This window comes from Telluria mixta (assembly GCF_029223865.1).
In the GTDB taxonomy this organism is placed as follows: Bacteria; Pseudomonadota; Gammaproteobacteria; order Burkholderiales; family Burkholderiaceae_D; genus Telluria; species Telluria mixta.
The window spans coordinates 6,402,586-6,458,425 of record NZ_CP119520.1 but is presented as its reverse complement, the minus strand read 5'-3'; the positions used below and the strand labels follow the sequence as shown (position 1 = coordinate 6,458,425).

General features: G+C 68.2%; 52 protein-coding genes and 1 pseudogene (2 of these 53 running past the window's edge). 30 read left to right on the top strand and 23 right to left on the bottom strand.

What is annotated here, in order from left to right; all coding sequences use genetic code 11:
• The 5 genes in view from ureC to P0M04_RS28430 are tightly spaced (at most 15 nt apart) and all read left to right on the top strand, a layout consistent with a single transcriptional unit that may run on beyond the window.
• On the top strand, positions 1-786 hold the 3' portion of the coding sequence (gene ureC / locus P0M04_RS28450) for an urease subunit alpha (RefSeq protein WP_259450988.1). 915 nt of this gene lie to the left of the window's left edge; 786 of the gene's 1,701 nt are visible here — the last part of the coding sequence; its start codon lies beyond the left edge, outside the window; it ends in the stop codon at positions 784-786.
• Positions 787-801: 15 nt separating this feature from the next.
• The gene (gene ureE / locus P0M04_RS28445) at positions 802-1,323 is read left to right on the top strand and encodes an urease accessory protein UreE (RefSeq protein WP_259450989.1); all 522 of its coding nucleotides are present in this window, start codon (positions 802-804) and stop codon (positions 1,321-1,323) included.
• Positions 1,320-1,985 (top strand): urease accessory protein UreF, encoded by a 666-nt coding sequence (locus P0M04_RS28440; RefSeq protein ID WP_259450990.1) that lies wholly within the window; start codon positions 1,320-1,322, stop codon positions 1,983-1,985. The genes ureE and P0M04_RS28440 overlap by 4 nt, the downstream gene beginning before the upstream one ends.
• Positions 1,986-1,998: 13 nt before the next feature.
• Positions 1,999-2,610, top strand: a complete 612-nt coding sequence (gene ureG / locus P0M04_RS28435; RefSeq protein ID WP_259450991.1) for an urease accessory protein UreG — start codon at positions 1,999-2,001, stop codon at positions 2,608-2,610.
• A gap of 11 nt (positions 2,611-2,621) precedes the next feature.
• Positions 2,622-3,236, top strand: coding sequence for a HupE/UreJ family protein (locus P0M04_RS28430; protein WP_307727254.1), 615 nt, complete (start codon positions 2,622-2,624; stop codon positions 3,234-3,236).
• Position 3,237: 1 nt separating this feature from the next.
• On the opposite strand, the gene P0M04_RS28425 is transcribed toward P0M04_RS28430, so the two are convergent.
• Positions 3,238-3,870 carry a 1-acyl-sn-glycerol-3-phosphate acyltransferase gene (locus tag P0M04_RS28425; RefSeq protein WP_259450992.1) on the bottom strand — a complete coding sequence of 211 codons (633 nt, stop codon included), beginning with the start codon at positions 3,868-3,870 and terminating at the stop codon, positions 3,238-3,240.
• 160 nt (positions 3,871-4,030) lie between these two features.
• On the opposite strand from P0M04_RS28425, the gene arsC reads away from it, so the two are divergent.
• From arsC to P0M04_RS28405, 4 genes are all read left to right on the top strand, one after another.
• On the top strand, positions 4,031-4,378 hold the full coding sequence (arsC, locus tag P0M04_RS28420) for an arsenate reductase (glutaredoxin) (protein WP_259450993.1): 348 nt from the start codon (positions 4,031-4,033) through the stop codon (positions 4,376-4,378).
• 103 nt (positions 4,379-4,481) lie between these two features.
• Entirely contained in the window at positions 4,482-5,960 is a 1,479-nt protein-coding gene (locus P0M04_RS28415; protein WP_259450994.1) for a glycoside hydrolase family 30 protein, read from the top strand.
• Positions 5,961-6,133: 173 nt separating this feature from the next.
• Entirely contained in the window at positions 6,134-8,242 is a 2,109-nt protein-coding gene (fusA, locus tag P0M04_RS28410) for an elongation factor G (protein WP_259450995.1), read from the top strand.
• Positions 8,239-9,069: an aldo/keto reductase gene (locus P0M04_RS28405; RefSeq protein WP_259450996.1), complete on the top strand. Its 831-nt coding sequence runs from the start codon at positions 8,239-8,241 to the stop codon at positions 9,067-9,069. Before fusA ends, P0M04_RS28405 begins: the two co-directional genes overlap by 4 nt.
• Positions 9,070-9,076: 7 nt before the next feature.
• Here the strand turns inward: P0M04_RS28405 and P0M04_RS28400 are convergent, their stop codons facing one another.
• The 3 genes from P0M04_RS28400 to P0M04_RS28390 are packed head-to-tail and all read right to left on the bottom strand — an operon-like array spanning position 9,077 to position 12,530.
• Positions 9,077-10,813 (bottom strand): putative bifunctional diguanylate cyclase/phosphodiesterase, encoded by a 1,737-nt coding sequence (locus P0M04_RS28400; protein ID WP_259450997.1) that lies wholly within the window; start codon positions 10,811-10,813, stop codon positions 9,077-9,079.
• The gene (locus tag P0M04_RS28395) at positions 10,810-12,144 is read right to left on the bottom strand and encodes a sensor domain-containing diguanylate cyclase (RefSeq protein ID WP_259450998.1); all 1,335 of its coding nucleotides are present in this window, start codon (positions 12,142-12,144) and stop codon (positions 10,810-10,812) included. Before P0M04_RS28395 ends, P0M04_RS28400 begins: the two co-directional genes overlap by 4 nt.
• A complete protein-coding gene (locus P0M04_RS28390) occupies positions 12,141-12,530 on the bottom strand; it encodes a phosphonate transporter (protein ID WP_259450999.1) in 390 nt (129 codons plus the stop codon). The genes P0M04_RS28395 and P0M04_RS28390 overlap by 4 nt, the downstream gene beginning before the upstream one ends.
• Positions 12,531-12,734: 204 nt before the next feature.
• On the opposite strand from P0M04_RS28390, the gene P0M04_RS28385 reads away from it, so the two are divergent.
• Both P0M04_RS28385 and P0M04_RS28380 read left to right on the top strand, forming a co-directional pair.
• Positions 12,735-13,994, top strand: coding sequence for an AMP-binding enzyme (locus tag P0M04_RS28385; protein WP_259451000.1), 1,260 nt, complete (start codon positions 12,735-12,737; stop codon positions 13,992-13,994).
• A gap of 144 nt (positions 13,995-14,138) precedes the next feature.
• Entirely contained in the window at positions 14,139-14,507 is a 369-nt protein-coding gene (locus P0M04_RS28380; RefSeq protein ID WP_259451001.1) for a hypothetical protein, read from the top strand.
• A 29-nt stretch (positions 14,508-14,536) separates the two neighbouring features.
• Here P0M04_RS28380 and P0M04_RS28375 read toward each other — a convergent pair whose 3' ends face one another.
• Together P0M04_RS28375 and P0M04_RS28370 are read right to left on the bottom strand one after the other, a co-directional pair.
• A complete protein-coding gene (locus P0M04_RS28375; RefSeq protein ID WP_259451002.1) occupies positions 14,537-14,986 on the bottom strand; it encodes an acyl-CoA thioesterase in 450 nt (149 codons plus the stop codon).
• Positions 14,987-15,100: 114 nt separating this feature from the next.
• A complete protein-coding gene (locus P0M04_RS28370) occupies positions 15,101-15,967 on the bottom strand; it encodes an endonuclease/exonuclease/phosphatase family protein (protein WP_259451003.1) in 867 nt (288 codons plus the stop codon).
• Positions 15,968-16,097: 130 nt separating this feature from the next.
• Between P0M04_RS28370 and P0M04_RS28365 the strand changes: the two genes are divergently transcribed.
• The gene (locus tag P0M04_RS28365) at positions 16,098-16,472 is read left to right on the top strand and encodes a hypothetical protein (RefSeq protein ID WP_259451004.1); all 375 of its coding nucleotides are present in this window, start codon (positions 16,098-16,100) and stop codon (positions 16,470-16,472) included.
• Between the two features lie 16 nt (positions 16,473-16,488).
• Here the strand turns inward: P0M04_RS28365 and P0M04_RS28360 are convergent, their stop codons facing one another.
• The 3 genes from P0M04_RS28360 to P0M04_RS28350 all read right to left on the bottom strand — a co-directional run bounded on the left by P0M04_RS28360 (position 16,489) and on the right by P0M04_RS28350 (position 21,257).
• Positions 16,489-17,331 (bottom strand): hypothetical protein, encoded by an 843-nt coding sequence (locus P0M04_RS28360; RefSeq protein WP_259451005.1) that lies wholly within the window; start codon positions 17,329-17,331, stop codon positions 16,489-16,491.
• A 2-nt stretch (positions 17,332-17,333) separates the two neighbouring features.
• Positions 17,334-19,997: an aminopeptidase N gene (gene pepN, locus P0M04_RS28355; RefSeq protein WP_259451006.1), complete on the bottom strand. Its 2,664-nt coding sequence runs from the start codon at positions 19,995-19,997 to the stop codon at positions 17,334-17,336.
• Between the two features lie 195 nt (positions 19,998-20,192).
• Complete coding sequence (locus tag P0M04_RS28350) at positions 20,193-21,257, bottom strand: alkene reductase (RefSeq protein WP_259451007.1); 1,065 nt, start codon at positions 21,255-21,257, stop codon at positions 20,193-20,195.
• 163 nt (positions 21,258-21,420) lie between these two features.
• Between P0M04_RS28350 and sugE the strand changes: the two genes are divergently transcribed.
• The gene (gene sugE / locus P0M04_RS28345; protein ID WP_056131479.1) at positions 21,421-21,741 is read left to right on the top strand and encodes a quaternary ammonium compound efflux SMR transporter SugE; all 321 of its coding nucleotides are present in this window, start codon (positions 21,421-21,423) and stop codon (positions 21,739-21,741) included.
• A gap of 15 nt (positions 21,742-21,756) precedes the next feature.
• Here the strand turns inward: sugE and P0M04_RS28340 are convergent, their stop codons facing one another.
• A complete protein-coding gene (locus P0M04_RS28340) occupies positions 21,757-22,515 on the bottom strand; it encodes a substrate-binding periplasmic protein (protein ID WP_259451008.1) in 759 nt (252 codons plus the stop codon).
• A 225-nt stretch (positions 22,516-22,740) separates the two neighbouring features.
• Here P0M04_RS28340 and P0M04_RS28335 point away from each other — a divergent pair, with 225 nt between their 5' ends.
• The 4 genes and pseudogenes from P0M04_RS28335 to P0M04_RS28320 all read left to right on the top strand — a co-directional run.
• Complete coding sequence (locus P0M04_RS28335; RefSeq protein WP_259451009.1) at positions 22,741-23,799, top strand: glycosyltransferase family 2 protein; 1,059 nt, start codon at positions 22,741-22,743, stop codon at positions 23,797-23,799.
• Positions 23,796-25,412 (top strand): glycosyltransferase family 39 protein, encoded by a 1,617-nt coding sequence (locus P0M04_RS28330; protein WP_259451010.1) that lies wholly within the window; start codon positions 23,796-23,798, stop codon positions 25,410-25,412. Before P0M04_RS28335 ends, P0M04_RS28330 begins: the two co-directional genes overlap by 4 nt.
• Positions 25,413-25,416: 4 nt before the next feature.
• Positions 25,417-26,280 carry a phosphatase PAP2 family protein gene (locus P0M04_RS28325; protein WP_259451011.1) on the top strand — a complete coding sequence of 288 codons (864 nt, stop codon included), beginning with the start codon at positions 25,417-25,419 and terminating at the stop codon, positions 26,278-26,280.
• Positions 26,273-26,452 (top strand): annotated as a pseudogene (locus P0M04_RS28320) (lipid-A-disaccharide synthase N-terminal domain-containing protein); the annotation flags it as partial. The gene P0M04_RS28325 and the pseudogene P0M04_RS28320, both read left to right, overlap by 8 nt.
• Before the next feature lie 72 nt (positions 26,453-26,524).
• On the opposite strand, the gene P0M04_RS28315 reads toward P0M04_RS28320, so the two are convergent.
• Complete coding sequence (locus P0M04_RS28315) at positions 26,525-27,136, bottom strand: LysE family translocator (protein ID WP_259451012.1); 612 nt, start codon at positions 27,134-27,136, stop codon at positions 26,525-26,527.
• 74 nt (positions 27,137-27,210) lie between these two features.
• The gene (locus tag P0M04_RS28310) at positions 27,211-28,185 is read right to left on the bottom strand and encodes a M14 family metallopeptidase (protein WP_259451013.1); all 975 of its coding nucleotides are present in this window, start codon (positions 28,183-28,185) and stop codon (positions 27,211-27,213) included.
• A 99-nt stretch (positions 28,186-28,284) separates the two neighbouring features.
• On the opposite strand from P0M04_RS28310, the gene P0M04_RS28305 reads away from it, so the two are divergent.
• Complete coding sequence (locus tag P0M04_RS28305) at positions 28,285-29,433, top strand: acyltransferase family protein (protein WP_259451014.1); 1,149 nt, start codon at positions 28,285-28,287, stop codon at positions 29,431-29,433.
• Here P0M04_RS28305 and P0M04_RS28300 read toward each other — a convergent pair.
• The 3 genes from P0M04_RS28300 to P0M04_RS28290 all read right to left on the bottom strand — a co-directional run bounded on the left by P0M04_RS28300 (position 29,402) and on the right by P0M04_RS28290 (position 31,516).
• Positions 29,402-29,887, bottom strand: coding sequence for a hypothetical protein (locus P0M04_RS28300; RefSeq protein ID WP_259451015.1), 486 nt, complete (start codon positions 29,885-29,887; stop codon positions 29,402-29,404). The genes P0M04_RS28305 and P0M04_RS28300 overlap by 32 nt on opposite strands.
• A gap of 109 nt (positions 29,888-29,996) precedes the next feature.
• Positions 29,997-30,890 carry a pirin family protein gene (locus P0M04_RS28295; protein ID WP_259451016.1) on the bottom strand — a complete coding sequence of 298 codons (894 nt, stop codon included), beginning with the start codon at positions 30,888-30,890 and terminating at the stop codon, positions 29,997-29,999.
• A gap of 32 nt (positions 30,891-30,922) precedes the next feature.
• On the bottom strand, positions 30,923-31,516 hold the full coding sequence (locus P0M04_RS28290) for an FMN-dependent NADH-azoreductase (protein ID WP_259451017.1): 594 nt from the start codon (positions 31,514-31,516) through the stop codon (positions 30,923-30,925).
• A 116-nt stretch (positions 31,517-31,632) separates the two neighbouring features.
• On the opposite strand from P0M04_RS28290, the gene P0M04_RS28285 reads away from it, so the two are divergent.
• Complete coding sequence (locus tag P0M04_RS28285) at positions 31,633-32,544, top strand: LysR family transcriptional regulator (RefSeq protein ID WP_259451018.1); 912 nt, start codon at positions 31,633-31,635, stop codon at positions 32,542-32,544.
• Between the two features lie 91 nt (positions 32,545-32,635).
• Here P0M04_RS28285 and P0M04_RS28280 read toward each other — a convergent pair whose 3' ends face one another.
• Positions 32,636-32,758 carry a hypothetical protein gene (locus tag P0M04_RS28280; protein ID WP_259451019.1) on the bottom strand — a complete coding sequence of 41 codons (123 nt, stop codon included), beginning with the start codon at positions 32,756-32,758 and terminating at the stop codon, positions 32,636-32,638.
• A gap of 54 nt (positions 32,759-32,812) precedes the next feature.
• Positions 32,813-33,664, bottom strand: a complete 852-nt coding sequence (gene asd / locus P0M04_RS28275; protein WP_259451020.1) for an archaetidylserine decarboxylase — start codon at positions 33,662-33,664, stop codon at positions 32,813-32,815.
• 174 nt (positions 33,665-33,838) lie between these two features.
• On the opposite strand from asd, the gene P0M04_RS28270 reads away from it, so the two are divergent.
• The 4 genes from P0M04_RS28270 to P0M04_RS28255 all read left to right on the top strand — a co-directional run bounded on the left by P0M04_RS28270 (position 33,839) and on the right by P0M04_RS28255 (position 42,221).
• Positions 33,839-36,013, top strand: a complete 2,175-nt coding sequence (locus tag P0M04_RS28270) for a TonB-dependent receptor plug domain-containing protein (RefSeq protein ID WP_259451021.1) — start codon at positions 33,839-33,841, stop codon at positions 36,011-36,013.
• Positions 36,014-36,295: 282 nt separating this feature from the next.
• A complete protein-coding gene (locus P0M04_RS28265; protein ID WP_259451022.1) occupies positions 36,296-39,118 on the top strand; it encodes a TonB-dependent receptor in 2,823 nt (940 codons plus the stop codon).
• Between the two features lie 7 nt (positions 39,119-39,125).
• Positions 39,126-40,706 (top strand): tryptophan halogenase family protein, encoded by a 1,581-nt coding sequence (locus tag P0M04_RS28260; RefSeq protein WP_259451023.1) that lies wholly within the window; start codon positions 39,126-39,128, stop codon positions 40,704-40,706.
• Positions 40,707-42,221, top strand: a complete 1,515-nt coding sequence (locus P0M04_RS28255; RefSeq protein ID WP_259451024.1) for a glycoside hydrolase — start codon at positions 40,707-40,709, stop codon at positions 42,219-42,221.
• 2 nt (positions 42,222-42,223) lie between these two features.
• Here the strand turns inward: P0M04_RS28255 and P0M04_RS28250 are convergent, their stop codons facing one another.
• From P0M04_RS28250 to P0M04_RS28225, 6 genes are all read right to left on the bottom strand, one after another.
• The gene (locus tag P0M04_RS28250) at positions 42,224-43,060 is read right to left on the bottom strand and encodes an EamA family transporter (protein ID WP_259451025.1); all 837 of its coding nucleotides are present in this window, start codon (positions 43,058-43,060) and stop codon (positions 42,224-42,226) included.
• Positions 43,057-44,292: an MFS transporter gene (locus P0M04_RS28245; RefSeq protein ID WP_259451026.1), complete on the bottom strand. Its 1,236-nt coding sequence runs from the start codon at positions 44,290-44,292 to the stop codon at positions 43,057-43,059. Before P0M04_RS28245 ends, P0M04_RS28250 begins: the two co-directional genes overlap by 4 nt.
• A gap of 73 nt (positions 44,293-44,365) precedes the next feature.
• Complete coding sequence (locus P0M04_RS28240; protein WP_259451027.1) at positions 44,366-45,046, bottom strand: HD domain-containing protein; 681 nt, start codon at positions 45,044-45,046, stop codon at positions 44,366-44,368.
• A complete protein-coding gene (locus P0M04_RS28235; protein WP_259451028.1) occupies positions 45,027-45,695 on the bottom strand; it encodes a ribonuclease HI family protein in 669 nt (222 codons plus the stop codon). The genes P0M04_RS28240 and P0M04_RS28235 overlap by 20 nt, the downstream gene beginning before the upstream one ends.
• Positions 45,696-45,751: 56 nt before the next feature.
• The gene (locus P0M04_RS28230) at positions 45,752-46,330 is read right to left on the bottom strand and encodes a chromosomal replication initiator protein DnaA (RefSeq protein WP_259451029.1); all 579 of its coding nucleotides are present in this window, start codon (positions 46,328-46,330) and stop codon (positions 45,752-45,754) included.
• A gap of 133 nt (positions 46,331-46,463) precedes the next feature.
• Positions 46,464-46,745, bottom strand: coding sequence for a hypothetical protein (locus tag P0M04_RS28225; protein WP_259451030.1), 282 nt, complete (start codon positions 46,743-46,745; stop codon positions 46,464-46,466).
• A gap of 121 nt (positions 46,746-46,866) precedes the next feature.
• Between P0M04_RS28225 and P0M04_RS28220 the strand changes: the two genes are divergently transcribed.
• The 7 genes from P0M04_RS28220 to P0M04_RS28190 all read left to right on the top strand — a co-directional run.
• Entirely contained in the window at positions 46,867-49,893 is a 3,027-nt protein-coding gene (locus P0M04_RS28220) for a penicillin-binding transpeptidase domain-containing protein (protein WP_259451031.1), read from the top strand.
• Positions 49,894-49,990: 97 nt separating this feature from the next.
• The gene (locus P0M04_RS28215) at positions 49,991-51,211 is read left to right on the top strand and encodes a hypothetical protein (protein WP_259451032.1); all 1,221 of its coding nucleotides are present in this window, start codon (positions 49,991-49,993) and stop codon (positions 51,209-51,211) included.
• Positions 51,204-51,767 carry a hypothetical protein gene (locus tag P0M04_RS28210; RefSeq protein WP_259451033.1) on the top strand — a complete coding sequence of 188 codons (564 nt, stop codon included), beginning with the start codon at positions 51,204-51,206 and terminating at the stop codon, positions 51,765-51,767. The genes P0M04_RS28215 and P0M04_RS28210 overlap by 8 nt, the downstream gene beginning before the upstream one ends.
• Positions 51,764-52,795 carry a hypothetical protein gene (locus P0M04_RS28205; protein ID WP_259451034.1) on the top strand — a complete coding sequence of 344 codons (1,032 nt, stop codon included), beginning with the start codon at positions 51,764-51,766 and terminating at the stop codon, positions 52,793-52,795. The genes P0M04_RS28210 and P0M04_RS28205 overlap by 4 nt, the downstream gene beginning before the upstream one ends.
• Positions 52,792-53,787, top strand: coding sequence for a hypothetical protein (locus P0M04_RS28200; protein WP_259451035.1), 996 nt, complete (start codon positions 52,792-52,794; stop codon positions 53,785-53,787). The genes P0M04_RS28205 and P0M04_RS28200 overlap by 4 nt, the downstream gene beginning before the upstream one ends.
• Positions 53,788-53,822: 35 nt before the next feature.
• The gene (locus tag P0M04_RS28195; protein WP_259451036.1) at positions 53,823-55,790 is read left to right on the top strand and encodes a coiled-coil domain-containing protein; all 1,968 of its coding nucleotides are present in this window, start codon (positions 53,823-53,825) and stop codon (positions 55,788-55,790) included.
• On the top strand, positions 55,787-55,840 hold the start of the coding sequence (locus P0M04_RS28190) for a serine/threonine-protein kinase (protein WP_307734312.1). Its footprint extends 1,548 nt past the window's final position; only the first 54 of its 1,602 coding nucleotides appear in the window; it begins with the start codon at positions 55,787-55,789; its stop codon lies off the right edge, out of view. Before P0M04_RS28195 ends, P0M04_RS28190 begins: the two co-directional genes overlap by 4 nt.

Below are 55,840 nucleotides of genomic sequence, written 5' to 3'. Positions count from 1 at the left end.
GTGAACACGCTGGACGAGCACCTCGACATGCTGATGGTCTGCCACCACCTCGACCCGGCCATCGCGGAAGACGTGGCGTTCGCCGAATCGCGCATCCGCCGCGAGACCATCGCCGCCGAAGACATCCTGCACGACCTGGGCGCCATCTCGATGATGTCGTCCGACTCGCAAGCGATGGGCCGCGTGGGCGAGACCATCACGCGCACGTGGCAGACGGCGCACAAGATGAAGGTGCAGCGCGGCCCGCTCGAGGGCGATTCGTCCCGCAGCGACAACGCGCGCGTAAAGCGCTACGTGGCCAAGTACACGATCAATCCGGCGATCGCACACGGCATCTCACACGCCGTCGGGTCGCTGGAACCGGGCAAGATCGCCGACATCGTACTGTGGCGGCCCGCGTTCTTCGGCGTGAAGCCGTCGATGATCCTGAAGGGCGGGATGATCGCGGCGAGCCTGATGGGCGACCCGAACGCATCGATCCCGACGCCGCAACCCGTGCACTACCGGCCGATGTTCGGGGCGTTCGGCGGGGGACTGCGCAAATCGTTCACGTTCGTGTCGCAAGCCGCGTTCGATGCGGGCATCGCGCGCCAGCTGGGGCTCGCCAAGACCGTGATACCGGTCCGCAATACGCGGGGCCTGCGCAAGCGCGACATGGTGCACAACGGCGCCACGCCGCACATGGAAGTGGATCCGGAAACGTACGAGGTGCGTGCGGACGGACGCCTGCTCGTGTGCGAGCCGGCGCAGGTGCTGCCGCTCGCCCAACGCTATTTTTTATTCTGACTCATCGGGGCCAACATGTTGTCACTGCATACGAAGATCCCGCACGCCGACGCCGTCCACGACGAGCTCGTGCTGCCGTACGACCAGCGCGAACGGTGCCGCCAGCGCGCGCGCCTCGCCTCCGGCGAAGAAGTCGCGCTGTTCCTCGTGCGCGGCACGGTGCTGCGCGACGGCGAGCTGCTGACGGGTGAAGGAGGGAGAGTCGTCCGGGTCGTTGCGGCGGAAGAGCCGACGTACCGCGTGCTCTGCGCGGACGCGACGATGCTCGCCCGCTGCGCCTTCCACCTCGGGAACCGCCACACGCAGACGCAGGTCGGCACGGGCTGGCTGCGCATCCGCGTCGATCCCGTGCTGAAGGACATGGTGCTCGGACTGGGCGCCCGGGTGGAGGAGGAGCTGGCGAAGTTCGAGCCGGAAGCGGGCGCGTACGCGGGCGGCCACGGTCACGGCCATCACGACCACGGCGGCGGCCTGCTGGCGCCCGTGCCCCTGCGGCAAAAGATCCACCGGCCGGCGGACATCGTGGCGGACGCATGAACGCCGCGAGCCTGCTGCACCTGCTGCAGTTCGCGAGCCCCGCGCTGCCGATCGGCGGCTACAGCTATTCGCAGGGCCTGGAGACGGCCATCGAGGAAGGCCGCGTGCACGATGCCGTCAGCGCGCATGCGTGGCTCGTGCGCTATCTGGACGAGGTGCTTGCGCGCTGGGATGCGCCGCTGCTGTGGCGTTTGCTGAATGCGTTCGCCGCGCGCGACCCCGCCGCCATCGCGGAATGGAGTGCGTGCTTCCTCGCGTCGCGCGACACGGCGGAACTGCGCGCGGAGACCGTCCAGATGGGCTATTCGCTCACGCGGCTGATCGCGGAACTGGGCGTGGCCGACACCAGCCTGCTGGGCGACGAGGTGTCGCTGCCGGCCGCGTATGCGTGCGCCGTCGACGCACTCGACATCCCGCACGGGGAAGCACTGCTCGCGATGCTGTTCGCGTGGGCCGAGAACCAGGTGCTCGTGTGCGTGAAGTCGGTGCCGCTGGGGCAGGTGGCGGGGCAGCGCCTGCTGCTGTCGCTGCGCCCGGATATCGAACGCGCGGCTGTCACGGCCTGCGCGCTGTCCGATGCGGACCTGTCGAACTGGTCCCCCGGCCTGTCCATGCTGTCGATGCGGCACGAGGTGCAGCATGGGCGGTTGTATCGTTCCTGAAAGAGGTAAAGCAATGACATCGAATCCCCTGCGCGTCGGCATCGGCGGCCCGGTCGGTTCCGGCAAGACGGCCCTGTGCGAGATGCTGTGCCTGCGCATGCGTGAGCACTACGACATGGCCGTGATCACCAACGACATCTACACGCGCGAAGACATGGAGATCCTGCTGCGCGCGAATGCGCTCCCGCCCGAGCGCCTGATGGGCGTGGAGACGGGCGGCTGCCCGCACACGGCGATCCGCGAGGACGCATCGATCAACCTGGAAGCCATCGCGCGCCTGCAGGCCGACTTTCCGGCGCTGGAGCTGGTGCTGGTGGAATCCGGCGGCGACAACCTCGCGGCCACGTTCAGCCCCGAACTGTCGGACCTGACCCTGTACGTCATCGACGTGGCGGGCGGCGAAAAGATCCCGCGCAAGGGCGGGCCCGGCATCACGCGGTCCGACCTCCTCATCATCAACAAGACGGACCTCGCGCCGCACGTGGGCGCCGACCTGGACGTCATGGCCCGCGACGCCCAGCGCCAGCGCGGGGCGCGGCCGTTCGTGTTTACGAATCTGCGTACGGGCGAGGGCGTGGATGCCGTCGTCTCGTTCATCCGCGAGCAGGGTTTACTTGATCAATGAAAGGGAATGCCATGAAATGGAACGACAACACGAATATCCGGGTGCGCCATGAAGATACGTCCCCGCGTCCGCGCATGCGCCTGGGCGGTGCGGTCGCCGTGCTCGCCAGCCTCGCCGTGGCGCTGCCCGCGGCCGCGCATCCGGGCCATCCCGACGGCGGCTTCGCGGCCGGCCTGCTGCATCCGCTGACGGGACTCGACCATCTGCTTGCGCTGCTGGCCGTCGGCCTGTGGAGCCGCCAGCAGCGTCACGGCGCCGTGCTGCCGCCCGCGTTCCTCGTGATGATGGCGCTGGGCGCGGCGTGCGCCGCTGCAGGGCTCGCGCTGCCCGCGCTGGAGACGTCGATCGCGGCGACCGTGCTGCTGCTGGGAACCGTGGTCGCGTGCGCGCCCGGCCTGCAGCGCCGTCTGCCGCCGCAGGTGGCGATCGTCGTCGTGGGCGGATGCGCCTTCCTGCATGGGGTGGCGCACGGGCAGGAACTGGCGGGGATGGCGAGCGGCGCCGGCTTCCTGGTGGCGAGCGCCCTGGTGATGCTGCTCGGCGCGCTGCCGGGGGAGCGCGTGCGCCGCATGGCCGGCGCCGCGATCGGCGCGGCAGGACTGTGCCTGCTTGCCGGCGTCGTTTGAATCAGGCCTGCTTGCGGGGTTCGTCCGAGCCCGATCCCGGTTCGGCCAGGCGGACGGGCGCCGCCTTCTCCGGATACAGCGCGCGCACGCCGTCGTACACCTGCGCGATGGCGGCCATGTCGGCCGCTTCGTCCCCCGTCAACGTCAGCGAGCGCGTGACGTCGATGACCTTCCTGCCGTAGTCGAACGAGATGAGCAGCACGGGCACTCTCGCGGCCAGCGCGATGCGGTAGAAGCCGCTCTTCCAGTGCGGGCGGTAGCTGCGCGTGCCTTCCGGCGTGATGGCGAGCCAGAACGAGTCCGCCGCATGCATCGTCTGCGCGAGGCGCAGGATGGCGCCCTGCGGAGCGCTGCGATCGACGGCGACGCCGCCCCAGTAGCGCATGAGGGCGCCCATCGGGCCGCGGAACAGCGAATCCTTGGCGAGCCAGCGGAACTGCACGCCGACGGCCCACTTGGCGACCAGGCCGATGGGGAAGTCCCAGTTCGACGTGTGCGGGTACACGACGGCGATGCCGTGCGGGCCGGGCAGCGGCTTGAAACGGATGTTCCAGCCGATCGCGTTCAGCATGCGCAGCGCGGTGCGCTGGCCCCAGGTCGGCAGCGCGTCGGGGCGCATCAGGTAGTCGTCCATGTTCTCTCCATGCGGCAGGCCATTGGCATGCAACTTCAATTGCGCGTCGGCAAGCAAACCGGGCATTTTATAGCGCTACCACCAGGGGAACAAGCAAAAAAACTGGAAGCGTTGCGGCCACGTCGGTATCATCCTTGCCTCTCAAACAAGGATTTTCAAGATGGACATCACGATTTTTCACAATACCCGCTGCGGCACGTCGCGCACGACCCTGGAGACGATCCGCGCGACCGGCGTCGAACCCCACGTGGTCGACTATCTCGCGCAGCCGCCGACGCGGGATGCGCTGAAGGACCTGATCGCCCGCGCGGGTTTGAACGTGCGCGATGCCGTGCGCAGCAAGGAAGCGCTGTTCAAGGAACTCGGCCTGGACGATCCGGCCACGACCGACGATGCGCTGCTCGACGCCATGGTTGCGCATCCGATTCTCATCAACCGTCCGTTCGTCGTGACGCCGAAGGGTGTGCGGCTGTGCCGGCCGTCGGAGCTGGTGCAGGAGATTCTCTGACACCGCCTTTTTGACATCGTGAAACGACGGGTGGTATAGTCGTCCGACTTCGATTGGTAACGTTTCCAATCGCGCGGCCGACAATACCACAACGGGAGACACGATGACGACGAGACGAGATGCGATGCGGCTGCTGGGCGCCGCGACACTGGTGGGTGGGCAGATGACGATGACCGGCCGGGCCGTGGCAGCGCCTGCGGCCGCCCCGGCGGCCGGCGCCGCCGCCTGGCAGGTCGTCACGTCCGCGCCCGGCGCCGACCGTTTCGCCGCGCGTCCGCTCGGCACATTCCAGCCGGCGGGCCAACCGCCCGAGACGGACATCGCCGTCTTCGTCGACACGTCGAAGCGCTACCAGGAAGTGTTCGGCTTCGGCGGCGCCGTCACGGATGCCGTCGCCGAGGTCCACGCAACCCTGACGCCGGCGCAGCAGGAGGCGTTCCTGGCTGCGTACTTCGACCCGCGCGCGGGCCTGGGCTACAACATCCTGCGCACGACGATCCACAGTTCCGACTTCGGCAGCGGCAGCTACACGTACGTGCGCGACGGCGACCGCTCGCTGGCCTCGTTCAGCATCGCGCCGGACATGAAGCTGCGCGTGCCCCTGCTGCGCGCGGCGCTGGCGGCGGCGCGCACGCACGGCACCGACATGCGCGTGTTCGCCAGCCCGTGGAGCGCGCCGGCCTGGATGAAGTCGAACAACAGCATGCTCGCGGGCGGCAGCCTGCTGCCGGCATACCGCGACACGTGGGCGCGCTACGTCGTGAAATTCGTGCAGGCGTACGAGCAGGCCGGCATCCCCCTGTGGGGCCTGTCGGTGCAGAACGAGCCGATGGCGAAGCAGAAGTGGGAGTCGATGATCTTCAGCGCCGAGGAGGAAACGCGCTTCCTCGGCGACCACCTGGGCCCCGCGCTGAAGGCGGCGGGACTCGGCGGCAAGAAGGTCATCGTGTGGGACCACAACCGCGACCTGCTGCCGCAGCGCGCCGCGACGATCCTGGCGGATGCGAAGGCGCGGCCGTACATCTGGGGCGTCGGCTACCACTGGTACGAGACGTGGGCGGGCGGCGAGCCGATGCACCGCAACGTCGCGGCCGTGCACGCGGCCTGGCCGGACGTGAACCTGCTGATGACGGAAGGCTGCATCGAGAAGTTCGATCCGGCGCGGCTGCAGGACTGGGCCAACGGCGAACGCTACGGCCGCGAGATGATCGCGGACCTGAACGCCGGATCCAGCGGCTGGGTCGACTGGAACATGCTGCTCGACAGCCGCGGCGGGCCGAACCACAAGAACAACTTCTGCTTCGCGCCGCTGCACGCGAGCGACGACGGGCAGCTCGTCTTCACGCCGATCTACACGGCCATCGGTCACTTCAGCCGCTACATCCGTCCGAAGGCGCGCCGCGTGGGCGCGACGACGAGCCGCAGCACGCTCGATGCGACGGCGTTCCGCAACGCGGACGGGCGCCTGGCTGTCGTCGTCATGAACCGCAGCGACCAGCCGCAGCGGTACCGGCTGTTCGTCGACCGGCAGGAGGTGGCGGTCGAGATTCCCGCGCGGGCGCTGCAGACCATCGTCGGGTGATTCATCCTCATCGCATGACGCCACCTGCGTGGGTATCGCCGCCAGCACGAAAACCGCACTTCAGTTACATTGTGCGGCTATACCCTCTGTCTTAAGACCGGTTCACGCAGCCCGGCCTTGAAAGTGGGGGTATATGCACTTACATTGGCGTTCCGTATCCACAGGAGATTGTGATGAGCCGTAAGACCCCCATCGAGCGTTACCGCAACATCGGCATCAGCGCCCACATCGATGCCGGCAAGACCACCACCACGGAGCGCATCCTGTTCTACACCGGCGTGAATCACAAGATCGGCGAGGTGCATAACGGCGCGGCGACGATGGACTGGATGGAACAGGAACAGGAACGCGGCATCACGATCACCTCGGCCGCGACGACGGCCTTCTGGAAGGGCATGGGCGGCAACTTCGCCGAGCACCGGATCAACATCATCGACACGCCGGGCCACGTCGACTTTACCATCGAGGTCGAGCGCTCGATGCGCGTGCTCGACGGCGCCGTCATGGTCTACGATTCCGTCGGCGGCGTGCAGCCGCAGTCCGAGACCGTGTGGCGCCAGGCGAACAAGTACAAGGTGCCGCGCATCGCGTTCGTCAACAAGATGGACCGCGTGGGCGCCGACTTCTTCCGCGTCCAGCAGCAGATCCGCGACCGCCTGAAGGGCAACGCCGTGCCGATCCAGATCCCGCTCGGCGCGGAAGAGCATTTCGAGGGCGTGATCGACCTCGTCAAGATGCGCGCCATCCGCTGGGACGACGCGAGCCAGGGCGTGCGCTTCTCGTACGAAGACATCCCCGCCGACCTGGTACCGGTCGCGGAGAAATGGCGCGAGACGATGGTCGAGGCAGCCGCCGAGGCGACGCCCGAGCTGACGGAGAAATACCTGAACGGCGAGGCGCTGACGGAAGACGAGATCAAGGCCGCGCTGCGCGCACGCACGATCGCGGGCGAGATCGTCCCGATGCTGGCCGGCTCCGCCTTCAAGAACAAGGGCGTGCAGGCGATGCTGGACGCCGTCATCGAGTACCTGCCGTCGCCGGTGGACGTGCCCGCGATCGCCGGCCACGACGAGGACGACAAACCGCTGGAGCGTCATCCGTCCGATGACGAGCCGTTCTCCGCGCTCGCCTTCAAGATCATGACCGACCCGTTCGTCGGCCAGCTGACGTTCTTCCGCGTGTACTCGGGCGTCGTGAATTCGGGCGACACCGTGTACAACCCGACCAAGGGCCAGAAGGAACGCCTGGGCCGCATCCTGCAGATGCACGCCAACGAACGCAAGGAAATCAAGGAGGTGTTCGCGGGCGACATCGCGGCGGCCGTCGGCCTGAAGGGTGTCACGACGGGCGATACGCTGTCGGACCCGGACAAGGTGATCGTGCTGGAAAAGATGACCTTCCCGGAACCCGTGATCTCGCAGGCCGTCGAACCGAAGACGAAGGCCGACCAGGAAAAGATGGGTATCGCATTGTCGCGCCTCGCGCAGGAAGATCCGTCGTTCCGCGTGCGCACGGACGAGGAATCGGGCCAGACGATCATGTCCGGCATGGGCGAGCTGCACCTGGAAATCCTCGTCGACCGCATGAAGCGCGAGTTCGGCGTCGAGGCGACCGTCGGCAAGCCGCAGGTGGCGTACCGCGAGACGATCCAGAAAGCCGTCGAGAACGTCGAGGGCAAGTTCGTCAAGCAGTCCGGCGGCAAGGGCCAGTACGGCCACGTCGTGCTCAAGCTGGAACCGCTGGAGCCGGGCAAGGGCTACGAATTCGTCGACGCCATCAAGGGCGGCGTCGTGCCGCGCGAGTTCATCCCGGCCGTCGACAAGGGCATCCAGGAGACGCTGCCGAACGGCGTGCTGGCAGGCTACCCGGTGGTGGACGTGCGCGCGACGCTGACGTTCGGTTCCTACCACGACGTCGACTCGAACGAGAACGCGTTCCGCGTCGCCGCGTCGATGGCGTTCAAGGACGCCATGCGCAAGGCGGCGCCGGAACTGCTCGAGCCGATGATGCAGGTCGAGGTCGAGACGCCCGAGGAGTTCACGGGCAACGTGATGGGCGATTTGTCCACGCGGCGCGGCGTCGTGCAGGGCATGGACGAGATCCCGGGCGGCGGCGGGAAGCTGATCAACGCCGTCGTGCCGCTGGCGGAGATGTTCGGCTACTCGACGACGTTGCGCTCGCTGACGCAGGGGCGGGCCACGTACACCATGGAGTTCAAGCACTATGCGGCGGTGCCGAAGCACATCCTGGACCAGATCGCGACGGCGAGGGCGGCGAAATGACGCCGCTCCCGATCCTCGGCCAGGGCACCTGGAACATGGGTGAAGACCCGTCCGCCCGCGCGGCCGAGGTGGCCGCTCTGCGGCTCGGCCTGGACCTCGGCATGACCCTGATCGACACGGCCGAGATGTACGGCGAGGGCGGCGCCGAGGAAGTGGTCGGCGAGGCGATCGCCGGCCGCCGCGACGACGTTGTCCTCGTCAGCAAGGTCTATCCGCACAACGCCTCGCGCGCGGGCGTGCGCGCCGCGTGCGAGCGCAGCCTGCGCCGTTTGCGCACCGACCGGCTCGACCTCTACCTGCTGCACTGGCGCGGCGGCGTGCCGCTGGCGGAGACGCTGGAGGGGTTCGAACGCCTGCGCGACGAGGGCAAGATCCTCGCGTACGGCGTCTCGAACTTCGACACGGACGACATGGTGGAAGCGGCCGCGCTGCCAGGCGGCGCCGCCATCGCGGCGAACCAGGTGCTGTACAACCTCGTCAAGCGCGGCATCGAATGGGACTTGCTGCCGTGGTGCCGCGAGCGCGGCATTCCCGTGATGGCGTATTCGCCGCTGGAATCGAGACCGGGCGAGCAGCGCGCGCTGCTCGCCCGGCCGGAACTCGGCGAGGTGGCGCGCCGTCATGGCGTCACGCCGGCCCAGGTGGCGCTGGCATGGCTGCTGCGCCAGGACGGCGTCGTGACGATTCCCAAGGCCGTGCAGCCGGCCCACGTGCGCGCCAACCGCGCCGCGCTGGACCTCGCGCCGCAACTCACGCCGGACGACCTGGCGTTGCTGGACGCGGGCTTCCCACCGCCGGCCCGGCGCGTACCGCTGGCGATGCGCTGAAGGCGGCTCAGCGTCCCGACAGCCACTCGATCAGGTCGGGCGAGGCGAGGGGACGGCTGAACAGGTAGCCCTGTCCCTTCGCGCAGGCCTGGGCGCGCACGGCGGCGGCCTGGGCCTCCGTCTCGATGCCTTCGGCCACCGTGCTCATGCCGAGGCTCTGCGCCACCTTCACCGTCGCCTCGATCAGCACGCGGTGGTGATGGCTCGTGTCGGCCTGGCACACGAAGGAGCGGTCGATCTTGACCGTGTCCACGGGCAGCTGGTGCAGGCTGGAGAGCGACGAATACCCAGTACCGAAATCGTCCAGCGCCAGGGTGACGCCGACGGCCTTCAGTTCGTGCAGGCGCTGCTGCACCTGCTGGTCCTGCGCAGCCAGGCTTTCCGTCACTTCCAGCTGCAGCTGGTCCGGACGCATGCCGTTCTGCGCCAGCACGTCGCGCACGACGGCGGGCCAGCCCGGTTCCGCGAGCTGCGCGCGCGACAGGTTCACGGCCAGCAAACGCGGTGCGCGCTCGCCCAGTGCGCGCTGCCACGCGGCGAAGTCGCTGCAGGCGCGGCGCAGCACGAAGTCGCCCAGCGCGCCGATGAGCCCCGATTCCTCCGCCACCTGGATGAATTCGATCGGCGGCACGACGCCGCGCACGGGATGGCGCCAGCGCACGAGCGCTTCGACGCCGGCGGCATGGTCGGTGGCGCCGTCCGCGCGCAGGCCGACGACGGGCTGGTAGACGACGAACAGCTGGTCGTCGACGAGCGCCTGGCGCAGGTCCGATTCGATGTCGGCGCGGCGCGCGGCCCGTTCGCGCATCGCGGTTTCGAACGCGACGCAGCGGGCGCCGCCCGCGCGCTTGGCCTCGACCATCGCGATGCTGGCGTCGCGCAGCATCGCGCCGGCGTCCGCGCCCGCATCGCCGCTCCACACGAGGCCCATGCTCAGGCGGATGACGACATCCTGGCCGTCCAGTGCATGCGGGCGCGCCAGCGCATCGAGCAGGCGCGTGGCCACGCGCTCGGCGTCGGCGCGGCTGCGCAGGCCGTCCAGCACGACGGCGAATTCGTCGGCGCCGACGCGCGCCGCCATCTGGCCCGCGCCCGCGTGCGTGTCGATGCGGTCGCTCGGCGGACGCAACGTGGCGCGAATGCGTTCGCCGATCTGCACGAGCAGGCGGTCGCCCGTCGCCTGGCCCAGCGCGTCGTTGACCTGGCGGAAGCGGTCGCAATTCATGAATACGAGCGCAAAACCGCCGCCGTCCGCGAGCGGCGGCCGGCCCAGCATCTGCTGCAGCTGTTCCAGCACGGCTTCCCGGTTGGGCATGCGCGTGAGCGCGTCCGTGCGCGCCTGGCTGCGCAGCCGGCGCGCCAGGCGGTCCTGTTCGCGCTGTACTTCCGCGGTGGCGTCGGTCACGGTGGCCATCAGGCGCGTGCCGTCCAGTTTCAGGACGCTCAGCGACAGGACCTGCGGCGCGCCCGGCGCGGCCGCATCGCCCAGCTGCACGCGCAGGCCTTCGCACACGACGCCGGACGGCGCCTCGAACGCCGCCGTCAAGTCGCGCAGCTGCGGCGCCACGTCCTGCAGCACCGTGAACAGGTTGTCGAGGCTGCCGTCGCGCGCGAGCGGCATCAGGAGGCTGGACGACATCGGGTTCAGCATGTCGACCGTGCCGTCCAGGCTTGCCTGGACGAGGCCGATGGGCGCACGGTAGAGGAACTGGACGAGGGCCTCGTAGGCGTTCGTGTCGCTCATCGCTGCACCTCGCCATCGAGCGCCGGACGCCACCGTTCGACGCGGTCGCGGCCCGCGGCTTTGGCTGCATACAGGGCCTGGTCGGCGCGTTTCATCAGGCCATTCAATCCGAGCGCCTCGCCGTCGCACACGGCGACGCCGGCGCTGATCGTGCAGGCGATCTGCGCGCCGTCGTACGTGACGGGACGGCTGGCGACGAGCCCGCGCAGGCGTTCGGCCACGGCGACGGCGGCATCGAGGTCGGATGACGGCAGCAGCACGGCGAATTCCTCACCGCCCACGCGCGCGACCACATCCACCTGCCGGAACGTCGCGGACAGCAACTGCCCCAGGTGGCGCAGCACGGCGTCGCCGCCGGCGTGGCCGTGGCGGTCGTTGATGCGCTTGAAGTGATCGGCGTCGACGAGGACGAGGGCCGTGGGACGCGGCGCGCGCCGGTTGCGGTTCAGTTCCAGCTCGGCCGCCTCGAAGAATGCGCGGCGGTTGGCGACGCCCGTCAGGTGATCGCAGAACAGCGATTTGCGGCGCGCATCGATCGCCTCGCGCTTGTCGCTGACGTCGCGCAGCACGAGGCAGTACGCGGTTTCGCCCGGCTCGGCCTGCGCCGGGTCGCGGTCGGGCAGCGGGGAGATCATCGCGCTGGCCCAGAACTCGCTGCCGTCCGCACGCACGCGCGGGCCCTCGTCCAGGCTCCAGCCGTTCTGGTCGGCCTCGCGCAGGCGGTCGTCCGCGTGGTGGGGCGTCGTCGCGCCCTCCGGATAGAACACGGCATACGGCTGGCCGACGACGTCTTCGCCGTGCCCGGTGACGCGGCCGATCGTCTCGTTCCACGCGCTGACGCGGCCCGTGCCGTCCAGGCCGACGAGGGCGTAATCCGTGATGCTCGTGAGGAGGGCGCCGAGCCACGCTTCGTTCTGGCGCAGCTGGCGGTCGCGCCGCACCTGTTCCGTGACGTCCGACAGCACGGCCATCAGGCGCGCCTCGTCCAGCTTTAGGAGGGTCAATGACAGCACCTGCGGTCCGCGTTTCGGGCGCGCGTCGCCGCCGCCGAGCTGGATGTGCAGGCCGTCGCACACCATGCCGTTGGGCCGCGCGAACATCGCGCACAGGTGGCGCAGCTCGGGTGCGACGCCGGCGAGCGCGTCGAACAGGTTGACCAGGTTGCCGTCGCGCTGCAGCGGCATCAGCAACTGGGCCGAGACCGGATTGATCATGAGGATCTCGCCGTCGGCCGCCGTCTGTACGAGGCCGACGGGGGCCAGGTACAGGAACTGCATCAGCGCCTCGTGCTCGGCGGCGAGGCGGGCGTACGTTTCGGTGTCTGCCGTCATGCTTTGCGCTGGACGAGCACGTAGCGTACGGGGGTATGCGGTGCGGCCAGCAGACGCAGGGCGACTTTCACCGGGCGCATGCGCAGGGTCAGCACGTAGTCGATCGTGTCGTCGAGCGTCGTGCCGTCGTCCTGGGCATCCTCGAAGCGCTGCGCCACCATGAAATTGTTCAGGCAGGGCGCGACGTTCGTGAACAGCGGCTGGCCCAGCACGCGCGGCGGCGTCAGGCCGGCCGCGTCCGATTCCGTGCGGTTGTACTGGCACACGTTGGTGTCGTCGTCGAAGCCGATGACCCCGAAATCCAGGCGGTCGAGATCGTCCGTTGCCAGCTGCGCGAGGCGCGTATGCAAGTCCGGGGCGGCGAAGGACAGGTCGGGGGCGGTCATGGGAACTCCAGCGGAAGATCGTGTTGCAGGAAAGAAAGGCATGGTGACATGACGCCATGTCTCTGTCAAACCTATCGTGTGTATATGTCACATTGGCGCGTCCGTACGCGTTTGACAGCAGCGATCCGTCCCGTCATAGTCTGCGCGCCATATCGACGACGAGACATCATGCCGGGACGATCACATTCTGCCTCAAGTGGCCCCATGCGCGGCGCCAGCCCGGACGGGTGGTGGACGCACGGCGATGCCTTGCGCCGCGTCGTCACCGACCTGCTTGCCGCCGAACTGGCGCAGATGCGGCCCGGCCGGCCGTCAGCGCCGGCGTCCTGGTCGCCCGACACGCAGTTCGTGCGCGACCTGGGCGTCGATTCGCTGGAGCTGATGGGGCTCGGCACGGCGCTGGCCGAGGCATTGCACTTGCAGCGCGGCGGTATCGACGAGCAATTGCTGGCGCGGCCATGCATCGGCGACTGGATCACGAGCGCGCGGGCTGGGCTGGACGCATGCGCCACGGCCGGCGTGGCTGCGGATGAACTCGCGCTGACGTTCCGCACGTCGGGCAGCAGCGGCAGTCCGAAGCGTTGCACGCATGCGCTCGCCACGCTGGAGCAGGAGATCGCCGCGCTGGCGCAGCTCGTGCCGGGCCGGCGGCGAGTCCTGAGTGCCGTTCCGAGCCACCATATCTACGGGTTCCTGTTCACCGTGCTGTTGCCAAGGCGGTTCGCGGGTTGGCATGACGGCGGCGCGGTCGAGGTGATCGATATGCGCCGGGCCGGTCCGGCCGCGCTGGCCGGCCTGGCGCGTCCCGGCGACCTCATCGTGGCGCACCCTGGCTGGTGGGAAGCCGCGGCGCGCGTCACGCCCGCATTCGACGCGGACATCGTCGGCGTGACATCGACCGCACCTTGCCCGGACGCGCTCGCCGCGACGCTGGCCGCCGCCGGCCTGCGCCTGCTGCAGGTCTACGGGAGCTCGGAAACGGCCGGTGTCGGCTGGCGCGACCGGGCAGACCAACCCTTCACGTTGCTGCCGTACTGGACCCGCGCGGATGACGCCGCCTGCCTGGCACGCACGCTGCCGGACGGGACGGCACGACCTTATCCGTTGCAGGATCGGCTGGACTGGTCCGACGCGACGCATTTCGTGCCCGCGGGACGCCTCGACGACGCCGTGCAGGTCGGCGGGATGAACGTGTTCCCGGCCTGGGTGGCGGACGTGCTGGCGCTGCATCCGCAGGTGCGCGAGGTGGCGGTGCGGCTGATGCGTCCCGACGAGGGCCGGCGCCTGAAAGCCTTCGTCGTGCCGCGGTCCGGTGCCGACGTCGACAGCCTGCGCGCGGATCTGCCCGGCTGGATAGCGGAACGGCTGACGGCGCCCGAGCGGCCCGTCGCGTGGACGTTCGGCCCACGCCTGCCGCGCCAGGCCAGCGGCAAGCCGGCGGACTGGATCATCGACGCCGAATGACGCCGCCGTGCGCCGGTGGTGCCTGACCGGGCGCTTGATCGCGTCGGCCTCGCGGCAGCGTGCACGGAATCTTGCGCTGCCGTTCCACTCGAACCCACTCGAACGTCCGCGCCAGCCGGCCGGTGGACCAACGGACCCGGGACCATGAACATTGTGATCGAAGCCAAGGACATCGTCCTCGTCCTCGTCGGCGTGGCAGGCAGCGTGGTGGCGAGCTATATCTACCGGTATCTGGAAAGTGCCAGTTCCGCGTCGCAGGCGCTGGAACGGGATCTCGATTCCACCGACCCGATCGTGCGCGACCGGGCGACACGGCATTGCCTGCTGACGGCCGCGAAATTCTTCGTGTTCGCGAATATCTTCACCGTCGTCTCGGGCGGCGCGTGGATTTTCGGGAACGCCTTGTACGACCTCACGTTGCTGGTGCTGGGAGCGGCGTCGGTGATCGCCATCCTGCTGCTGTGGGGCGCGTTGCGCTGGCTCGTGCGCGCCCAGAAGGGCAATGGCGGTTGAGACGCGCGCGGGCGCTGCCCCGGGCGGCGTCAGGATGCGGGCTGCGCGTCCGTCACCACCACCGTCATGTAGGCGTCCAGGAATTCCTGCGGCATGCGGCGCGGCCGGCCGCTCGACAGTTCGATGCACACGAGGTCCCACCGGCCGCGCAGCACCGTCGCGCCGTCGCGTTCGCGCACGAGCTGGAAGCGGCGTTCCATCGCCAGCTTGCCGTCGCCCGCGACGAGCCACGTGCCCAGCACGAGCGCCTCGCCGGCAAAGGTCGGCAGCAGGTAATCGTATTCGCCGCGCCGGATCGCCATGGCGCGGTCGAGGCGCCGGTAGTCGTCCAGCGACAGGCCCAGCGCTTCCGAATGGGCCCACCCGGCCTGTTCGCACCAGCGGACATAGACGGCATTGTTGGTGTGGTTCAGCCCGTCGATGTCGGCCGCTTCCGGGACACGGGGCAGGGTGAACGGGTGCGGGAAATCCCAATCCAAGACAAGTCCTTCCTGTTGCTGCGGGTGGATGCGTGCCGCGCGGGCGCGCGCCGCCTATTCTACGTCGGCGCACGGGTCCGGTGGTCTTTACGGCGGCCACGCTCATGCCAGCACTCATGCCAGCTCCAGCAGCAGCGGCTGGTGGTCGGATCCGGCCGCGGCCGTATCGACGCGGATCGTCCGCCCCCGTGGCGCCAGCGCGGGACTGACGCAGGCGTAATCGAACGTGACCGGCTGTGCCGCCGTGGGGTCGCGCAGCCCCACGGTCGGCGCATGGGGCTCGCCGGGATGCACCAGTTCCCAGGCGTCGCGCCACAGGGGCGTACCGTCGGGGCCGGGCGCCAGCAGGCGCGCGTGGCAGTCCGAACCGGGCAGCATGTTGAAATCGCCGGCGAGGATGGCGGCGGCGGGATGCGGCAGCGGTGCGAACGGCACGCCGCCCGGACCGTCGGGCGCCGGCGCCGGTGCGCCGGACATGCCCGCGTGTGCGAGCGCTTCCGCCTGGAGTTCGCGCAGGCGCTCGACCTGGGCCATGCGCTGGCGCACCGAAAAATACTCGAGGTGGACGTTCAGCACGCGCAGCATGCCGTCCGGCGTGGCGACGACGGTATCGAGCGCGGCGCGGGGCATCGCCGGTACCCCGGGATCGGGCGGCCAGGGCAGGGCGTGGCGGCGCACGTGGACGATGTGGCCGCGCGCGAAGGTCATGCACCCGAGGCGGCGCGGGGACCCATCCGCGTTGCGCGTGTCGAGGGCGAACGCGGACGCGGCGTGCAGGTGGTCGAGGCGCCGCGCGAGGCCGGCGAACTGGTCGCCGATCGGTCTGCCGTCGCGCGCAGGCAGGCCGCAGCCGACTTCCTGCAGAAGCAGGATGTCGAAGCGGGCGCCGAACGCCAGCACCCGGTCGACGACGCGGTCGAGGTCGGATCCACCGTCCGGCGTACGGGCGCATTGTATGTTCCAGGTGATCAGTGTGAGCATGGCTTTCCTTTCGAGATCGTCAGGCTAGCGCGGCACCGGTGTCGCGGACTGATGCAGCTCAGGCGTGCGCAGCGAACTGCCGCACTGGCGTACGGTCTATGCAAACGATGGAGGCGCGACGATGTACACGATGATTCTTTTGTTGTACCTGCAGCAGGGCCTGGACGTGACGCTCGACCAGGCCAATCTGCGGGGGCAGTACCTGAAGCAGGGCGAATGCGAAACGGCAGCACGCAGGTTGCGTGGGCCGGTGCCCATTCCCCGCAATTACTCGGCGGCCTGGCAGGACGTCATGTGCATCAAGGTGAACAACAACGTCCGGGTCAACGAGATGAAGCCGATCGACCTGTCCAAGGCGCTGCAGGCCTATGCGCCCCTGCATTGCCAGGCCGAGGGGGCGTGGGAAAGGATGGCCGAGCTGTGCCGCGCACCGGAACAGCCGGGCAACGACGAGGAAGGAGGCGGCGGGGCCGGCGACAGGCCTGCCAGGTCGGCGAAACGCTAGCGCGGTGCAGTGCCGTTCAGGGATCCTGGTTCCACACGACGCCCTTTGGGCAGTCGGTGGCACCGGCAGCGCCTGCGCTCGCCGCGGTGATCGAGCCGGTGCCCGGCATCCCGGCCAGGGGCATGCCGACGCCACCGGCCCGGCGGCAGCGGAACCGGTTGCCCTGGCGGAAGCGGTAGATGACGACGCCGTCCGGGGACGTGTACGTGTCGGACTGCAAGGTCAGCGAGCGGTCGATGTGGGCGGATTCGACGCCGCGCTGGAAGCGGGCCATCGGCGTATCCGCTTCGGTCGGCACGCCCGGCTTGCCCTTGCGGAGCTCACGGTCGACGCGTCCGGCCTGCTGCTTCGCGAGGCCTGCCATGAAGCCGCCTTGCACGGACGATGCGCCAGCCGGCGTGCGCGCGAGTGCGCGTGCGTCCGTGGCCGGGTCGACCGCCTGCGCGGTGTCGATAGGGTTGGGCACGGACGGCGCCGCTTCCGCTGCCGACGGTGCCGACGGGGAAGTCATGGGCGCTGGGTCGACACGCGGATCGGGCCCGGTTGCGCGCCGTGCCTCGTCGTCGTCAGGTCGATGCACGGGTTCGGGCTGGACCGGCGGGACGGAAATGGAGGGTGCTGCCCGCAGGGACGGCTCGGGCAGCAAGCGCATGTCCGCGTCCTGCGGCGGCCGTGCGGCCGGGCTGCGGTCGGTTTGCACGAGGAACGTCACGACCCGGGGCGGGCGGACGGGAAGGAGGCGCCGTTCCTGCGTCCACAGGAACAGCGCAAGCAGGTGGACGGCGCACGTGACCGCCAGCACGACGCGTCTGCGCGCGTCGAACGTGGCGTGCGATATCGCGTGTGCGCCGTTCGCCACGTTCAGTGCGCCGTCATGGCCTGCCGGATGGTGACGCAGCGCTGGTCGTCCTCGGCCGCGTCGAGCAGGGCGCGGCGGGTGCCGGCCGACAGCGCCTTGTCGGCGCCGGCGGCCGCCTGCAGGCGCTGGACGCTGGCCGGCGTGCAGCCGGCCGGGATCAGTGACTGACCATAGGCGCGCATGTAGACGGGACCTGCGCTCTTGTCGAGCTGCGGCAGGCGTGCAAGACGCGCGTCGGCCGTCTGGTCGCCCAGGCCGTGCTGCTCGGCCGGGTACAGGTGCTCCATCACCGTACGCACCTTCGAGAACGGCAGCTTCGTCTGCAGGTCGTGGACGGTGCCCAGCCATTCGGTCTTGACGGCCGGGTCGGGGCGGCTGACGATGGCCGACAGGGCGGCGGCCTGGCCCGCGTCCGACTTGTCGCGCGCCTGCTCGGCCTCGACGAGGGCGGCGGCGCCCGGGTAGTCATAGCGGTTCAGGCGGCCGATGATGGTCCAGCGCAGGTCCTGGTTGATCGCGAGGCCATCGACCTGTTCCTTGCCGTCGAGGATGGCGGCGAGGCGGCGCAGCGCGTCCGGCGAGCTGGCGACGTCGATGTAGTTGCCGAACCAGCGGCGCTGGAAGTTGTCGTCGCCCTTGTTCGCGAGCGTGCTGGTCCAGGCCATGTCTTCCAGCTGGCGCGTGACGGCCTGGGCGTAGGAGGACCGGGATGCGGCCTGCGGATCCATCAGGTCGAGGTAGCGCTTGGCGCCCCCGACCTTGCCGAGCACGTCGCCGAGCAAGGTGTAGTCTTTTTCTTGCGGCGCATTGTTGAGTGCCGTGGACAGGAAGTCGTTGAGCGGAAGCTTGCCGTCGCGGACGCCGTCCCACAGGCTTTGCCACAGCATGGCGCGCAGCAGCGGGTCATCCACGGCAGCCAGGTGGCTGCGCGCGCTGTCGAACGAGCGCGGATCGAGCTGGACCTTCACGAAGCCCCAGTCCTCGTAGTTCGGGTAGACGAGGTCGGGGCAGGCTGCGCCGTTCATGGCCGGGACCGGCGTCTTCGCGCCCTTGTACGTGACGGCGACGTTGCGCTCGAGCTTGTAGTCCTTGCCGTCCAGGCGGAACGCGGCCACCTGGACGCGCTGCTCGCGCAGGGTCGGCAGGGCCTTGCTCTGGGCGGTCTGGTTCAGCGTGAAGCCGGTGATCTTGCCGGCCTTGCAGGCGTAGTTGGCGGCGATCGTGTTGACGCCCGGCTGGTACAGCCATTCCTTCGTCCAGCCAGTCAGGTCGCGGCCGGCGGCCTGGCCGAGGCTCCCGATGAAGTCGTCCAGCTTCGCGTTGCGGTACTGGTATTTGACGAGGTAGTTGTGCACGCCCTTGCGGAACACGTCGGCGCCCAGCAGGTGGCGCAGCTGCATCAGCGTGGAGGCGCCTTTCGAATACGTGATGTTGTCGATGTTGTCGAACGCGTTCTGCGTCGACGGCACCGGGACTTCGATCGGGTGCGTGGTGCTGCGCTGGTCCTGCGCGTAGGCGCGCTGCTTGCCTTCCGAGTAGAAGGCACGCCACGCGTCCTTGAATTCCGTCGCCTCGGCCGTCGCCAACGTGCCCATGAACGACGCGAAGCTTTCGTTCAGCCACAGGCCGTTCCACCACTGCATCGTGACGAGGTCGCCGAACCACTGGTGCGCCATCTCGTGCATGATGACATAGGCGAGGCGCGCGCGCTGCTCGGCCGTCATGTCGGCCTTGTACATGAAGCCGCGCTCGGCGAACGTGATCGCGGCCGCGTTTTCCATCGCGCCGTACAGGAAGTCCGGCACGAGGACCTGGTCGTATTTCTCGAACTGGTAGGGGATGCCGAAGTAATCGTCGAAGAACGCCAGGCCGGCCTTCGTGTACTTGAACCACTCGGCCGGCTTGACCTGCGCCGCGACCGACTGGCGCGCGAACAGGCGCATCGGATACTTGCCGCTCGTGTCTTCCCACATCTTGTAGGGACCGGCGTGCATCGAGAAATTGTACGGACTGAGCTTCCTGGTCTTCGCGAACGTCCAGCGGCGCAGGTCGCCGGCCGGGGCGACGTTCGTCTCGCGCGTCGTCGAGATCACCTGCCAGTCGGCCGGCACGCTCACGGTCACCTGGTACGTGGCTTTCAGGTCGGGCTGGTCGAACACGGCGAACATCTGGTGCGCGGCGGCCGGTTCGAAATGCGAATACGTGTACACGCGGCCGTCGACGGGGTCGACCATGCGGTGCAGGCCTTCGCCGTTCGTGCTGTGCGGACGCTCGTAGGCCACGACGACGGTGTTGCGGCCTTTGACGAGGTCCTGGGCGGGCACGGTGATGAACCAGCCGTTGTAGCGCGGCGTGACGGTCTTGCCGTTGACGGTCAGCGACTTGATCGTGGCCTTGTCGAGGTCGACGGTGAGCGGGCTGTCCGCATCCTTCAGGTCGAAGGCCAGGGTCGTCGTGCCGCTGAACGTGTCCTTGCCGGTGAGCGTGAAGTCGAGCAGGTAGTCGACGTTGGACACGCGCGCCGAGCGGGCGGCCGCGTCAACCTGCGACAGGTAGGCGTTGTCGGCACGTGCCGGGGTAGTGGCAGCGTGGACGGCAGGGGTAGAGGCAAACGCCAGCGCGGTAGCGACGGCGAGCGGCAACAGGCGGGGTAGGCAGGTCTTCACGGGACTCCTTGCGACGATTAACGAAGGCCGCGGCTTGTGACCACGGCCTGTAGGAATCTCACAAGAATATCATGTCAGCAATAGTATTCGTATCGGTGACGCCTGCGAATGAAGGGTTTTTTACCGGAATATATGCATGGGAAAGGAGGGAGATGCTCGGACGAACAGGGCGCCCGTCCGAACATCGAGGCGGCGTCAGCCGTTGGCCTGCAGGGCCGGATAGTCCGTATAGCCTTCGGCGGTCGGCGCGTAAAACTTGTCCGGGCGCGGCGCGTTCAGCGGTGCATTGCGCTTCAGACGTTCCGGCAGGTCCGGATTGGCGATGAACCATTGACCGAAGGCGACGGCATCCGCGTCTCCGCTCGTGAGCAATTGATCGGCGCTTTCCTTCGTCAGTTTTTCGTTGGCGATGTAGACGCCGCCGAAAATCTTCTTCAGTTCCGGACCGAGGCGGTCTGCGCCGATCGCTTCGCGCGCGCAGATGAAGGCGATGCCGCGCTTGCCCAGCTCGCGTGCCACATAGCCGAACGTGTCCAGCGGCGTGGAATCGCCCATGTCGTGGGCGTCACGGCGCGGTGCCAGGTGCATGCCGACGCGGTTGGCGCCCCAGACATCGATGCACGCGTCCGTCACTTCCAGCATCAGGCGCGCGCGGTTCTCGATCGGGCCGCCATAGGCATCCGTACGCTGGTTGGTGCTGTCTTGCAGGAACTGGTCGAGCAGATAGCCGTTGGCGCCGTGGATCTCGACGCCGTCGAAGCCGGCCTTCTTCGCATTCTCCGCGCCCTTGCGGTAGGCGGCGACGATGGCCGGGATTTCCTCGAGCGTCAGTGCGCGCGGGGTGACGTACGGCTTCACGGGGCGCACGAGGCTGACGTGGCCCTTCGGCTGGATGGCCGACGGCGCGACCGGCAGCTCGCCGTCCAGGAAGAGCGGGTCGGAAATACGGCCCACGTGCCACAACTGCAGGAAGATGCGGCCGCCTGCGTCGTGCACGGCAGCGGTGACCTGCTTCCAGCCTTCGACCTGTTCGTCGGACCAGATGCCCGGGGTGTCGGCATAGCCCACGCCCATCGGGGTCACCGAGGTCGCTTCCGACAGGATCAGACCGGCCGAGGCACGCTGTACGTAGTATTCGGCCATCAGGGCGTTCGGCACGCGGCCTGCGCCCACGGCGCGCGAGCGGGTCAGCGGCGCCATGATGATGCGGTTCGGCAGCTCGAGGCTGCCGACCTTGATCGGGTCAAACAAAGTCGTCATTGGTACTCCTGTGTCAATGATCCGCCGCGTTCGTGCGGCGAAGAGAGGGCATCTTAAAGCAGGGCCGGAAATCCTGCTGAGGACGCCCCAATTTCGCAGCGCCGGGGTGCCATCGACGGGCCGGTGCTATACTGGCCGGTTTTTCGTCGGGCAGGAGCAATCGATGAGCTGGATCTACCTGGCCGTGGCCGGCCTGCTGGAAGTCGCGTGGGCGGTCGGACTCAAATATACGGCGGGCTTCACGCGCCTGTGGCCGTCCGTGTTCACACTGGCGACGATGGCGGGCAGCGTCGGCATGCTCGGCCTGGCGCTGCGCACTTTGCCGCTCGGTACCGCCTACGCGGTCTGGACGGGCATCGGCACGATAGGCACGGCGGTGGCGGGGATGGTGCTGCTGGGCGAGCCGGCCGGCGCGCTGCGGTTGCTGTCGATCGGCCTCATCGCGGCCGGCATCGTCGGCCTCAAGCTGTTGACGCCCGCCTGAGCATTCGGGCCGACATCAGGGCATGTCCGCCCAGCGCGCGTAGATGCGGTCCAGTTCGCCGCTGGTCTTCAGTTTGTCGAGGGCGGCGCCCAGCAGGGGCGCGAGCGCGGGGGCGGCCCTGCGGCTGACCCAGAAATACGTCGGCTCGTCGCCCAGCACGACGGGCAGGACGCGCACGCGGTCTTCCAGGCCGTCCTTGCGGATCAGGTAGTGCAGCGTGAGGTCGTTGACGTAGGCAAAGCGGCCGTGGCCGGCCAGGATCTTGCGCAGGTTCACGCGGTTGTCGTCGGTCGCATCGTCGATGCGCACGCCGGCCGCGACCAGGCGTTCCGTGAACACCGAGGCGCGCTGCGTCGTGACAAGGTCGCCCAGCCGCGCGAGATCCTGTTCCGATTCGATCGTGACCGGGTCGTTCCTGCGTACGACGAGGTAGTGACGCACCTGATAGATCGGCCTGCCCACGGGTCGCCCGATGCCGAGCCGGCGCGCCGACGACACGAGGCCGCAGGCCGCATCCAGCGTGCCCGTCTCCAGTCCCGTTTCGATGCCGGACAGCGAGCGGCTGTTGCGCTGGTAGCCGGTGAAGTGCAGGCGCGGTTCGATCTTCTCGATGGCGGCCATGATGTCCGGGCAGATGCCGGTGACGCGGCCGCCTTCGCGCAGCCACTTCGGTTCCAGCACCTCCTGCGAGGCGACGCGAACCTCGAGCGCCCGCGCCGCCGGACCGACGGCGAGCGCGAGCGCCAGCAGCGCATGACACATTGTGAAGCGCACTGTTCTTGCGTAATTCCCCATTCGCATTTTTTCTGTCGAGTTCTTGCGAGACGGCCGATTGTCGCACGATCCGCGCACGTTTGACCTGAATCGTCTCCGCATCCCGGCCGCACGCGAAGATACCGCTGCCAGCCCGAAAGGCCGGCGCCGACAAGGAGAATGGGATGATGGTCTTCATCGCGAAGCCGGGCCCGGTCATGCACGCCGGCCGGAGGCGGGTTCGCCATGCGTGAGTCGCACGACTTCCTGTCCATCGTCGTGCCGTTGCGCGACGAGGAGGACAACGTGCTGCCGCTGGCGACGCAGGTGCAGGCCGCACTGGCGGGCGCGCCGTGGCCGTGGCAACTGATCCTCGTCGACGACGGCAGCCGCGACCGCACGAGCGAACGCATCCGCGAAGCGGTCGCCGCGTGTCCGCGCCACCTGAGCGGCGCGATCCTGCGCCGCGGCTTCGGGCAGACGGCCGCCATGCAGGCCGGGATCGACCTCGCGCGCGGCACCGTCATCGCCACCCTGGATGGCGACCTGCAAAACAATCCCCACGACATCGTGCGCATGGTGCGCCGCCTGCTCGACGAAGACCTCGACCTGCTGGTCGGCTGGCGCCGCGCCCGCCGCGACGGGCTGTGGCGGCGCCTGCCGTCGCGGCTGGGCAACCGGCTGATCGGCCTGCTGACGGGCGTGCCGCTGCACGACTACGGCTGCACGCTGAAGGTCTACCGCGCGGCCGTGCTGCGCCGCGTGCGCCTGTACGGCGAGATGCACCGCTTCATCCCGAGCTGGATGGCGACGCTGACGTCGCCCGACCGCATCCGCGAGGAAGAGGTCAGCCACTTCCCCCGTCGCCACGGGCGCTCGAAATACGGCGCCTCCGGCCTGGGGCGCGCCGTGAAGGTCTTGCTGGACCTGCTCACGATGGCGTTCTTCGTGCGCTTCCGCGCCAGTCCCGGGCATTTCTTCGGGCGCATCGGGCTCACCTGCGGCGGCGCCGGGCTCGCCGTGCTGGGCTGGCTGACGTGGCAGAAGCTGGGCGAGGGCGCCGCGATCGCCGGGCGTCCGCTCCTCCTGCTGGGCATCCTGCTCGTCGTGATCGGCGTGCAATTCGTCTGCACGGGCATCCTCACCGAAATGCTGGCGCGCACCTGGTTCGAAGCGGGCGGTGCCCCGGCCTACGTCGTGCGCGAGACGGTGGGCGGCGCGGGCGAAGAGGTGCCGGGCCACGAATGGCCGGGCCACGAATGGCCGGCCCACCAACGGCCGCGTCCGGCGCGGGAGCGGCCATGAACACGCAGGGACCGGAGATGCTGGCGCGAACGCCGCCGGCACAAGAACGTGGGTCCGGCGCACTGGCCGTGCTGGCGCCGTGGGCGTGGCCGGCGCTGCTCGCGGCGGCCGTGTGGCTCGGGCTGTTTTACAACCTGGGTGCGATCCCGCTGTTCGACGTGGACGAGGGCGCGTTCGGCGAAGCGACGCGGGAGATGCTGGCGCGGGGCGACTACGTGTCGACGTGGCTGAACGGCCAGCCCCGCTACGACAAGCCGATCCTCATCTACTGGCTGCAGGCCGCGTCCGTGCGCCTGCTCGGCCTGGACGAATTCGCGCTGCGGCTCCCGTCGGCGCTCGCGGCCACGGCGTGGATCGCCGCCGTCCACGCGTTCACGCGCCGCGTTGTCGACCGCGACACTGCCCATGCCGCCGCGTTCATCGCCGCCACGAGCGCCGGCGTCGTCGTGATCGGCCGGGGCGCGATCGCCGACGCCTTGCTGAACCTGTTCCTCGCGCTGGCGCTGTTCGACGTCTACCGCGAACTGGTCGACCCGCGGCCGCGCTGGCGCCGCCGCGTATTCCTCTGGATCGCGCTCGGCGTGCTGACGAAGGGGCCCGTCGCGCTGCTCGTGCCGGCTGCCGCCAGCGCACTTGCGTTCGGGCTGCAGGGAAGGATGAATGGCTGGTGGCGCGCCGTGCGCGACCCGGTGGGCTGGCTGATCCTGCTCGCCGTCGCGGGACCCTGGTATGCGCTGGAATACGCGGCCCGGGGCGATGCATTCCTCGCCGGCTTTTTCATGCGCCACAACGTCGAACGGTTCCTCGTGCCGTTGCAGGGGCACGCGGGCAGCCCCTTCTTCTACCTGCCGGCCGTGCTGCTGCTCGTGCTGCCGTACACGGGGCTCCTGCTGGCCGCGCTTCCCGGCGTGCGGCGGATGCGCACGACGCCCCTCGACACGCTGCTGTGGTGCTGGTTCCTGTTCGTTCTCGGCTTCTTCACGCTGGCCGGCACCAAGCTGCCGCATTACCTGCTGTACGGCGCGACACCGCTGTTCATCCTGATGGCACGCCGGCGCCATGCGTTGCGCAGCCGCGTGGCGGCACTGTGGCCCGCGCTGGTGCTGGTCGCCGCCGTCGCGATCCTGCCGCTCGTACTGCACCATGCGGCGCCGGGCGCGCGCAACCCGTACGTGCGCGAAGCGCTGTCGCGGGCCGACGTGTTCGGTCCGGCCTGGCATGCGCAGGCGATCGCGCTGCTGGCTTGTGTGGTGCTGCTGATGCTGTGGCCCGAACGGCCGCGCACGGGCGGCCCCTGGGCCCGTCTCGTGGCGGCCGCACTGGCCTGTTCGTACGCGTTCGGCGGCCTGCTGCTGCCCGCCGCGGCCGAGCTGCAGCAGGGGCCCGTCAAGCGGGCCGCGCTGCTGGCCCGGCAGGCCGGCTGGCCCGTGCGCAGCTGGCGCATCAACGTGCCCAGCTTTTCCGTCTACCGCGACGCCGTCACGCCCGCGACGGATGCGCCGCGCCCCGGCGACGTCATCCTCACGCGCAGCGATGCGCTGGACGGCTTGCCGTCACCCGTCCGCGTGCTGTTCCGCGAAGGCGGCGTGCTGCTGGTGCGCATCGAAGGGTAACGCGATGCCGGCTTCCCTGCGCTCGCCCTGGGCCTGGCTGCCGCCCGCCGTCGCGCTGGCGCTGGTGGCCGGCATCCTTGCCACGGACACCAACCGCGCGCTGTTCCTGTGGCTGAACCATGGCGGCCAGGCCGTCGGCGATCCCGTGTGGTTCCACCTGACGATGCTGGGCGACGGCGCGGTGGCGCTGGCGCTCGTGCTGCCGTGGATCCGCCGTGCGCCGCACCTGTTCTGGGCGGCACTGCTGGCGGGCGTCGTGGCAGGCCTGTGGACCCAGGTCACCAAGGAGTTCATCGACGTGCCGCGGCCGTTGTCCGTGCTCGCGAGCGACGCGTTTCACCACGCCGGCCCGGCCTATCGCCGCGTGTCGTTCCCATCCGGCCACGCCGCGACCGTGTTCGCACTGGCCGGCATCTGGGCCATGGGCGCGCAAGGCCGGCGGCTGTGGCGCGGCCTGCTGCTCGTGCTGGCGAGTCTCGTCGGGCTGTCGCGCATCATGGTCGGCGTGCACTGGCCGCTCGACATCCTGTGGGGGATGCTGGGCGGCTGGCTGGGCGCGTGGGCCGGTCTCGCGCTGCAGGCGCGCTGGCGCGGGCCGTGGCCGACGGCGGGGCCGGCCGGCAGGGTGGCCGGCGCGGTGCTGATGGCGGTGGCGGCGAGCCTCGTTGTCAGCCGCCACATCGGCATCCCGGCGGTGCTGCCGGCGCAGCGCCTGCTCGGGGTCGTGTGTCTCGCGTGGGGGACCTGGGAGATGGGCTGCCTGTCGCGGGCGCCACCGGCGCGCGCGGTGCGGCTGCGCTGGTGGCTGGGCAGGATCGGCCTGGTGCGGCTCGTGCAGCGGGTGCAGAGGAGGCGCGGCGATGGCTGAGGAAGACAGGTGGCTGCTGCTGGGTTTTATCGGGCAGGCCGTGTTCATGGGCCGGTTCGTCATCCAGTGGCTGGCCAGCGAGCGCGACCGGCGCAGCGTGATCCCCGTGTCGTTCTGGTACCTGAGCATCGCGGGTGCGCTCGTGCTGCTCGTGTATGCGCTGCACCGGCGCGATCCCGTGTTCGTCGCGGGGCAGGGCCTCGGCGTCGCGATCTACCTGCGCAACCTGCAGCTGATCCGGCGCTCAGCGCAGGGCGAGCAGCGACACCTTGGCGGCCAGCACGAGCAGCACGGCGCCCACCGTCCGGTCGAGCCAGACGAGGCGTGCGCGCAGCCAGGCCAGCACCGGGCGCGACGAGAACAGCAGCGCGACGAGCGCGAACCACAGCAGCGACTCGGCGACGAGCAGCGTCCACAGCAGCGCGACGTCGGCGGCGGCCAGGTCCGGTTTCAGGGCCTGGGACAGGACGGAGCCGAAGTACAGCATCGCCTTGGGATTGAGCAGGTTCGTGAGGAAGCCGCTGACGAAGGCTTTGTGCCCGGCCTGCGTGCCCGGCGCATCCGGCAGCTGGCCGCGCGAGCGCAGGCACTGGATGCCGAGCCACGCGAGGTACAGGGCGCCGACGACGGCCAGGATGCGCGACAGGCCCGGCAGCGCCGCCAGCACGAGCGACATGCCGAGAACGGAGATCAGGACATAGATGCCGATCGCCGTCGCGACGCCGGCCGCGGCCCACAGGCCGGCGCGGCGGCCGGACACGATGGCGGTGCGTGTCACGACGGCGAAGTCGGGACCCGGCGAGATCAGGGCCAGTGCGTGGATGCCAAGGATGAGGAGTAACGTGTTCGAGGTCATGGCATGGCGGACGGCGGGAGGTGGACAGTGCCGTACATCGTAGCACCGTCCGCCTCAAGCCGCAGACCGCCGCATCACTCGCGGCCGAACGCGGGATTCGGGCGCGTGAGGTAGTACCACTCGTGGTTCGGCTGGGCGTTCACATCCGGGAACAGGATGCGGCCCGCGAATTCCGCGACGACGGGCGTGCCGTCCGCGCGCATGCCGATCTGTTCGCCTTCCGCGACCGGGTCGAAGCTGGCCCACTGGCGCGTGAACTGGTCGCCGGCGTCGAGCTTGTCGTGCACGACGACCATCTGCAGCGCTTCCATCTCCTCGAACGCGATGGGTGCCGGTTCGGGTGCGTCGATGATCTTCAGGAAGGCGAGGGTGTTCATGATGGCCGTGTAGGCGACGTCCGGCGCGCGCGGGTCGAGGTGCTGGCCGCATTCGAGCGTCAGCGCGTAGCCTCCGGTGCTGCGCATGTATTCCGTCGTGCCCATGCCGTAGCGCAGGACCGTCTGCAGCTCTTGCGCGTTGCCGCGCGAGCGGCGCTGGACGCCGCCGCCGTACGCGGCCATCCAGCCCGTGACGAAGCGGCGAACGCCCAGGCGGCGCGCGAGCGCGCGTTCCTGGCGCATGTGAGTGAAGGGTTCCAGAGGGCCGTCGTTGTCGAGCGGGCCGACCATCACGAACGGTTCGCCGTGCGCCGCGTTGAACGAGTGCAGGTCGAGCAGGACGTCGTGCTGGGCCAGCAGCGGGCACAGCCAGTTGGCCACGTGGTCCTCGAAGTCGTGCGGTTCCGCTTTCGGGGACAGGTCGCGGTTCAGGTTGCGGTCGCCCGAGCGCGTATTTTGCGCATAGGCCTTCGGATTCACGATGGGGACGAAGGTGACACTGCCGTTCACGATGGCGAGTGTACCGGCGTCGATCTCCGCCATGATCCGCTGGATGGCCTGGGTGCCGCACTTTTCGTTGCCGTGCGTGGCGCCCATGATGATGACTTTCGGGCCTTGGCCCTGGCCGGTGTAGTTGACGGATTTGAAGTGCAGCTGGCTGGCGGGGATCATGCGGCGTTTTCCAAAAGAATGAATGCGAAGAATGCGGGCATTGTAGCGTGCCGGCCCCGCCCATGGCATCATCCGTGGTTTTCGTAGAAGAATGCCAGCATGGACGGCGTCAATACGGGGACTGCGTCCCGCATCCACGGCCTCGACACCTTGCGCGCGCTTGCGGTAACGCTCGTCGTGGTGCACCACTACACGCTGTTCGTCAGCGACGCGCCCACGTTCGGCTGGGTCGGGACGATGGGCTGGGCGGGCGTCGACCTGTTCTTCGCGCTGTCCGGCTACCTGATCGGCAACCAGATCTTCGCGGCGCTCGGGTCCGCCCGCGGGTTCGGACTCGGCCGGTTTTACCTGCGCCGGCTGCTGCGTACGCTCCCCAATTTCTGGGTCGTGCTGGCGCTGTACGCGCTGTGGCCGGCCTGGCGCGGCGACACGCCGATGCTCCCGCTGTGGCAGTACCTCACCTTCACGCAGAACATCCATCTGGAACCGGGCACCGCGTTTTCGCACGCGTGGTCGCTGTGCATCGAGGAACAGTTCTATATGCTGCTGCCGGCCGCCGCCATCCTCGGCGCCGCACTCGGGCAGGCCGGCGTGAGGCAGCGCTGGGCGTGGGGCGCGTTGCTGCTGGCCGTCGCGGGCGGGATGCTGGCCCGCGCGACGATCTGGCAGGACGGCCAGGATGCACCTAACCGACTCGGTTACTACTACCAGTACATCTATTACTCGAGCTGGTGCCGTGCCGACGAATTGCTGGCCGGTGTCGCGCTCGCGCTGCTGAAACACCGCGCGCCGGGCCTGTGGCGCCGCGTCCTTGCGCGCGGCAATGCGCTGCTGGCGGCCGGCCTGGCCGTTATCGGCGCCACGTTCGCGTGGTTCCTCGCCGATCATTATGCGCTCGCCCAGACGGTGGCCGGCTACCCGCTGCTGGCCTTCGGCTTTTCCCTGCTGATCCTGGCCGCGCTGGCGCCGGGATCGCTCTTGCACCGCGTGCGCGTGCCGGGTGCGGCCCGCCTCGCGCTGTGGTCGTACGCGATCTACCTGACGCACAAATCCGTCAGCATCCTCGTCGCGGCGCGCATGGCGCAGGCGGGTTATAACGCGGAGAATCCAGTCACGATCGCCGCGTGCATGGCGGCGTCGCTGGCGGCCGGGTGGCTGTTGTACGTCCTCGTGGAGACGCCGTTCATGCGCCTGCGCGCACGGTGGGATGCGGCGCTCAGCCCCGCACCCGCACCGGCGCTTCGATGACGTCGAAGGCGGCCGGCATGTCCGCCAGCCAGGCTTGCAGGTGGGCGATGCGCATCGACGGGTCGTAGCCTTCGGTGGTTGCCAGCGCCGCGCGCAGGCCGGGCAGGGCTTCCGGGGTGCGCGGGCTGTCGCAGGCGTCGATCAGCATCGCGACGAGGTCCGTCGGCGCCGTGCTGCCGCGGCGCAGGCGCGCGTGGATGACGGCCAGCAGCGCGCGCTGCATGCGCGGCGTCGGATGGGTGATGTGGGCGAACACGGTGGGCGTGTTCGTGATGGCCTCGCAGATCGCCGTCTCCATCCGGTCCGCCGTCAGGTCGGACGCGATGTCGAAATAGGCGCGGTCCCAGCGCGTGTGGGAGTAGCGGTGGCCGGGCGGGAAGGCGTCGACGCTTTCCAGGCCGAGGGCGCGGCTGGCACGGGACAGCAGGGACGAAATAACGGGGAGCAGCGGCATCGTTAACGTACGGCGATCTTCGAGATGCTCGCTAGTGTAGACGAAGAAAAGGAAACGCGCGGTAGACCGCCACAGAGTGACAGTCTGCCCGCGCGGAAAACTTGGACGATTACGCTGCCGAAGCCGCCGTGCTGTCCGTGAACTTCCCGTTACGGAAATCCTCGACGGCCTGGAACACCTCGGCCTGCGTGTTCATCACGAACGGGCCGTATTGGGCGATCGGCTCGTTCAGCGGCCGGCCCGCGATCAGCAGCAGGCGCGACGGTTGCGACGCCTTGATGCGTACGCCGTCGGCGGTCCTGGCGTTGTCGAGGATCGCCATGCGGGCCTGCGGCACGGCTTTACCTTCGACGACGACCTCGCCCCGGAATACGTACAGGAACGCGTTGTGCCCGGCCGGCAGCGCCTGTTCGAACGTGGCGCCTGCAGGCAGCTCGATGTCCAGGTACAGGGGTTCCGTGACCTCGCGCTGCACGGCGCCGGCGACGCCGTGGGTACTGCCGGCGATCACTTGCACGGTCGCGCCCGAGTCCAGCGTGAAGCGAGGCACTGCTTCGGCCGGGATGTCGCGGTACCACGGTGCGCTCATCTTGTCCCTGGCGGCCAGGTTGAGCCAAAGCTGGAACCCTTCCATCAGGCCTTCGTTCTGCTCCGGCATTTCCGAGTGAATCACGCCGCGGCCTGCCGTCATCCACTGCACGCCGCCGTTCGTGATCGAGCCTTCATGGCCGGCGCTGTCGCGGTGGCGCATGTTCCCCGTCAGCATGTAGGTGACGGTCTCGAAGCCGCGGTGCGGGTGCTCCGGGAAGCCGGCGATGTAATCGCCCGCCTTGTCGCTGCCGAACGCGTCCAGCATGAGGAACGGGTCGAGTCGGCGCTGCAGCGGTTGCGTCAGGACGCGGTTGATCTTGACGCCCGCGCCGTCCATCACGAACTGGCCGCCGACCAGGCGTTCGACGCCGCGGCTGGTGGCCACGGCCTGGGTTTGCACTTGCTGGGTCATGATCGCTCTCTCCTTGACGCAATGTTGATGGTTTATGCCAGTGCTGCGACTGCGGCGTCCGCGTCGGCCTGGCCTTTCGCAGCCGCTTCCGGACCCATCGCCAGGCCTGCCGAGTAGATGAACTGGTGGTCCGTCAGGCCCAGGAAGTTCAGCAGCATGCGGATGTGCGGGACTTGCGGGTCGGCGTCGAGCGGGTAGATGCCGCCGCGGGCCGTGGCCACGAACACCTTCTTGTTCTTCAGCAGGCCTTCCGGACCGTTCTCCGTGTAGCGGAAGGTCACGCCGGCGCGGGCGATGGCGTCGAACCATGCTTTCAGCTGGATCGGCATGCCGAAGTTGTACATCGGGGCGCCGATCACGATCACGTCGGCGGCCTGCGCTTCGGCGATCAGCGTGTCGTCCAGGGCCACGCGGGCAGCCTGCTCGGCCGTGCGCTGGTCGGCCGGGGTGAACAGGGCACCCAGCGCCGCTTCGTCCAGCACCGGATGCGGGTTCGCGCCCAGGTCGCGCACGGTGACGGTCGCGCCCGGGTTGGCGCCGGCCACCTTGGCGACGATCGCATTGGCGACGCGGGTCGATTCGGATTGGTTGCCGCGCAGGCTGGAGTTGATTTGCAGGATGTTCATGGTGTGCTCCTTCGTTGTTGGTTCGTGTTTCGATGGAGTCACTTTAACGGTTCCAAATATCGTGCGGTAGACGGTAGAATGGATAACATTATTCAATGAGTGGAACAATCCCATCTATGGACGTCGAACCGAACGACCTGCTGCTGTTTGCCCGCATCGTCGAGGCCGGCAGCTTCAGCATGGCCGCGCAGCGCCTCGATTTGCCGAAGTCGACCGTGTCGCGCCGTATCGCGATGCTGGAGGCGAGCGTGGGCGAGCGCCTGCTGCAGCGGACGACGCGGCGCCTGATGCTGACGGAATTCGGCGCGAGCCTGCTGGAACATGCACGCAAGGTGGCGGAAGAGGTGGAGGCGGCCGGCGCGCTGGCCCAGCACCGCCAGGCCGCGCCCAGCGGCAAGCTGCGCATCTCGATGCCGCAGGATTTCGCCAACGTCGTCATGGCGGACATGATTCCGCAATTCATGGACCGCTATCCGGCCGTGTCGCTGGAACTGGATCTGTCGCCGCGGCGCGTGGACCTCGTCGCGGAAAACTTCGACATCGCGATCCGCATGGGCGATCTGCCCGAGGATTCGACCCTGGCCGCGCGCCGCGTCGCCATCCAGCAGTTCGGCCTGTACGCCGCGCCGTCCTATCTCGCGCGGCGGGGCCTGCCCGAGCATCCGGACGACCTGCTGCAACACGATTTGCTGTGCATCCTCAGCCGCTCGGGCGGTGCCGTGCCGTGGATTCTGCAGCGAGGCAAAGTGCGGTGGGAGAAGGAGCTGACGGCCCGCCTGACGGCCAATTCGCCCCAGCTGCTGGCGAAGATCGCGTCGAGCGGGGCCGGCATCGCGGCGAGCACGGATTTCATCGTGGCCAAGCACGTCAAGAAGGGAGAACTGGTGCGCGTGCTGCCGGACTGGGATCTGCCGGGTTCGACGGGCTGGGCCGTGTTCCCCGGCAGGCGGCTGATGCCCGCGAAGACGCGGGCGTTTCTCGACATGCTGGACGAGGTGTTTTGCAAGAATCGCGACAAGTCCGCGTGAGGTCAGGTCGATGCAGGTGCGGTGCGGGTCGTGCCGCGCTGGGTAGCCAGTACCACGATGCCGTACACGATCTCGATGACGCCACCGACTTTTACAGGCAAACGAGGCCGGCGATGGTCCAGACGGTGCCCGACACGAACAGCCCGGGCGCGCCGCCCAGGTAGGCCGTGCGCATGTCCTGCTGGGCGTCGGCGACGGTAAGAGATCCCTGCATGGTTTGCCTCCTGGAAAAGGCGACCATGCTGCCATGAAAAGCCTGTCAGTACAATCAGGCCGGCCGGTTGCCCATCATCTCGCCCAGGCGCACGGAGCGTTCCGGCGCCCAGTCCGGGTTGAAGCGGATCGTATCGGGACGGAACAGCATGACGACCGTCGAGCCGAGCAGGAAGCGCCCCATCTCTTCCCCCTTTTTCAGGACGATGTCGCGGTCCGCGTACGTCCACTCCGTCACCTTCTGCAGGCGCGTCGGATTCACGACCCCGTGCCACACGGTGGCCATGCTGCCGACGATCGTCGCGCCCACGAGCACCATCACGAACGGGCCGTACTCCGGCGATTCGAACACGCATACCACGCGCTCGTTGCGGGCGAACAGGTTCGGCACGCCGCGCGCCGTCGTCGGGTTCACGGAGAACAGGGCGCCCGGCACATAGATCATGCGGGTCAGCTTGCCGTCGCACGGCATGTGCAGGCGGTGGTAATCCTTCGGCGACAGGTACAGGTTGGCGAAGCAGCCGTGCTGGAACTCCCTGGCGAGGTTCGCGTCGCCGCCGACCAGTTCCGTCGTCGTGAAGCGGTGGCCCTTCGCCTGCAGGATGTGATGGTCGTCGATCGCGCCGAACTGGCTGATGGCGCCGTCGACCGGGCAGACGAAATCGGCATCGGCCAGCGGGCGCACGCCGGCCTTCAGCGGGCGGGTGAAGAATTCGTTGAAGCTTTTATAGCTGGTGATGTCCGGATTCTCGGCCTCGAGCATGTTCACACCGTACTTCGCGACGAACCAGCGGATCAGTCGCGTCGTCACCGTGCCGCCATTGGCACCGGCCACGCGGCCGGCAAACGTCGTGAGGCGCCGTTTCGGCAGCAGGTACTGGGGCAGGACTTTCAGGCGATCGGACACGGTAAACCTCGATATGAAGACGCGCCATTATAGCGGCACGGATGTTCTCTAAGGCAAAACGGCGGGGTCGCCGCCGGTAATGCATATCAAAAATATTTACGTAAGAGCAACAATAAGTCGGCGATCTGTTGGACAATGGCGGCCGGTCTATTTTGCCATTCTGACATGCATACCGTGAAAACGCCATTCCGCCTCACCTTGCTCGCCGCCGCCATCGCCGCCTCGTGTGCCGTTCATGCCCAGCAAGCGCCCAAGCCGCTCGCCAAAGAGGACAAGATCCAGCAGGTCGAGGTGAAAGGCGCGGCCGACGCCTACGATCCGCGCCGCGACGACACCGCCAGCAAGATCGTCGTCAATCACGACGAGATCGTCAAGTACGGCGACACGAGCGTGCTCGACGTGCTGAAGCGCGTGCCGGGCGTGACCGTCAGCGGGACGGGCGGAGGACGGGGCGGCGAAATCCGCATGCGCGGACTCGGCGCCGGCTACACGCAGGTGCTGCTCAACGGCGAGCGCGCGCCGGCCGGCTTTTCCATCGATTCGCTGGCGCCGGACGTCATCGAACGCATCGAAGTACTGCGTGCGGCCAGCGCGGAATTCTCCACGCAGTCGATCGCCGGCACCATCAACATCGTCCTCAAGAAGACGATCAAAACGGCCCAGCGCGAACTGAAGGCGGGGTATGGCCATGGGCACGATGTGGCGAACCCGTCGCTCAACCTGCAGCTGTCGGACCGTATCGGCAAACTGTCGTATTCGCTGTCGGCAAACCTGTCGCGCTCGCACTTCTGGCGTGAGCCGGCGACCGTCGAGCGGCATCTCGACACGGCCGACCGCCTCGACGGCCTGCGTCTGGGCCACCAGTCCGACGCCGCCCGGTTCACGGCCTTCAACCTGGGCCCCCGCCTGAACTGGAGCTTCGACAACGGCGATACCCTGACATCGCAGACGTTCTTCAACATCAACCGGTTCCAGAACGCGTCCGAGGGACGCCTCGCCACCCGGCTCGGCCCGCTGCCCGCGTACCCGGCGCTGGACCAGACGATGAGCAACGACAACCGCTTCTTCCGCGAAGAGCTGAACTGGGTGCACAAGTTCGCGGGCGGCGGCAAGCTGGACGCCAAGCTCAGCGGCCTGTACGGCGCCCTCGCCAACGCGACCTACCGCACCGGCAGCGGCAACCCGGCGTCGCCGGCGCTGCACGAAGTGATCTTTTCGGCCGGCACGGACCGCGGCATCAGCTCGATGGGCAAATACACGAGCGCCAGCTGGGAAGGCCACGCGCTCGCCTTCGGCTGGGACGGCGGCTATTCGACGCGCGACGACGCCCGCCGCGACCGCGACTACTTCCGGCCCGACGTCGCGCTGCCCGGCGGGGACGAAGTCTACAATGCCCACGTCGCCCGCCTGGCCGTCTACACGCAGGACGAGTGGAACGTGACGCCGCGCTGGTCCGTGTACCTGGGCGCGCGCTGGGAAGGCATCCAGACGAGAACCGAAGGCAACACGTTCGCGACGGCCCATTCGCGCTCGACCGTGTGGAGCCCGCTGATGCAGACCCTGTACAAGCTGCCGGACACGAAGGGCGACCAGGTCCGCCTGGCCGTCACGCGCACCTATAAGGCGCCGGGCTTGCAGAGCCTTATTCCGCACCGCTTCACGTCCGTCAACAATAGCCAGACGGAACCGGACTTCATCGGCAACCCGAACCTGCAGCCGGAGCTGGCGCTGGGCATCGACGCGTCGTACGAGCATTACTGGGCCGAGGGCGCGCTGCTGTCGGCGAGCGTATCGAGCCGGCGCATCGACGGCTACACGCGCAATCAGGTGCTGTTCGATGGCACGCGCTGGGTGTCGATGCCGTCCAACGCCGGCCAGGCGCGCACGCACGGCCTGGAACTGGAAGCGAAATTCCCGCTGAAGGCGCTGATCGACACGAAAGAGGCGCTGGACCTGCGCGCGAGCCTGTCGCGCAACTGGTCGACCGTCGATTCCGTGCCGGGTCCGAACAACCGCCTGGACGCGCAGACGCCGTTCTCCGCCACCCTGGGCGCGGACTACAAGCGTGGACCGCTGACGGTAGGCGGCTCGTACGTATTCAAGAACGGCGGCCAGGTGCGCGTGTCGGCGAACCAGATCAGCTACCAGTCCGTGCGCCGCGACCTCGACCTGTACGCGTTGTGGAAATTCGACCCGAAGCTGCAACTGCGCGTCGCCACGTCGAACCTGCTCGCGCAGGACTACATCAGCGAAAGCAGCTACGTCCTGGCCGGCAACGGCACGCAGTCGACGCGCACCATCACGCCGCTGTACCGCAGCGTGCGCGCGACGCTCGAAATGAAGTTCTGACACTCGACGCCGGGCTGTACGCATCTCCGAATCTATCCGCAAACGTTATACCACCATACAAAATCCGCATAGGATTGTTGGCAATCTTTTCTCGTAACATTGTATTTATGCGATAACGTTGTCGCGCCGTTCCACACAACCACTGCGATGACTCAAGCGACATTCCCGCCGGCTGGAATGTGATCCATATCGAGCCGGCAGCATACGAGAGCGATACCCAAAAATTACTATAAGGAGATATTTGCTGTGCGAAACGGAAATGTAAAAACGATTAGAAAGACGATGGTGGCCCAAGCCTGCGCGCTGCTCGTGGCAGGGCCCATTGCCGCGCATGCGCAGGACACGGGCACGGCGAGTGCCAGCGGAGACGCGACCGCCCCGAGCACCGTGATCGTCACCGGTCAGCGGGCGGCGTTGAAGTCGGCGCGCGATCTCAAGCAGGACGCCAACCAGATCGTCGACTCGATCCAGGCAACCGATATCGGCAAGCTGCCGGACGTGAGTACCGTCGAGTCGCTGCAGCGGGTCGCAGGCGTCCAGATCCAGCGCCGCTATGGCGAGGGTGGCACCGATTACGACCATCGCACCGAGCCCGCGATCACGATCCGCGGCATCACGCAGGTTCGCAACCTGATCGACGGACGCGACTTTTTTACGGCCAACGGTGGCCGGGCGCCGGACCTGGAAGGGCTCCCGTCCGAACTCATGGCCGGCGTCGACGTCTACAAGAATGCGGCGTCCAACCTGATCGAAGGCGGTGTCGGCGGCGTGGTCAACATTCGCACGCGACTGCCATTCGACTCAAAAGAAGACGTCAACGTCATTACGCTCAAGTCCAATTACTACGACCGGATTCGCAAGTATTCGCCGTCGGGTTCGGGACTGTTGAGCCGCCAGTTCAAGACGGACTTTGGCCGCATGGGCTTCCTGGTCAATGCAACGGCGAGCAAGACCTATTATCGCCAGGACGCCGTTCTTCAACAGCAGCAGCACTGCCTGACGGCCACGGTTGGCAAATGTGCGACCGACCCGGCGCAGGCGCCCTCGGCGGCCAAGGTCGCGGCCTACAATTCGATGCCCAACAAGGGGTCTCTCTCCGAACTCTATGTGCCGACATCCTTCGAGATGTACCAGGACTCGGGTGAGCGCAAGCGCCAGGGCCTGGCGCTCGCCTACCAGTGGCAGGTGAACAACGACGTTCTCCTCACGGCACAAAATCTCTATTCGAACTACACGTTCATCCGTCGCGGAGAATACATCTACGGCGACGACAAGAACAGCGACCCGCGCGCAGCAGCGGGTTCCACATGGACCTGGGCAGCGGATGGCAGCGCTACGAGCGGCGTATTGTCGCCGCAGATTTTTTCGTCGTCCCGCTTCGACCAGGATGTTCGCAATCGCACGAACCTGTCCGCCGTGAACCTCAAGTGGCGCATCTCGGACAGGCTCAGGTCGAAGACCGACTTCGCGTATGAACGTGCCAGCTACGACGCCGACCGCAATGGCGACTCGATCAAGCTGTACGATAATGAAAGCAGAAGCGTCGCCAATATTCCCAACCTGAATCTGGCCTTCGATGTGCGCGGCAGGATCCCGACATTTTCGATCGTCGATCCGGCCAATCCGGGCAATCCGTATGCCTATTTCGGCAATCCGAAGAATTGGTATTACGAGTGGCTCGCCAATGCTGTCGACCGCCATAAGCTGAACATGTCGGCGCTCAGCCAGGATTTCGACTACGACCTCGGGGGCGACAGCTTCTTTACCAAACTGCACGTCGGCATCCGGGCAGCCGATACCAAGGTGCTGTTGCGGGGTAACTGGAACAACACCGGCGTGTGCAACGACACGGGCACCAACCCCAGCTGGGGAGCATGCCCGCTTATTCCGGTTGCGCAACACCCAGGTCTCGCCTACGCCGGGCCTGCCAGCAATTTCATGCAGCCGGGTATTGGCTGGCCTGTTGCAGTGTTCCCGGAGTACGCCAATCCCAACTCGAGCGTTCTCGATCGTACCGTTGCGACTTATGCGGAGTTATTCGCCGGGAAGCCCAATACGTATACGTTCGATACCACGTTCCGTCCCGGGGATATCAACGAGCAACGGGAAAAGACGCGGTCCTTCTTTGTCACGGGTGACTTCGGTACGAGCGTATTCGGTTACGACCTCGACGGTACCGCCGGTATTCGCGTCGTGAAGACCGATCAGACGTCGATCGGCTATGTGCAGGACAGCACCGGATCGCGCGCTGCCACGCTCAATAACAGCTACAAGAATTTCCTCCCCAGCCTCAATACACGCCTGCACCTGAACGAGGACGTGCAGGTCCGGTTTGGCTACAGCAAGACGATGACGCGGCCAAACTTTACCGACATGGCCGCCCATGTTCAGTTGAATCCGAACATCCCTTCGCAGTACGACGCCAACGGACGCCCGACGGGCAGTTCCGGTAATCCGTACCTGAAGCCGATGACTGCGACTTCCTACGACTTGACGTTGGAAGACTATTGGGGAACGTCGAATATGGCGTTCGTCGGTTTGTTCAAGAAGGATATCAGCGGTTACCTGGCCGGCGGCACCGAACCGATGAACTTCGGTGGCGTCATCTACGACATCGGAACCAGCATCAATCTCGGCAAGGGCACCGTAAAAGGCATCGAAGCCGGCTTTACCCAGTTCTTCGATTTCCTTCCCGACCCATTCAAGGGATTCGGCATACAGGCCAACTATACCTATGTGGACTCGAGCGTCGAGCTCAAGCCCGGGACGCTTATTCCCTTGCCGAAGTTGTCCAAGAATAGCTACAACCTGATCGGCCTCTATGAAAAGGGACCGTTACAGGCGCGTCTGGCGTACAACTGGCGTTCCTCTTACCTTGACCAGATCAACGGCAGTGGTGTGTTTGGCGCAAACCAGTACGCAGCCCCGTATTCGTCGCTCGATGCGTCGTTGAGCTATCAGATCAACAAGATCTTCACACTGTCGGCGGACGCCGTGAATCTGAGGAACTCGATGTACCACACGTATGTCGAGCGCCCCTCGGGCGGTTTGTTGTGGCAACTTAACGACCGCCGTTATAGTGTCTCCCTGAAAGCAAGCTTCTAGCACCGACATGAGCGAACGCGCCGCGGGTCTTTCCCCGGCGCGTTTTTTCAGCCTTCAAGGGGATAGGATGGTCAAGGATAAATGGATTCATAAAGTCGTCATTCTCGGCGGCGGCACCGCCGGATGGATGACGGCGGCCGCGTTGTCCCACACGTTCGGTCAGGCCGTCGAGATCGTCCTGGTCGAGTCCGACGCCATCGGCACGGTCGGCGTCGGAGAAGCGACGATTCCGCCGATCCGCACGTTTCACGACATGATCGGTATCGATGAAGCGGAGTTCATACGCGCCACCGGTGCGACCTTCAAACTCGGTATCGAATTCCGTGGATGGCTGAATGAACGTTCGACGTATTTCCACCCGTTCGGCGCGTATGGGGTGGAACGCGACATCGGCTACTTCTTCCAGTACTGGCTGCGTTTGAAGGAGAAGGGGCAGGTTGCCGACTTCTCCGAATTCTCGCTATGTACGTTGGCAGCGCGAAACAACGTATTCGCGCCCGCGTCCGAACGGCCGGGCGATCCACTGCAGCACCTCCAGTCGGCCTATCACTTCGACGCCGGCCGCTATGCAACCTATTTGAAGGGCGTCTGCATCGCGCGCGGCGTGTCGCACAAGATCGGCGACATGCTGACGGCGGAACACGACTCTGAAAATGGACACATCAGGGGTCTGAAACTCAAGTCGGGCGAGCTTGTGTCGGGTGACTTGTTCATCGATTGCTCCGGACAGCGGGCCATGCTTCTCGGGCAGGAACTGGGTGTCGACTATGAAGACTGGTCACGCTGGCTGCCGATGAATCGCGCCTGTGCAGTGCCTTGTGAACAAAGGCTGGCTCTGACGCCCTATACGATTTCCACGGCCAGGCCTTTTGGGTGGCAGTGGCGGATACCTTTGCAACATCGCGTGGGTAACGGTGTGGTGTATTCGAGCGAATTTACCTCGGATGAGGCGGCAGAGCGGTGTCTGCTGGATGGACTGGAGGGGGAGCCACTCGCGCCGATCAACCGCATCAAGTTCACGGCAGGACGGCGCAAGACGCCCTGGTACAAGAACGTGGTGGCCATCGGGCTTGCCAGCGGGTTTCTCGAGCCGCTGGAGTCGACCAGCATTTACTTTATTCAATCCAGCATCCAGCGGCTCATCAGGTACTTCCCGGATACCGGGTTTTCTCCGGTGTGCGCACAGGCTTTCAATAAGGAAGCGGTCCGGGAAATCGAAAACGTCAGGGACTTCCTCATCCTGCATTATCACGCCACCGAGCGCGACGACTCGGCATTATGGCGCTACGTGAAAGCCATGCGGATTCCGGACAGCCTCCAGGAACGTATTGAGCTGTTCCGTGAGCGTGGACAGCTGAACCTCGCTGCTGAAGAACTGTTCCAGAGCACGTCCTGGCACGCCGTCCTGTTGGGGCAGGGGATTCAACCAAAAACGTATATGCCGACCATGGCCCTGCAAGACGACGCCGTCCTCGCGAATGCGTACAACAATCTTGAGCGCAACTTTAAAAAAATCGTGTCGAGGCTTCCGGATCATGCCGCCTACATCAAGGAAAAGAAGCTGACCTCGGTCATGGAGAATCGCTGAATGATCGCTCGTTCACTGCGGATCATGTCGTCAAGGTGTGTGGTTGTCATCGGATTGTGTGTCCTGGCAAGCGGTGCCCGTGCCGACAACAATAACGACAAGTCGCCGGGTGTCTCCGCCGCTGTGAAGGTCGACTGGCGGCATCCGGGTCCGCCGTTTGAAGGATGGGGAACCGCGCTTGCCTGGTTTGCCCATGTGAGCGGGCGATTCGCCGAGCCACATCGGACGCAATTGGCCGATTTGCTCTATGGGCCGGAAGGTCTTGCGCTGAATATCGCGCGTTACAACATCGGTGGCGGCAATGCGCCGGACACGCCGCCGTATCTGCGCCCCGGCGGGGATGTTCCCGGATTCTGGCGCAAGCCGGGCGCAGATGGGTGGAACCCGGATGCCGACGATGCCTGGGACTGGTCCGCGGATGCGGGGCAGCGCTGGTGGCTCGATGCAATCAAGACGCGGGTAGCGCCGCGCGATTTGATCCTGGAAGCGTTTTCGAACTCCCCTCCCTATTTCATGACCCGCAGCGGGCTGGTCTCCGGTAACGTCAACGGGTTGGAGGATAACCTTCTTCCGGGATTCGAAACCCAATTTGCGAGGTATCTGGCGCGAGTCACGGCGGAGCTCGAGCGGCGGCATGGCATTCGATTCAGGACACTCTCTCCGATCAACGAGCCCAATACGCCTTATTGGTTTTCCACGAACAAGCAAGAGGGCGCGCATTGGTCGCCCGAAGGGCAGTCGCGCATGTTCGTGGCGTTGGCGCAGGTATTGAAACAACAGGGCATGACGACGGAGATAGCCGGACCGGACGAGACCAATCCTCAGACCTTTTTCGTCGATTGGGCTGGTCTGTCGGCCGATGCGAAAGCTGTTATCCGCCAAATCAACGTCCACACCTACGAATGGATAGCAAAAAGCGGGGTCCGGGATATCGCGGAAACTTCTGGCAAACGGTTATGGATGTCGGAAGTCGACCTCTCGCCCAGCAATGTGCGTGAAGACATCAATGACATGCGTCCAGCCATCGCACTGGCTCAGCAGATCGTTACCGACATTAACAGCATGAATCCCCGCGCGTGGGTGCTGTGGCAAGCCATCGAAAACAGGTCTTCCGATCCGAAGAACAGCTCGAATTGGGGATTGATCAAGGCTGATTTTTCAAACCTGGAGCGGCCGGAATATCAGATTACGAAGAAATTCTGGGCGTTTGCCAATTTCACGAGATTCATCAGGCCGGGATATCGCTTCCTGAAATCCGATCACCCGGATGCATTGGTGGCTGAAAATCCCGAGACGAATGAAGTCGTCATCGTGGCAGTCAATCCGGGGATCGTATCGCGGATTCTGGACATCCGGCTGCCGGATACGAAACGCGGCAAATTGACGTGCAAAACCTTTATTACGCAGGCAAACGACAGCCTCGCGACGTCGAAACCCGCTTCGTGCGCCGCCAGGTTGACCGTGCATTCGCGACCCATGTCGGTGGTGACCGTCGTCGCGACACCTCAAAAATAGGCTCAGGCAAGCCGCATCGCAACGGCGCCGCACGCGATCAGGGTGACGGCTGCCAGCCGTGCGCGGCCGATGCGTTCGCGCAGGATGAAGGCGGCGATCGCGGTCGCGAACAGGATCGACGTCTCGCGCAGCGCCGCAACCGCCGCGACCGGCGCGCGCGTCATCGCCCACAGCGCGATGCCGTACGATCCCACCGATGCGAGGCCGCCCAGCGGTGCCACGAGCGGATTCTCACGTGCGAACGAGACAAGCAGCCGCATACGGCCTCGGGCTGTCCACGCGCACACGCAGCTGCCTGTCAGCAGGAAGATCCACAGCGTGTACGCGGCCGGCGCACCGGAAAGCCGTACGCCCTGGCCGTCGATCAGCGTATAGGTCGCGATCACCCCGGCCGTCAGCAGCGCGAACACGGTCGTGCGACGCGCGCCTGCGGCTGGCGCGGCGAGCCATTGACCCAGCACGCCGCCGCAGATCAGGAGCATCGCGAGCCACTGGCCGGCGCTCAGCCGGTCGCCCGTCAGCGGGCCGTTGATCAACGCGACGAGCAGCGGCGCGCAACCGCGCATCAGCGGATACGCGTGGCTGACCTGGCCGTCGCGGTAGGTTTCGATGAGCAGCAGGTAGTAGATCGTCTGGACGGCGCCCGACGCCGCGATGAACGGCCAACTGTCCCGTGCCGGCGCCGGCAAGACAGGCAGCAGCACGATGGCGACGCCGGCCGATCCCGCGACCACGAGCACCGTCGCGAGCAGCGGTTCGCCGCGCCGCTTGAGCAGCGTGTTCCAGCTCGCGTGCAGCAGCGCCGCGCCGAGCACCGCGAGCAGGACGGCCGGCGTCACGCCTGCTCGGCGGCCGGTGCCGTCTCCGGAATGCCGTGGCTGCGGAAGTAGCGGTGCGCGACGAGCAGCGCCGCGGCCTGCATCGCGGCACAGAGGAAGAACGGCCCGCCCACGCGCCAGTCCTGCGGCGGCAGGTCGCTCGCCGCGCCCAGCAGCAGGGTACCGACGAGCGGCGAGACGACGAGGCCGATGCTGCTGATCGATTGCAGGGAGCCCATCAGTTCACCCTGTTCGCGGCTCGACGACGATTTCGACAGGATGCCCTGCAGTGCGGGCCCCGCCGCGAACGACAGCAGGTTGCAGAGGATGAAGACGTACATCATCCAGCCGTGCGTCGCGATCGCGTACAGGAAGTAGGTGACGGCGCCGGACGCGAGGCCGATCAGAGACAGCCGCACCTCGCCGAAGCGCCGGATCAGCGGCGCGAGCAGTCCCGCCTGCACGACGATCGAGCACACGCCCACGCAGAACAGGGCGATGCCGTTGTCGCGCGGCGTCCAGCCGAAGCGGAACGTCGTGAACAGGACCCACGTCGACTGCAGCATCATCTGGCCGAAGGCGACGAGCGTGTAGACGACGATCAGGCCGCGGATGTCGGTGCGGCGCGCGAGGCGCAGCAGGGAGCCGAACGGGTTGATGCGCGACCACTGGAACGGTGCGCGGCGCTCGCGCGGCAGCGATTCCGGCACGGCGAAATAGCCGTAGGCGAAGTTGGCGGCGGACAGCGCGGCCGCCACGTAGAACGGCAGGTGTAGTCCCATATTGCCCAGCAGGCCGCCCAGGATCGGTCCGCAGACGAAGCCGAAGCCGAACGCGGCGCCGATCTTGCCGAAGCTTTTCGCGCGGTTTTCCGGCGTCGACACGTCCGACGCATACGCGGACGCGACGGACATGCTGGCCGACGACGCCCCGCCGATCACGCGCCCGATGAACAGGCAGGCAAGATTGGGCGCCCAGGCGGTCGCGAGGAAGTTGATGCACATGCCGCCCATCGAATACAGCAGCACGGGGCGGCGGCCGATGCGGTCGGACAGCGCGCCCACCATCGGCATGAACAGGAATTGCATCAGCCCGAACGTGGCGCCCAGCACGCCGTACCACAGGGCCTGCTGCGCGCGGTTCTGGACGAACTCGCCCACGAGGCTCGGCAGCACGGGCACGATGAGGCCGATGCCGAGCATGTCGACGAACACGCAGATGAGGACGAAATTCAGGTTCGCGCTTTTGGCCATGGGCGTCCCGTGTCGATGCGGAAAACGCCTATGGTAGCACCGATTGCCGTGGAGACAACAGGTTGCCTGCCGATCAAGCTTCCACGTGCGTGATGCCAGTCCATTCGGCCGCGAACGCGGTGCGGAAAGCCGTCAACGTGGCCAGCCGGGCCTCGGCAAGCCGGCGTCCCGCGTCCGTCTGCATCATGCCCGGCAGGCGCGCCAGCTTCGCCTCGATGTGGTCGAGCGAATACGATTTGTCGTCGAGCGCACGGTCCAGTGCGAGCGGATCGCTGCCGTGGGCGAGCGCACTGCCCATGCGGCCGGCGATATAGAACATGCGCGCGAGCCCGACGGCGCCCAGCCCGTCCAGGCGGTCGGCATCCTGCACGATGCGCGCTTCCAGCGTCGTTGCGGGAACGCCGGCGGAAAAGCTGTGCGCTTCGATCGCGTGGGCGATGGCCGCCAGCTTGTCCGCCGGGAAGCCGAGCGCCGCCAGCCGCTCGCGCGCCAGCCCGGCCGACAGGCGCGACGCGCTGCTGCGGCGCAGATCGTCCTTCGGCACGTTGACGAGGTCGTGCAGATAGCATGCGGCCAGCACGACGAGAGCATCGGCCTCGCGGTACTGCGCCAGCAGCGCCTGCGCATTGCGCCAGACGCGTTCGAAGTGGTTCAGGTCATGGGCACCGTCGGGGCCCTGGTCGGCGACCGCTTGTGCGGCCAGTTGGGCGAGGCGGGGACGCCAGCTTTCAAGTTCAGGATGGAATGCTTGCATTGGAGTCTACGGAAATGAGGGCGCGCTGCGACAACGCATCGGCCCCGGTGTTCTTGTGGCGCGGCACCCAGCGCAGGCGCACGTCGGGTAGAAGGGCCAGCAGCACCAGCGCGCGGGCCCGGTAGCCGGCCAGCGCGGGCGCGGCGTACAGGTCGGGGCCGGTCACGTCGTCGATCACGACCCGGCTGTCGCCATGAATAGTCAGTGCGTGCGCGCCGTGCGCGACGGCCGTTTCCAGCAGGGCGATCAGCGCGCGGTATTCCGCTTCGCTGCTGTTGCCGTGGCCGGCCGGTTGGGCGAGTTCGATGTGTACGCCATCCGGACCTTCGATCCGCACGCCGATGCCGCAGCGGCCCGGGTTCGGCTTCGCGGAGCCGTCGAACCAGGCGCGCCATGCGGTCGGCTGCGCATCGTGCCGTGAGGTCGCAGCGGCTTTTGCGGAGGCGCGGGCAGCGTCGCGCGCCGCCTGCGCCGCGAGCATGCCGGTGCGCATCTCGACGAGGGCGGCCAGGCCCGCGGCACCGGCCGCCAGTTCCAGCGTCCGGCGCAGCGCCTGGCCGGCGGACAGTCCTTCGGCCTGCGCCAGGCGGCGGCTGGCCGCGCGCTCGGCCTTGTAGGCGATCCGGTCCAGGTCGGGGAATTCGTTCATGCCGAGAGGATACTACAAAGAAAAACAGCGCCGGCGTGCGGCGCTGTTTGTCGGTGTCAGCGGCGGTACGGATTGTCCGGCCGGTGATCCCAGCGGTTCGGCACGCCGTCGCCGTCGCGGTCGCGGTCGTAGCGGTTCGGCACGCCGTCGCGGTCTTCGTCCCAGCGGCGGCCGCCGCGTTCGTAGCGGTCGGGGATACCGTCGCGATCACGGTCCCGATAGTTCGGGCGGTCGTTGTAGTAATAATTCCGCTCGTAGCCGCGGTCATAGCCTCGGTCATAGCGGCGCTCCAAGCGGTCGGGCACGCCGTCGCGGTCGCGGTCGGGGCCGTACGGTGTCCAGGCGGCGGGCTGCATGTACCAGCCGCCGTTGCCCTGATACCAGGCCGGTGCGCGGTAGACATAGCCCGGACGCTCGGCAACCCAGTAACCCGGTGCCCACGTATGGCGCCGGCCGCTCCATTCCCAGTGGCCGGGTGCCCACACATAGCCGTGGCGCGGCGCGGGGGCGCGTTCGTACAACGGGGCCGGCGGGGCGGTGCTGATGTAAAGGCTGACATCGCTGTAAGCCATGGAAGGAAGGGGGGCGGCGGCGGCGCCGATGGCGATCAAGGCGGCAAGTGCGAGGCGTTTCATGTTGGTCTCCAATCCGGACTTCGGATGTGACCAATATAGCGCGCTCGGCGGAACGATTCAGCTACTGAAGCAGATGCTTACACTTGAAACAGATTCTGTGCGGGGATAGCAACGGCCATCCCCGCCGTGCACATCATGCGCGGCTCCGCACGCGTTCCAGCGCCAGCAACTGCTGTTTCTCGACCGGGGTCAGGCGCTTGGCGGTGACGTGCACCACAGGGATGCCGGCGGTCGTGGCGACGACGGGTGCCGTGGCCTGTGCGGGCTTGGCGCTGTCGAGTGCGACGCTGCCGGCGGCGGCCAGGCCCAGTGCGACGATGAAGGCGGCTTCCATGTGCTTGATGACGTTCATGATGCTCTCCTCGGGGTTGATGGTGAAGCGTTTGTCGATGGTTGTACTGTAGTCGCGCGCCATCCTCGTCTCCACCTGCGTGCGACGAACCGCACGAAATGCAGGATGAAGCGCAGATAAGCGGGACCGGCTTTCACACGCCCCCGGCTAGGCGCACGCGAACACAACGAGGGAGAACCCAGCGATGATCGGAACGCTCGTCGAGGCCGTCGCGGCCAACCGGACGCGCCTGCGGCGCGCGCGCAACCTGCGTGCCGGCGGGCGCACGCACGCAGCCGTCGTCACGCAAAGCGCACGCGCACCCGCGCCGCTGCGCTGGCTGACGGCCGGCTGCGTGCTGCTGGCCGCGGCGGGCGCCGCGCTCATCGTCGTGCACGCGCGCTGGCTGGCGGTGGCCGGCGAGACGCCCCCGGGCGACGGCGCCGCGCGCCTGACGGCCGTGCTGCCCGGCCTCGCGTTCACGGTGCCCGACACTCCGGGCGTGACGGTGCGCACGCAGGGCGACGCGGCGCTGCTGATCCTGTCCGGCATGCGCGCCGGACCCGGGCAGCGCGTCGATCTGTGCGACCAGCTCGCCGACCGCACGCGTCCCGGCCGCCTGCTGCCGCTGCGGATCGGCTGGACGTTCGCCGACGTGGCCGGCCTGGCCGCGCCACGCAACGTGCTGCTGGCCGAAGGCGCCATGCCGCGCGTGCGCGTGGACGGCCGCGCCGGCTCGCCGCTGGACGTGCGCTGGGACGGGCAGGCCCGGTGGGCCGGCGCCACTGCCCAGGTCGCGCCGGGCGGCGAAGGATGGCTGACGTGGCCGGACGGCGCGCTGCGGCTGCGGCACCGGGCCAGCAGCACATGTCCGGCCGCCGGCGAACTCCTCGTCCAGCTCTACCGTCCGGCGCCGACGGCACGCGCACTGGTTGTCGCGCTGCCGGCGCAGGGCAACGCCGTCGAGGCGATGCTGCCGCCCGGCGACTACCGCGTGCCGGCGGCCCCGGCGGCGGCCATGGAAGACGAGCAGCTGTTCGCCCAGTTGCAGGCCCGCGGCCTCGTGCGCCTGGGCGCAAACGGCCTGGCCGAGCTGGCCCCGCCGGACCTCGCCGCGTGGCGCGCGGCCGGCAAGACGCCGTGGGATGGCGTGAACCTCGACGGCGCCGCGCTGCGCCTGCTGGAACGGTTGTATCGTCGCGCGGACGGCGATTTCGTGCGCGAACAGGTGCGCATCTTCAATGCCGAGCGGCGGCTGCTCGCGTGGCGCCTGCCGGCCGGCGTGACGGCGACGTGGCGCGCGGAAGTCATGCAGGGAACGACGACGGTGCCCGTGCCGCTGGCCGACGACATGCCCCCGGCCAGCGCGCGCCTGTTCGCCCGGCTGCCGCAGGGCTGGGCGCCGTGGCAGCGGATCGGCGCGTGGCCGGCGGATGGCGGCGTGGCGCGCCTGCGCCTGACGGTACCGGAGCGGGCGGGCAGTGTCCGGCTGATGCTGGCGGGACGCCTGCGCCACGTGACCGGAGCCCGGTTGCGGTCCGATCCGCAGCCCGGCTGCGACGGCCGCGCGTGCATGGCGCCGGACGAGGTGCAGGTGCTCGACCTGCTGACCGAAGGCCGCGAGATCGTGATCGATGCGGAACCGCTGGCGCAGGGCGCCCTGGCCACGCCGGGCGACGCGCGCTACCGGCACCTGGCCGTGCGCGACGGCCGCCTTGCCTGGCACGCGCTGGGCCCGGCCACGTCCCGGCCGTCCGCGCGGCTGGCGGAGGTGGTGCTGGCGGACCGCAACGGCGTGCCGCTGTGGCGCGACGGCGCCCCGACCGAGGCGGCGCGCGCGGCCGGCCTCGCCACGATGCTGGGCGTACGGGCCGGCCAGGCGGGCAGTGTCGCTACGCTGCTGGGCCGGGTACCGGGCGACCGTCATGCGGCCCGCCTCACGCTGGACCTGCGCCTGCAGACGGCCGCGCAGGCGGCGCTCGACTGCATCGCGCTGCGGCGCGGGCACTGGGATGGCCGGGCGTGCACGGCCGCCGGACCGGTGCCGGCGGGCCGCCAGGCGGGCGTCGTCGTGCTAGACACGGAGACGGGCGCGATCCTGGCCGCGGCCGGGGCGGGAATGCCGGCCGTGACGACCGACAACTGGCGCGAGGCGCGCGACTTCGACAGGATCGACCCGGCCGCGAGCCCGCTGCGCCTGCCCGCGCTGCAGCACGACGGCGGCGCCGAGCGGGCGCCCGGGTCGACGTTCAAGATCGTCAGCGCCCTCGGCCTGGAACTGGCGGCGAAGTCCGATCGCCAGCTGGACGCCTTGCTGGACGGCCTGCCGCTGGCCGGCATCAATGCCGCCGCGCACGAGCGGGGTTTCGACTTCCGCACGGATGCGCCGACTTACCCCGTCGACAGCCGCGCGCGCATCACGAATTTCCGCGACCAGGGTCTCGACCGGCGCGCCCAGGACGGCCGCCTGGGTCTCGCGCAGGCGCTGACCTACAGCCTGAACACGTGGTTCGCGTGGACGGGAGAACTGTCCGACAGGAGTCTTCTCGGCCGGCCTGACGGCGGCGTGCCCGACCTGCAGCCGCTGGACCCCGGTGCGCTGGACCCGGTCCGTCCCATCGTCGCGATGGCGCGCCGGCTCGGCTTCGGCCAGCCGCTGCGGCTGGACGGCGGCCTGCTGCCGGAGAACTTCGGCTGGTCGGCGTGGGACGCGCTGCAGGCGACGCCGGCCGCCATCGACCCCGTCCACACGCGTCACGAACTGCGCCAGATGGCGATCGGCCTGCGCATGCAGGCGACGCCGCTGCAGATGGCGCTCGTCGCCGGCGCCGTCGGGCAGGGGCGGGCGGTCGTGCCGCACCTGCTGGGGGAGCTCGACGGCAGGGCGGCCGCGCCTGCGAACGGACCGGCGCTGGGCGTCCGCCTGGATCGCGTGCGCGCCGGCATGAAAGGCGTCGTCGACGTGGGCACGGCATCCGGCGCCTTCCGCGCGCCGGCATTGTCCGGTATCCGGCGCGGCCTGTCCGGCAAGACGGGGACGGCGCCGGTGGGCGACGGATCGCTGGCGACCGTCTGGTTCACGGGCTGGCTGGAGCCGCACAGCGTGCCCGGCCAGGAGCACCGGCTGGCCGTCGCCGTCTTCGTCAGCCGGTCGGAAGCGACGGGCGGCGAGCACGCGGCGCCCGTCGCCGCGGCCGTCCTGGGAGCGCTCTCCGCCAACGGGTCGAATTGAGGGGTTTTTCCCACTCATCTGCGCGCCTATCCGATGTGTTTCTGTGGCATGATCTGTTACGGTCCTGCTATTAGCGGCCGAACATCGAAGAGGATTTATGCGTTTGCCGGGAACCCGGTACCAGGAACCGGGCTGGGAAGAAGTGCGCAAGTTGCTGGGACAGTGCTCGCTCGCCGCGCTGCGCGGCTTCGATCCTGCACATCCGGACCTGGAGAGCTACGTGGAACGCATGACGGACCAGCTCCTGGCCCAGCGCCACAGTGCCCGCGCCCGGGCAGCCGGTAACGGCTATGGCGATACGGTCTACGAACTGGCGCTGACGCTCGTCGTCGAGCTGGGCGCCCGTCCGGCCGACTGGGACGCCTTGTGCGCCGCGCTGGCGGACGGCCAGGCGGGCGACGCCCTGCTGCGCAAGAAGGTGAACGACATGTACGCCGTGCTGCGCGACCGCGTCGATGCCGACAACTACCAGGACGCCTGCGGCCGCCCGTGCAGCCCGAACCGTATGTACGCATACCGGATGTTGGACACCGCCTATCACGACGTCGCGCGCCTGTTCGCCAACTGGCGCGCGCACCGGGCCCAGGTCGGGGCGATCCTCGGCCGCGAGATCGCCGACGGTGCCGACCCCATCGAAGTGCGCCAGCTGCGCACGATCCACGATTGCCGCGCCGAGTGGATCCTGCGCTGGAGCGCGTCGCTGGAAGAATTCGGCGGCGGCCCCGGTCCGCTGCACACGCGCTCCAAGCGCTTCGCCAGCCTGAAGACGAGCCCGGAGCGCATCGCCGCGATGCTGCACGAGATCGGCGATTACGAACAGCTGTCGGCCAACCGCGACGAGGACTGGCTGCAGGACCTGGACGACGCGTCCGTCTGGGTGGAGGATTACTGGCGCGTGCTGCAGGAATCGGAGAATGCGGCGACGCCGGGGCCGGATCGCATCCTGGAAGCGCGGCAGGATGCGCTCGACGACGCGGCGCCGGAACCCGATCCGGTGCCGGAAGAAGCGGATCCCCGTCTGGAGACCCTCGCGCTGAGCGTTTCACTGCCCCCCGGCTATGTTGCGCAAGCGCCGGCGGACGGTCTGCTGGCGGCGGAGGGATTGCCAGTGGGGCTGGCCGTGTACGCGAAGCTGCTGGGCCCCGACGACGACAGCTACCCGGACGCCTGGCGCGACCCGGCCACCGGCGCGCTGCCGACGATGCAGCAGCTGGCGGCGCTGGCCGAGGTATCGCTGCCGACGCTGCGCAAGCGGCGCGACGCCGCGATCGCGAGATTGAGCGCCGCCTTTGACACGAAGCGAGGAAGCGATGCATAGCAACGACACGAGCTCTCGCCGGCTGCAGGAAGCCCTGCTGCTGGCCCGCCGCAAGGATGGCGACCGCTTGACGCTGGACGATGCCACGCTGGCCGCGGCGCTAGACGGCAGCCGGCCGCTGACGTCCGGCGAACGGGCCGCGCTGCAGGCATCGCCATTGACCGTGCGCCGGCTGCGCCATCTCGCCCTGCAGCGGCGGGCCGCCGCATCGACCGCCTGGCGCGGCAGCCGCGGCGCCCTGCGGGCCGCGAGCACCGGCCTGCCTGCCGCGATCGTGACGGACGACGGCTGGTGGACCCTGCACTTCATCCCCGCCGGCGGCGGCTGGCGCACGATCCTGCAGCTGGCGCCGCAGGCCCCGTTCGCGGAAGCGCTGCTGGTCGCGCGGGCCCCACTGCGCGTCGTGGATGGCGCCGGCGGCGTGGTGCTCGCGGGCCAGCTCGATGCGGACGGCGAATGCGAAGCCGACTGGCCGTTCGCGGCCGCCCCCTCTGATCACTTGCAGGCGCACGGCGCCCGTTTTACCGTCGAACCGCTGGAGGCGGACACACCATGATCCCATTCTTCAAGCGCGCCGCGCCCGTTCACGACGCCTGCGCCCTCGGCCGCACGGCCGTCGCGCTGCCGCTGTCGCCGGGCTGCGCCGCGCCGCCGGGCTGCCCCGTCGTCATCGTCGACGCGGACGGACGCCCGCGCCGCGCCACGACCCCGGCCGGGAAAAAGGTCGAGCTGCGTCCCGGCGAACTCGCGTGGGCATTCCACCCGGGGCCGTACACGCTCGACGTGGTGCCGTACGCGCAGGCGCCCGAGATCGGCCTGCGCACGACCTTCGCCATCGATCCGCAGGACCCGGCCGCCGCGGGCAAGCGCTTCGACCTGTACCTGGCCGCCGAAGCGGATGGCCGCGTCGACCTGGATGCACTGGGAGTGAAAGTGGAAAGCGCCGTGCGCAGCGCGCTGGAGCAGGGCGCGCTGGATCTGCCGCCGTGCGCGGACATCGACGAGTGGAACGCATTCCGGCAGGGCCTGAACCGGTTGCTGTACCTGCGCTTCGGCCTGACGGTAGACGATTGCGTGCCCGTCGAACTGGAGGGCGTCGACTATGCGGCGCAACTGGCCGCGCGCGCGGTCGGCACCGCGGCGCCCGCGCCTGCACCCGTGACGGAAAAAGTCGAACCGGCGATGCTTGACGCGAAGTCGCTGCGCCGCCTGTTCCTCGAACTCCCTTGCCTGATGTGCGGCCTGCGCCTCGGCGCGCTGCCGAACGGGCAGGACCAGTTCCGCCAGCAGCAGGCCTTGCTGCAGCGCCTGGACCGCCTGTCCGTCGAGATCACGACGATGCCGGCCCTCGTGCTGGCCGCGCCGGGTCAGCCGCTCGTGCTGGACGAGCAGCTGCGCCGCATGCGCCACAGCCGCCGCGCGACCGTCGCGCTGGACGAGGCATGGGCGCTGTTGGCCCGCCTGGAAGGCGCGCAAGGCGAGCGTCTCGCCGCGCTGTACGACGAGGCCGAGCGCATCGTCGCCAACCTCGAAGCCGATTGCGCCGGCCGGCGCGCGGCGAAGCACGTCGCGGAGGCGGCATGAGCGGGCCCGCCCAAGCCCTCTGCCGCACGCGCCTGCCCGACGGCACGCTGCTCACCGTGACGGCCACGCGGCGCGAGCGTGCGGGCCGCGCCGACGTCAAGTGCATGGTGCCCGGTGACGCGGCATTGGCCGAACGCCTGCAGCAAGTGGTCCGTCTCGCGCGCCACACGGAAGCGAAGATCGACAGCCGCGACCAGGTCGTACTCAGCGTCGACCGCGCGCCCGCGGGACGCGACTGCGAACTGGCGTTTGTCTTGGCCGACCGGCTCGTGCGCGGCGTGTGGCACGGACGCGGAGACCCGGTCGCCAACGGCTGGTCGGATGCATGGCAACTGGGCCGCGTGGACGGCCATGACGTGGCGGATGCGTCGCCGGACGCGCTGCTGGGCGGCCCGGACGGCCTGTCGCACCTGGGCCAGCTGGACGGCCATCCCGATCCCGGCGCGCGCGTGTCCGGCGCCCGCGCATGGTTCCCGCTGCACAGCGGCGGAGACGGCGATGGTCTCGGCTGGGTCGAGGTGAGCGTGCACCCGCTGGACGGTGAACGCATCGACGAGGAACAGACGATCGCCGTGCCGGGGGCCGACGCGGCACGCCAGCTGGCCGTGCGCCAGGCGCTGGCCGGCGCGCGTCACTTCGACGGCCGCGGCGTCGGGCGCTGGCGTACGACGGTCCGTTTCAGCGACGCCGCGTTCGCGGGCCGTTCGTACGAACTGGCCCTCGTGCTGGCCGACCGCATCGCGCGCGGCCGCGAATTCATGCCGCGCGCCCGGCTGCTGGCGACGGGATGCTCGGATGCGTGGCATGCGGGCCGCGTGGACACGGTCGACGGGCTCGCGCCGAAATGCGCGCTGCTGCTGCGCGAGGCCGGGCCGGGCGACCGTATTCTCCTGCCGCACGCATGGCGCGACGCTTTGCCGGCCGGCTTCGCGGACGACGTCCGTGCGCGCGGCGCGAGCGTAGCGTGCGTGGAGCGGATCGGAATCATTTGATGTAGGCTTGCAGGGTAAGCCGGAAGGAGTCGACGATGTTGCGGATGTTTGGATTGGGTGGGGCAAAGTGCCCGCGCTGTTCTCAAGGGACGGGCGCGGCGGACGGCTATTGCGCCGCCTGCGGCCTGATGCTCGGCACGCCGCGCAACGAACCCGTGCTGGTGGAGAACCGCTGGGTGCCCGGCCCTGACGAACTGGCCGTGTTCTTCGGCGTGCGCGCGCTGTCCGGCGTATTCGTCAAGACCTTGCGCGTGCCCGCCACGGCGCGGGCCTACATCCTGCAGGGCGAGCAGGCGACCGAAGTCCCGCAGGGCGAGTACGAGATCGAAGGGTTCTTTACACGCCTGAATCACCTGCTGCGCGACCAGCATGCGGAAATCCTCGTCACCCGCAGCGGCGCGCTGCCGGTCGACTTCGAGCTGGATGGCCTGTTCAGCGCCGAGCACCTGGCCGTGTCGGCACGGCTCGCGCTGTCCGTGCGGATCGAGAGCGTGCCCGCGTTCGCGCGCCATTTCATGACGATGCCGGGCACCGTGAAAGCCGACCACCTGCGCGAACTGCTGCAGCAGCCGGTGCGACAACTGGCGGGCGAATTCGTCGCCGCCCGTTCGCTGCGCGAGATGGCGGGCCGGCGCGAACTGCGGCCGGAACTGGACCAGCACCTGCAGGGCGGCCTCGCCACCTTGCTCGCCGACTACGGCCTGGCCATCGTCCGCGTGGAGACGCTGGCGCTGCGCCACGACCGCTTCGACGCCAACCGCGCGCGCATCGGCAGCCTGTGGCTGGCCGTGGACGAGCAGCGGGTCAAGGTGGAGCATGCGCGCCAGCTCGACGAGCTGTATTCGGACGACGAATGGCGCCGCATCGCACGTGAGGAAAGCCAGGCGCGCCTCGCGCACCGGCGCGCGGAACTGCGCCAGGGCGCGGGCATCGAGCGCGCGGAGATGAGCCTGCAGAACGCCGAGCGCGCACAGGCGATCCGCGCCCGCGAGATCGAGCTGTATGGGCGCATCGTCGAGTCCCGCTCGCGCAAGCACGCGATCGAGCGGGGCGCGCAAGACCTCGTCGCCGAACTGGAACACGAACTGGCGCAGAAACGTGGCGCGCGCGGCGACCAGGAAACGGAATGGGCGCACCTGCGCGAACTGGCCGCCGTGCGCATGCGCGAAGAGGTCGCGCTGGCGCGCCAGGATGCGGCCCAGGCCCGCACGGTCGCCGCGCAGCGCTTCACGCACCAGTTGCTGCAGCAGCAGATCAGGAACAAGATCGAGCAGGCGCGCGGCATCGAGGACGCGGCCCGCCAGCGCGCGGAACTGGCCCGTCTGCACGCGGCGGAGGAAGACGCGGCACGGCGCGCGCGCGAGATCGAGGCGCAAGAACATGCGGCGCGGCTGCGGGCAGCAGAGCGCGAGGAGTCGATCGAGGTGGAAGCCGTGCGCCAGCGCGTGGAAGCGCTGCGCCGCGACGGGACGCAGGCCGACGCGCTGGCCCAGCACGAAAAGCTGTTGCGCACGATCGAAGCGGATGCGGCGCTGCAGCAGGTGGCGCTGGACGGCGAAGAGGCCCGCGCCGTGCTGCAGGCCGAGCTGCTCGGCGCCGAGCGCGCGCACGAGCTGCGCCGCATGGAAACGCTGGGCGCCGTGGACGATACGACGAAACTGGTGCTGGCCGGCGAGACCAACGCGGCGCTGCTGGCGGACGTGCTGAAGGCCCGCACGCAGGCCGGCATGAGCGCGGAGCAGCTGGCCGCGCTGACGTCGTCGCGCCTCGCCGATGAACAGGTCGAACGCGAGCGCACGCGGCGCGACGCTGAACTGGAGCGCGAGCGGCGCCACCAGCTGGAACTGCTCGCGCTGCAGAACGACGTCAACAAGACGGCGCTGGCGACGCAGGCGCAACTGGGCGGTGCGCTCATCGCGGGTGCAACCTGCCGTCACGCCGGCGCCCAGGCCGGCGACCGGTTCTGCGGTACGTGCGGCGCGCCGCTGCCGGCGCGGGGATGATGCAGACGGCGATCGACAAGCTGCGCGAACTGCGCGCGCTGCACGAAGAC

What these genes read in the sequence shown, in the direction of transcription:
- ureE (WP_259450989.1), top strand. Translation starts at nt 802, where the DNA reads ATGTTGTCACTGCATACGAAGATCCCGCACGCCGACGCCGTCCACGAC.
- P0M04_RS28440 (WP_259450990.1), top strand. Translation starts at nt 1,320, where the DNA reads ATGAACGCCGCGAGCCTGCTGCACCTGCTGCAGTTCGCGAGCCCCGCG.
- ureG (WP_259450991.1), top strand. Translation starts at nt 1,999, where the DNA reads ATGACATCGAATCCCCTGCGCGTCGGCATCGGCGGCCCGGTCGGTTCC.
- P0M04_RS28430 (WP_307727254.1), top strand. Translation starts at nt 2,622, where the DNA reads ATGAAATGGAACGACAACACGAATATCCGGGTGCGCCATGAAGATACG.
- P0M04_RS28425 (WP_259450992.1), bottom strand. Translation starts at nt 3,870, where the DNA reads ATGGACGACTACCTGATGCGCCCCGACGCGCTGCCGACCTGGGGCCAG.
- arsC (WP_259450993.1), top strand. Translation starts at nt 4,031, where the DNA reads ATGGACATCACGATTTTTCACAATACCCGCTGCGGCACGTCGCGCACG.
- P0M04_RS28415 (WP_259450994.1), top strand. Translation starts at nt 4,482, where the DNA reads ATGACGACGAGACGAGATGCGATGCGGCTGCTGGGCGCCGCGACACTG.
- fusA (WP_259450995.1), top strand. Translation starts at nt 6,134, where the DNA reads ATGAGCCGTAAGACCCCCATCGAGCGTTACCGCAACATCGGCATCAGC.
- P0M04_RS28405 (WP_259450996.1), top strand. Translation starts at nt 8,239, where the DNA reads ATGACGCCGCTCCCGATCCTCGGCCAGGGCACCTGGAACATGGGTGAA.
- P0M04_RS28400 (WP_259450997.1), bottom strand. Translation starts at nt 10,813, where the DNA reads ATGAGCGACACGAACGCCTACGAGGCCCTCGTCCAGTTCCTCTACCGT.
- P0M04_RS28395 (WP_259450998.1), bottom strand. Translation starts at nt 12,144, where the DNA reads ATGACGGCAGACACCGAAACGTACGCCCGCCTCGCCGCCGAGCACGAG.
- P0M04_RS28390 (WP_259450999.1), bottom strand. Translation starts at nt 12,530, where the DNA reads ATGACCGCCCCCGACCTGTCCTTCGCCGCCCCGGACTTGCATACGCGC.
- P0M04_RS28385 (WP_259451000.1), top strand. Translation starts at nt 12,735, where the DNA reads ATGCGCGGCGCCAGCCCGGACGGGTGGTGGACGCACGGCGATGCCTTG.
- P0M04_RS28380 (WP_259451001.1), top strand. Translation starts at nt 14,139, where the DNA reads ATGAACATTGTGATCGAAGCCAAGGACATCGTCCTCGTCCTCGTCGGC.
- P0M04_RS28370 (WP_259451003.1), bottom strand. Translation starts at nt 15,967, where the DNA reads ATGCTCACACTGATCACCTGGAACATACAATGCGCCCGTACGCCGGAC.
- P0M04_RS28365 (WP_259451004.1), top strand. Translation starts at nt 16,098, where the DNA reads ATGATTCTTTTGTTGTACCTGCAGCAGGGCCTGGACGTGACGCTCGAC.
- P0M04_RS28350 (WP_259451007.1), bottom strand. Translation starts at nt 21,257, where the DNA reads ATGACGACTTTGTTTGACCCGATCAAGGTCGGCAGCCTCGAGCTGCCG.
- sugE (WP_056131479.1), top strand. Translation starts at nt 21,421, where the DNA reads ATGAGCTGGATCTACCTGGCCGTGGCCGGCCTGCTGGAAGTCGCGTGG.
- P0M04_RS28335 (WP_259451009.1), top strand. Translation starts at nt 22,741, where the DNA reads ATGCGTGAGTCGCACGACTTCCTGTCCATCGTCGTGCCGTTGCGCGAC.
- P0M04_RS28330 (WP_259451010.1), top strand. Translation starts at nt 23,796, where the DNA reads ATGAACACGCAGGGACCGGAGATGCTGGCGCGAACGCCGCCGGCACAA.
- P0M04_RS28325 (WP_259451011.1), top strand. Translation starts at nt 25,417, where the DNA reads ATGCCGGCTTCCCTGCGCTCGCCCTGGGCCTGGCTGCCGCCCGCCGTC.
- P0M04_RS28315 (WP_259451012.1), bottom strand. Translation starts at nt 27,136, where the DNA reads ATGACCTCGAACACGTTACTCCTCATCCTTGGCATCCACGCACTGGCC.
- P0M04_RS28310 (WP_259451013.1), bottom strand. Translation starts at nt 28,185, where the DNA reads ATGATCCCCGCCAGCCAGCTGCACTTCAAATCCGTCAACTACACCGGC.
- P0M04_RS28305 (WP_259451014.1), top strand. Translation starts at nt 28,285, where the DNA reads ATGGACGGCGTCAATACGGGGACTGCGTCCCGCATCCACGGCCTCGAC.
- P0M04_RS28300 (WP_259451015.1), bottom strand. Translation starts at nt 29,887, where the DNA reads ATGCCGCTGCTCCCCGTTATTTCGTCCCTGCTGTCCCGTGCCAGCCGC.
- P0M04_RS28295 (WP_259451016.1), bottom strand. Translation starts at nt 30,890, where the DNA reads ATGACCCAGCAAGTGCAAACCCAGGCCGTGGCCACCAGCCGCGGCGTC.
- P0M04_RS28290 (WP_259451017.1), bottom strand. Translation starts at nt 31,516, where the DNA reads ATGAACATCCTGCAAATCAACTCCAGCCTGCGCGGCAACCAATCCGAA.
- P0M04_RS28285 (WP_259451018.1), top strand. Translation starts at nt 31,633, where the DNA reads ATGGACGTCGAACCGAACGACCTGCTGCTGTTTGCCCGCATCGTCGAG.
- P0M04_RS28280 (WP_259451019.1), bottom strand. Translation starts at nt 32,758, where the DNA reads ATGCAGGGATCTCTTACCGTCGCCGACGCCCAGCAGGACATGCGCACG.
- P0M04_RS28265 (WP_259451022.1), top strand. Translation starts at nt 36,296, where the DNA reads ATGGTGGCCCAAGCCTGCGCGCTGCTCGTGGCAGGGCCCATTGCCGCG.
- P0M04_RS28260 (WP_259451023.1), top strand. Translation starts at nt 39,126, where the DNA reads ATGAGCGAACGCGCCGCGGGTCTTTCCCCGGCGCGTTTTTTCAGCCTT.
- P0M04_RS28255 (WP_259451024.1), top strand. Translation starts at nt 40,707, where the DNA reads ATGATCGCTCGTTCACTGCGGATCATGTCGTCAAGGTGTGTGGTTGTC.
- P0M04_RS28245 (WP_259451026.1), bottom strand. Translation starts at nt 44,292, where the DNA reads ATGGCCAAAAGCGCGAACCTGAATTTCGTCCTCATCTGCGTGTTCGTC.
- P0M04_RS28240 (WP_259451027.1), bottom strand. Translation starts at nt 45,046, where the DNA reads ATGCAAGCATTCCATCCTGAACTTGAAAGCTGGCGTCCCCGCCTCGCC.
- P0M04_RS28235 (WP_259451028.1), bottom strand. Translation starts at nt 45,695, where the DNA reads ATGAACGAATTCCCCGACCTGGACCGGATCGCCTACAAGGCCGAGCGC.
- P0M04_RS28230 (WP_259451029.1), bottom strand. Translation starts at nt 46,330, where the DNA reads ATGAAACGCCTCGCACTTGCCGCCTTGATCGCCATCGGCGCCGCCGCC.
- P0M04_RS28225 (WP_259451030.1), bottom strand. Translation starts at nt 46,745, where the DNA reads ATGGCGCGCGACTACAGTACAACCATCGACAAACGCTTCACCATCAAC.
- P0M04_RS28220 (WP_259451031.1), top strand. Translation starts at nt 46,867, where the DNA reads ATGATCGGAACGCTCGTCGAGGCCGTCGCGGCCAACCGGACGCGCCTG.
- P0M04_RS28215 (WP_259451032.1), top strand. Translation starts at nt 49,991, where the DNA reads ATGCGTTTGCCGGGAACCCGGTACCAGGAACCGGGCTGGGAAGAAGTG.
- P0M04_RS28210 (WP_259451033.1), top strand. Translation starts at nt 51,204, where the DNA reads ATGCATAGCAACGACACGAGCTCTCGCCGGCTGCAGGAAGCCCTGCTG.
- P0M04_RS28205 (WP_259451034.1), top strand. Translation starts at nt 51,764, where the DNA reads ATGATCCCATTCTTCAAGCGCGCCGCGCCCGTTCACGACGCCTGCGCC.
- P0M04_RS28200 (WP_259451035.1), top strand. Translation starts at nt 52,792, where the DNA reads ATGAGCGGGCCCGCCCAAGCCCTCTGCCGCACGCGCCTGCCCGACGGC.
- P0M04_RS28195 (WP_259451036.1), top strand. Translation starts at nt 53,823, where the DNA reads ATGTTGCGGATGTTTGGATTGGGTGGGGCAAAGTGCCCGCGCTGTTCT.